At 67.6% G+C, this 55,621-nt stretch carries 55 protein-coding genes (2 of these 55 cut by a window edge); 36 read left to right on the top strand and 19 right to left on the bottom strand.

Going from position 1 to position 55,621, the window contains the following annotated elements; translation table 11 throughout:
• The 5 genes from L5G28_RS11895 to L5G28_RS11875 form a co-directional block, all read left to right on the top strand.
• Positions 1–1,000: the 3' portion of a winged helix-turn-helix domain-containing protein gene (locus L5G28_RS11895; RefSeq protein ID WP_237001728.1), read on the top strand. Its footprint begins 215 nt before the window's first position; only the last 1,000 of its 1,215 coding nucleotides appear in the window; the start codon falls outside the window, past its left edge; it ends in the stop codon at positions 998–1,000.
• Between the two features lie 92 nt (positions 1,001–1,092).
• Positions 1,093–1,596, top strand: a complete 504-nt coding sequence (locus tag L5G28_RS11890) for a GNAT family N-acetyltransferase (protein WP_237001937.1) — start codon at positions 1,093–1,095, stop codon at positions 1,594–1,596.
• Between the two features lie 21 nt (positions 1,597–1,617).
• A complete protein-coding gene (locus L5G28_RS11885; RefSeq protein WP_237001727.1) occupies positions 1,618–1,962 on the top strand; it encodes a hypothetical protein in 345 nt (114 codons plus the stop codon).
• Positions 1,963–2,016: 54 nt separating this feature from the next.
• On the top strand, positions 2,017–3,003 hold the full coding sequence (locus L5G28_RS11880; RefSeq protein WP_237001726.1) for a hydroxymethylglutaryl-CoA lyase-like TIM-barrel protein: 987 nt from the start codon (positions 2,017–2,019) through the stop codon (positions 3,001–3,003).
• Between the two features lie 111 nt (positions 3,004–3,114).
• A complete protein-coding gene (locus L5G28_RS11875; protein ID WP_237001725.1) occupies positions 3,115–3,909 on the top strand; it encodes an HAD-IIB family hydrolase in 795 nt (264 codons plus the stop codon).
• Between the two features lie 36 nt (positions 3,910–3,945).
• On the opposite strand, the gene L5G28_RS11870 is transcribed toward L5G28_RS11875, so the two are convergent.
• Positions 3,946–4,794, bottom strand: coding sequence for a tyrosine-protein phosphatase (locus L5G28_RS11870; RefSeq protein WP_237001724.1), 849 nt, complete (start codon positions 4,792–4,794; stop codon positions 3,946–3,948).
• Between the two features lie 216 nt (positions 4,795–5,010).
• Here L5G28_RS11870 and thyX point away from each other — a divergent pair, with 216 nt between their 5' ends.
• The 6 genes from thyX (at position 5,011) to L5G28_RS11840 (ending at position 13,466) form a co-directional block, all read left to right on the top strand.
• A complete protein-coding gene (gene thyX / locus L5G28_RS11865) occupies positions 5,011–5,763 on the top strand; it encodes an FAD-dependent thymidylate synthase (protein WP_236997377.1) in 753 nt (250 codons plus the stop codon).
• A 38-nt stretch (positions 5,764–5,801) separates the two neighbouring features.
• Entirely contained in the window at positions 5,802–6,707 is a 906-nt protein-coding gene (dapA, locus tag L5G28_RS11860; RefSeq protein WP_237001723.1) for a 4-hydroxy-tetrahydrodipicolinate synthase, read from the top strand.
• Positions 6,707–8,653: a ribonuclease J gene (locus L5G28_RS11855; RefSeq protein ID WP_237001722.1), complete on the top strand. Its 1,947-nt coding sequence runs from the start codon at positions 6,707–6,709 to the stop codon at positions 8,651–8,653. The genes dapA and L5G28_RS11855 overlap by 1 nt, the downstream gene beginning before the upstream one ends.
• Entirely contained in the window at positions 8,653–9,285 is a 633-nt protein-coding gene (locus tag L5G28_RS11850) for a TIGR03085 family metal-binding protein (protein WP_237001721.1), read from the top strand. Before L5G28_RS11855 ends, L5G28_RS11850 begins: the two co-directional genes overlap by 1 nt.
• Before the next feature lie 127 nt (positions 9,286–9,412).
• Positions 9,413–12,298 carry a DNA translocase FtsK gene (locus tag L5G28_RS11845; protein ID WP_237001720.1) on the top strand — a complete coding sequence of 962 codons (2,886 nt, stop codon included), beginning with the start codon at positions 9,413–9,415 and terminating at the stop codon, positions 12,296–12,298.
• A 181-nt stretch (positions 12,299–12,479) separates the two neighbouring features.
• Positions 12,480–13,466: a TerC family protein gene (locus L5G28_RS11840; RefSeq protein WP_237001719.1), complete on the top strand. Its 987-nt coding sequence runs from the start codon at positions 12,480–12,482 to the stop codon at positions 13,464–13,466.
• A gap of 7 nt (positions 13,467–13,473) precedes the next feature.
• Here L5G28_RS11840 and L5G28_RS11835 read toward each other — a convergent pair whose 3' ends face one another.
• Both L5G28_RS11835 and L5G28_RS11830 read right to left on the bottom strand, forming a co-directional pair.
• Entirely contained in the window at positions 13,474–13,752 is a 279-nt protein-coding gene (locus tag L5G28_RS11835) for a YciI family protein (protein ID WP_237001718.1), read from the bottom strand.
• 122 nt (positions 13,753–13,874) lie between these two features.
• The gene (locus tag L5G28_RS11830) at positions 13,875–14,408 is read right to left on the bottom strand and encodes an amino-acid N-acetyltransferase (RefSeq protein ID WP_237001717.1); all 534 of its coding nucleotides are present in this window, start codon (positions 14,406–14,408) and stop codon (positions 13,875–13,877) included.
• Positions 14,409–14,483: 75 nt separating this feature from the next.
• Here L5G28_RS11830 and pgsA point away from each other — a divergent pair, with 75 nt between their 5' ends.
• The 7 genes from pgsA (at position 14,484) to L5G28_RS11795 (ending at position 19,686) form a co-directional block, all read left to right on the top strand.
• The gene (gene pgsA / locus L5G28_RS11825) at positions 14,484–15,101 is read left to right on the top strand and encodes a CDP-diacylglycerol--glycerol-3-phosphate 3-phosphatidyltransferase (RefSeq protein ID WP_237001716.1); all 618 of its coding nucleotides are present in this window, start codon (positions 14,484–14,486) and stop codon (positions 15,099–15,101) included.
• Between the two features lie 57 nt (positions 15,102–15,158).
• Positions 15,159–15,458, top strand: a complete 300-nt coding sequence (locus L5G28_RS11820) for a helix-turn-helix domain-containing protein (RefSeq protein ID WP_236997368.1) — start codon at positions 15,159–15,161, stop codon at positions 15,456–15,458.
• Positions 15,459–15,507: 49 nt separating this feature from the next.
• The gene (locus L5G28_RS11815) at positions 15,508–16,326 is read left to right on the top strand and encodes a PspA/IM30 family protein (RefSeq protein WP_372477216.1); all 819 of its coding nucleotides are present in this window, start codon (positions 15,508–15,510) and stop codon (positions 16,324–16,326) included.
• 2 nt (positions 16,327–16,328) lie between these two features.
• On the top strand, positions 16,329–17,534 hold the full coding sequence (locus L5G28_RS11810) for a glycosyltransferase (RefSeq protein WP_237001936.1): 1,206 nt from the start codon (positions 16,329–16,331) through the stop codon (positions 17,532–17,534).
• Positions 17,521–17,715, top strand: coding sequence for a DUF3046 domain-containing protein (locus tag L5G28_RS11805; RefSeq protein WP_237001715.1), 195 nt, complete (start codon positions 17,521–17,523; stop codon positions 17,713–17,715). Before L5G28_RS11810 ends, L5G28_RS11805 begins: the two co-directional genes overlap by 14 nt.
• Positions 17,716–18,082: 367 nt before the next feature.
• A complete protein-coding gene (recA, locus tag L5G28_RS11800; protein ID WP_237001935.1) occupies positions 18,083–19,129 on the top strand; it encodes a recombinase RecA in 1,047 nt (348 codons plus the stop codon).
• Between the two features lie 8 nt (positions 19,130–19,137).
• On the top strand, positions 19,138–19,686 hold the full coding sequence (locus L5G28_RS11795) for a regulatory protein RecX (protein WP_237001714.1): 549 nt from the start codon (positions 19,138–19,140) through the stop codon (positions 19,684–19,686).
• 27 nt (positions 19,687–19,713) lie between these two features.
• Here L5G28_RS11795 and L5G28_RS11790 read toward each other — a convergent pair whose 3' ends face one another.
• From L5G28_RS11790 to L5G28_RS11775, 4 genes are read right to left on the bottom strand one after another with little or no spacing between them, the layout of a single operon-like run.
• Complete coding sequence (locus L5G28_RS11790; protein WP_237001713.1) at positions 19,714–20,580, bottom strand: amino acid ABC transporter permease; 867 nt, start codon at positions 20,578–20,580, stop codon at positions 19,714–19,716.
• The gene (locus L5G28_RS11785) at positions 20,577–21,260 is read right to left on the bottom strand and encodes an amino acid ABC transporter permease (RefSeq protein WP_237001712.1); all 684 of its coding nucleotides are present in this window, start codon (positions 21,258–21,260) and stop codon (positions 20,577–20,579) included. The genes L5G28_RS11790 and L5G28_RS11785 overlap by 4 nt, the downstream gene beginning before the upstream one ends.
• The gene (locus L5G28_RS11780; RefSeq protein ID WP_372477215.1) at positions 21,260–22,240 is read right to left on the bottom strand and encodes a glutamate ABC transporter substrate-binding protein; all 981 of its coding nucleotides are present in this window, start codon (positions 22,238–22,240) and stop codon (positions 21,260–21,262) included. The genes L5G28_RS11785 and L5G28_RS11780 overlap by 1 nt, the downstream gene beginning before the upstream one ends.
• A 16-nt stretch (positions 22,241–22,256) precedes the next feature.
• Complete coding sequence (locus L5G28_RS11775; RefSeq protein ID WP_237001933.1) at positions 22,257–22,985, bottom strand: amino acid ABC transporter ATP-binding protein; 729 nt, start codon at positions 22,983–22,985, stop codon at positions 22,257–22,259.
• Positions 22,986–23,181: 196 nt separating this feature from the next.
• Between L5G28_RS11775 and miaB the strand changes: the two genes are divergently transcribed.
• Both miaB and L5G28_RS11765 read left to right on the top strand, forming a co-directional pair.
• Positions 23,182–24,645: a tRNA (N6-isopentenyl adenosine(37)-C2)-methylthiotransferase MiaB gene (gene miaB, locus L5G28_RS11770; protein ID WP_237001711.1), complete on the top strand. Its 1,464-nt coding sequence runs from the start codon at positions 23,182–23,184 to the stop codon at positions 24,643–24,645.
• Positions 24,642–25,286: an Rv2732c family membrane protein gene (locus L5G28_RS11765; protein ID WP_237001710.1), complete on the top strand. Its 645-nt coding sequence runs from the start codon at positions 24,642–24,644 to the stop codon at positions 25,284–25,286. Before miaB ends, L5G28_RS11765 begins: the two co-directional genes overlap by 4 nt.
• Before the next feature lie 63 nt (positions 25,287–25,349).
• Here L5G28_RS11765 and L5G28_RS11760 read toward each other — a convergent pair whose 3' ends face one another.
• Positions 25,350–26,717 carry a DUF349 domain-containing protein gene (locus L5G28_RS11760; RefSeq protein ID WP_237001709.1) on the bottom strand — a complete coding sequence of 456 codons (1,368 nt, stop codon included), beginning with the start codon at positions 26,715–26,717 and terminating at the stop codon, positions 25,350–25,352.
• A gap of 143 nt (positions 26,718–26,860) precedes the next feature.
• On the opposite strand from L5G28_RS11760, the gene L5G28_RS11755 reads away from it, so the two are divergent.
• The 4 genes from L5G28_RS11755 to hflX are packed head-to-tail and all read left to right on the top strand — an operon-like array spanning position 26,861 to position 30,922.
• Positions 26,861–27,622: a class III extradiol ring-cleavage dioxygenase family protein gene (locus tag L5G28_RS11755; protein WP_237001708.1), complete on the top strand. Its 762-nt coding sequence runs from the start codon at positions 26,861–26,863 to the stop codon at positions 27,620–27,622.
• Positions 27,619–28,536 carry a tRNA (adenosine(37)-N6)-dimethylallyltransferase MiaA gene (miaA, locus tag L5G28_RS11750; RefSeq protein WP_237001707.1) on the top strand — a complete coding sequence of 306 codons (918 nt, stop codon included), beginning with the start codon at positions 27,619–27,621 and terminating at the stop codon, positions 28,534–28,536. The genes L5G28_RS11755 and miaA overlap by 4 nt, the downstream gene beginning before the upstream one ends.
• Positions 28,533–29,432: a diaminopimelate epimerase gene (dapF, locus tag L5G28_RS11745; protein WP_237001706.1), complete on the top strand. Its 900-nt coding sequence runs from the start codon at positions 28,533–28,535 to the stop codon at positions 29,430–29,432. Before miaA ends, dapF begins: the two co-directional genes overlap by 4 nt.
• 44 nt (positions 29,433–29,476) lie before the next feature.
• Positions 29,477–30,922 (top strand): GTPase HflX, encoded by a 1,446-nt coding sequence (hflX, locus tag L5G28_RS11740; RefSeq protein ID WP_372477214.1) that lies wholly within the window; start codon positions 29,477–29,479, stop codon positions 30,920–30,922.
• Between the two features lie 5 nt (positions 30,923–30,927).
• Here hflX and L5G28_RS11735 read toward each other — a convergent pair whose 3' ends face one another.
• Genes L5G28_RS11735 through L5G28_RS11720 form a run of 4 tightly spaced genes read right to left on the bottom strand, consistent with a single transcriptional unit; the run spans position 30,928 to position 35,039 of the window.
• Positions 30,928–31,188, bottom strand: a complete 261-nt coding sequence (locus tag L5G28_RS11735) for an HPr family phosphocarrier protein (RefSeq protein ID WP_236997356.1) — start codon at positions 31,186–31,188, stop codon at positions 30,928–30,930.
• A 31-nt stretch (positions 31,189–31,219) separates the two neighbouring features.
• The gene (locus tag L5G28_RS11730) at positions 31,220–33,277 is read right to left on the bottom strand and encodes a PTS fructose transporter subunit IIABC (RefSeq protein ID WP_237001704.1); all 2,058 of its coding nucleotides are present in this window, start codon (positions 33,275–33,277) and stop codon (positions 31,220–31,222) included.
• A 32-nt stretch (positions 33,278–33,309) separates the two neighbouring features.
• Complete coding sequence (locus tag L5G28_RS11725; RefSeq protein WP_237001703.1) at positions 33,310–34,272, bottom strand: 1-phosphofructokinase family hexose kinase; 963 nt, start codon at positions 34,270–34,272, stop codon at positions 33,310–33,312.
• Positions 34,269–35,039, bottom strand: coding sequence for a DeoR/GlpR family DNA-binding transcription regulator (locus L5G28_RS11720; RefSeq protein WP_237001702.1), 771 nt, complete (start codon positions 35,037–35,039; stop codon positions 34,269–34,271). The genes L5G28_RS11725 and L5G28_RS11720 overlap by 4 nt, the downstream gene beginning before the upstream one ends.
• Positions 35,040–35,059: 20 nt before the next feature.
• Here L5G28_RS11720 and L5G28_RS19320 point away from each other — a divergent pair, with 20 nt between their 5' ends.
• A complete protein-coding gene (locus L5G28_RS19320) occupies positions 35,060–35,191 on the top strand; it encodes a hypothetical protein (protein WP_265744139.1) in 132 nt (43 codons plus the stop codon).
• 71 nt (positions 35,192–35,262) lie between these two features.
• On the top strand, positions 35,263–36,966 hold the full coding sequence (locus L5G28_RS11715; RefSeq protein ID WP_237001701.1) for a phosphoenolpyruvate--protein phosphotransferase: 1,704 nt from the start codon (positions 35,263–35,265) through the stop codon (positions 36,964–36,966).
• Between the two features lie 64 nt (positions 36,967–37,030).
• On the opposite strand, the gene lexA is transcribed toward L5G28_RS11715, so the two are convergent.
• Positions 37,031–37,702 carry a transcriptional repressor LexA gene (lexA, locus tag L5G28_RS11710; protein ID WP_237001700.1) on the bottom strand — a complete coding sequence of 224 codons (672 nt, stop codon included), beginning with the start codon at positions 37,700–37,702 and terminating at the stop codon, positions 37,031–37,033.
• A gap of 232 nt (positions 37,703–37,934) precedes the next feature.
• On the opposite strand from lexA, the gene L5G28_RS11705 reads away from it, so the two are divergent.
• Together L5G28_RS11705 and nrdR are read left to right on the top strand one after the other, a co-directional pair.
• Positions 37,935–38,534: a LysM peptidoglycan-binding domain-containing protein gene (locus L5G28_RS11705; RefSeq protein ID WP_237001699.1), complete on the top strand. Its 600-nt coding sequence runs from the start codon at positions 37,935–37,937 to the stop codon at positions 38,532–38,534.
• A gap of 116 nt (positions 38,535–38,650) precedes the next feature.
• Positions 38,651–39,097, top strand: coding sequence for a transcriptional regulator NrdR (gene nrdR / locus L5G28_RS11700; RefSeq protein WP_237001698.1), 447 nt, complete (start codon positions 38,651–38,653; stop codon positions 39,095–39,097).
• A 40-nt stretch (positions 39,098–39,137) separates the two neighbouring features.
• Here nrdR and hrpA read toward each other — a convergent pair whose 3' ends face one another.
• The gene (gene hrpA / locus L5G28_RS11695) at positions 39,138–42,842 is read right to left on the bottom strand and encodes an ATP-dependent RNA helicase HrpA (RefSeq protein ID WP_237001697.1); all 3,705 of its coding nucleotides are present in this window, start codon (positions 42,840–42,842) and stop codon (positions 39,138–39,140) included.
• Positions 42,843–42,881: 39 nt separating this feature from the next.
• Between hrpA and L5G28_RS11690 the strand changes: the two genes are divergently transcribed.
• The 3 genes from L5G28_RS11690 to L5G28_RS11680 all read left to right on the top strand — a co-directional run bounded on the left by L5G28_RS11690 (position 42,882) and on the right by L5G28_RS11680 (position 45,120).
• Positions 42,882–43,358: a YdeI/OmpD-associated family protein gene (locus L5G28_RS11690; RefSeq protein WP_237001696.1), complete on the top strand. Its 477-nt coding sequence runs from the start codon at positions 42,882–42,884 to the stop codon at positions 43,356–43,358.
• 13 nt (positions 43,359–43,371) lie between these two features.
• A complete protein-coding gene (locus L5G28_RS11685; RefSeq protein ID WP_237001695.1) occupies positions 43,372–43,821 on the top strand; it encodes an SRPBCC family protein in 450 nt (149 codons plus the stop codon).
• Between the two features lie 66 nt (positions 43,822–43,887).
• Positions 43,888–45,120 (top strand): aminotransferase family protein, encoded by a 1,233-nt coding sequence (locus L5G28_RS11680; protein ID WP_237001694.1) that lies wholly within the window; start codon positions 43,888–43,890, stop codon positions 45,118–45,120.
• 367 nt (positions 45,121–45,487) lie between these two features.
• On the opposite strand, the gene ahpD is transcribed toward L5G28_RS11680, so the two are convergent.
• Entirely contained in the window at positions 45,488–46,015 is a 528-nt protein-coding gene (ahpD, locus tag L5G28_RS11675) for an alkylhydroperoxidase, AhpD family (RefSeq protein ID WP_236997342.1), read from the bottom strand.
• Positions 46,015–46,596, bottom strand: a complete 582-nt coding sequence (locus tag L5G28_RS11670; protein WP_236997341.1) for a peroxiredoxin — start codon at positions 46,594–46,596, stop codon at positions 46,015–46,017. Before L5G28_RS11670 ends, ahpD begins: the two co-directional genes overlap by 1 nt.
• A gap of 142 nt (positions 46,597–46,738) precedes the next feature.
• Here L5G28_RS11670 and L5G28_RS11665 point away from each other — a divergent pair, with 142 nt between their 5' ends.
• Positions 46,739–47,689: a hydrogen peroxide-inducible genes activator gene (locus tag L5G28_RS11665; protein ID WP_237001693.1), complete on the top strand. Its 951-nt coding sequence runs from the start codon at positions 46,739–46,741 to the stop codon at positions 47,687–47,689.
• Here L5G28_RS11665 and L5G28_RS11660 read toward each other — a convergent pair.
• Positions 47,670–49,697 (bottom strand): DEAD/DEAH box helicase, encoded by a 2,028-nt coding sequence (locus L5G28_RS11660; protein ID WP_237001692.1) that lies wholly within the window; start codon positions 49,695–49,697, stop codon positions 47,670–47,672. The genes L5G28_RS11665 and L5G28_RS11660 overlap by 20 nt on opposite strands.
• Before the next feature lie 98 nt (positions 49,698–49,795).
• Positions 49,796–50,758: a proteasome assembly chaperone family protein gene (locus L5G28_RS11655; protein WP_237001691.1), complete on the bottom strand. Its 963-nt coding sequence runs from the start codon at positions 50,756–50,758 to the stop codon at positions 49,796–49,798.
• Positions 50,759–50,992: 234 nt separating this feature from the next.
• Here L5G28_RS11655 and L5G28_RS11650 point away from each other — a divergent pair, with 234 nt between their 5' ends.
• Positions 50,993–51,607 (top strand): hypothetical protein, encoded by a 615-nt coding sequence (locus L5G28_RS11650; RefSeq protein WP_237001690.1) that lies wholly within the window; start codon positions 50,993–50,995, stop codon positions 51,605–51,607.
• Between the two features lie 112 nt (positions 51,608–51,719).
• Positions 51,720–52,820, top strand: coding sequence for a DUF4192 domain-containing protein (locus L5G28_RS11645; RefSeq protein WP_237001689.1), 1,101 nt, complete (start codon positions 51,720–51,722; stop codon positions 52,818–52,820).
• Between the two features lie 11 nt (positions 52,821–52,831).
• Here L5G28_RS11645 and L5G28_RS11640 read toward each other — a convergent pair whose 3' ends face one another.
• The gene (locus L5G28_RS11640) at positions 52,832–53,515 is read right to left on the bottom strand and encodes an iron-dependent transcriptional repressor DtxR (protein ID WP_236997640.1); all 684 of its coding nucleotides are present in this window, start codon (positions 53,513–53,515) and stop codon (positions 52,832–52,834) included.
• 117 nt (positions 53,516–53,632) lie between these two features.
• Here L5G28_RS11640 and L5G28_RS11635 point away from each other — a divergent pair, with 117 nt between their 5' ends.
• Together L5G28_RS11635 and L5G28_RS11630 are read left to right on the top strand one after the other, a co-directional pair.
• Positions 53,633–54,877 (top strand): acetoin utilization protein AcuC, encoded by a 1,245-nt coding sequence (locus L5G28_RS11635; protein WP_237001688.1) that lies wholly within the window; start codon positions 53,633–53,635, stop codon positions 54,875–54,877.
• Positions 54,870–55,621 carry the 5' portion of a bifunctional acetate--CoA ligase family protein/GNAT family N-acetyltransferase gene (locus tag L5G28_RS11630; protein WP_237001687.1) on the top strand. 2,017 nt of this gene lie beyond the right edge of the window, so the window shows 752 of its 2,769 coding nt (coding positions 1–752); the start codon lies at positions 54,870–54,872; the stop codon falls past the right edge of the window. The genes L5G28_RS11635 and L5G28_RS11630 overlap by 8 nt, the downstream gene beginning before the upstream one ends.

Genomic DNA, 55,621 nt, shown 5'->3' with positions numbered 1-55,621 from the left:
CGCCGCAGCCTGGAGCGACACCGCTCGGACGCCTCGGCTGCTCGCTGAATACTGGGCGCACGAGGCGGCATTGGTCCCCGTCGACGACTGGCCGCTGTTCGGCTGGCGAATGGACGAGTACCGCGGCGGTCGCTACCGGTATACGCGAGAAGTGTTGGCGCGCAACAGGTCGCTCGCCGCCGACATCGGTGATGTGGTTTCTGCCGCTGGTGCGTCGACGCCGCGGCAGATCGAGGGCGTGCTCGGGATCGAACGCGCGCCCGGGGAGAAGGGCTCATGGTGGACGCGGGGCGAGGTGAAACACGTGTGCGAGGCGTTGTTCGCGTCCGGCGACTTCTCTGCCACCCGAAACGAGAACTTCGTCCGCCACTACGATCTCGCCGAACGGATCGTCGGAGACCGCGTGAACATCACCGTCGATCGGGCCACCGCCCACCGTGAACTCGTTTCCCAGGCAGCCTCGGCGCTGGGTGTCGGGACGGTCGCCGACCTGGCCGACTACTACCGGCTGAAAACCGCGGACGTCCGCGCCGTGCTGGGCGATCTATTGGACGACGGCGTGGTCCGAAAGGTGTCGGTGCAGGGATGGGCCGAGCCCGCCTACCTGCACCGGGAGGCCAGGACGCCGAGAGCTGTCGGTCGGCACACCCTGCTGTCGCCGTTCGATCCGCTCGTGTTCTTCCGGCCGCGCACGCAGCGGTTGTTCGACTTCCACTACCGCATCGAGATCTACGTGCCCGCGCACAAACGCGTCCACGGCTACTACGTGCTGCCGTACCTGATGGGGGAGGACGTCGTGGCGCGCGTCGACTTGAAGGCCGATCGCGGCACCGGGGTCCTCGACGTGTTGTCGGCGCACATCGAACCGGACGCCGACCGGGGCGCGGTCGCGGCGTCGTTGGCTGCGGATCTACGGGCGATGGCCGAGTGGCGGGGCCTTCACGACCTCCGAATCCGTCCACGCGGCGAGCTGTCGGAGGCCCTGTCCGCGGTGTGTTGAGCGGCTGCCGCGACTTCGGCACTTTCTTTCGGCTCTACGCCGAAAGAAAGTGCCGAAGTCCCGGCAGGTACGGACGCTAGCGTGGGGTCGTGATGATTCGCGAAGGCAGACGCTCGGATGTGGCCGTGCTGCAGGAGATCGAGATCGCTGCGGGCGCGTTGTTCGCTGGCCTCGGCATGGATCTCGTCGCGAACGACGATCCGCTGCCGATCGAATATCTGACGGAGGTCGTCGACGACGGTCGGTGCTGGGTCGTAGTCGACGAGACGGAGCGGCCGGCCGCCTACTTGATCGTCGAAACGGTCGACGAGACCGCCCACATCGAGCAGGTCTCCGTCCATCCCGATTATGCACGTCGCGGACTGGGCGCGGCGCTGATCGAGCGTGCCGCCGACTGGGCGCGCAAGCGTCGACTGCCCGCCGTCACGCTCACCACGTACGTCGACGTCCCGTGGAACGGCCCCTATTACGTGCGGAGCGGATTCCGGTACCTCGCCGACTCGGAAGAGACTCCCGGGTTGAAAGCGATACGGGCGCAAGAGAAGTCGCACGGATTGGACCAATGGCCGAGGGCGTGCATGCTGCGCGAAGTGTGATGTGCGTCCTACTGTGGACTGATGAGTACATTCGCACGCGTAGCCCGTGTCGTCAACACCGCCGTCACTCCGCTGCTGTCGGCTCCGGTCGTCGGCCCGGCCCTGCGAAAGTCGATGACCGAGATCGGCTACACCGGGCGTAAGAGCGGCAAACACTTCACCCTGCCGGTCGCGTTCCGACGCCAGGACGACGGCACCATCCTCGTCGGCGTCGCGGCAGCGTCGCAGAAGACCTGGTGGCGCAACTTCCAGCCGGGACCGACGCCGATCACCATCAAGCTCGACGGCGAGGTCCGCACGGGCACCGGCGTCGCGAAGGTCGGGGAGAAGGGGACCTCGGTCGTCATCACCCTCGACGAGGCGTGAACGCCCGCGAGTTCCCCGGACTCCGCTGATCGTGCCTCTCGATACACTCACGCCATGACCACAGCCGTACCTCGTGACGTGACTCCCCGTGGTGACGTGACTCCCCGAGACGCGATCCCCCGAGACGCGATCCCCCGAGACGCGATCCTCCGAGACGTGACCCTCCGTGACGGACTTCAGCTCACCGGTAAGACGTTGGACGTCGCGACCCGCGTCGAACTCGTCCGCACGCTCCTCGCCGCGGGCATCCCGGAACTGGAGATCGGGTCGATGGCGCGGCCGGACCTCGTACCGCCGATGGCCGGGTCGCTCGACGTCGTGGGTGCGTTGACGCCAACCGAACTCGACCGGTGCTGGATCTGGGTGGCCACGCCTCGGCACGTCGAGAAGGCGGTCGCGGCGGGCGCGAAGAACGTCCAATACTGCTTCTCCGCGTCGGACGCCCACAACAAGGCCAACATCGGTCGGCTCACCGAAGACTCGGTCGCCGCGATGCCCCAGGCCGTCGAGATCGTGAAGGAGGCAGGTGGACGTATCCAGTTGTGCATCGCGACGAGTTTCACCTGCCCGTTCGACGGGCCCGTCGACCCGGACCGGGTGCGCGGGATCGTCGCCGATCCGCGGACCGCGGACGCCGACGACGTCGTGCTCGCCGACACGCTCGGTCAGGCCTATCCCGGGCAGGTGCGCGAGCTGTTCGCGACCGCTCCGGCAGGCGATCGCCGACTGGTGTTCCACGGCCACGACACGTGGGGGATGGGCGTCGCGAACTCACTGGCTGCGATCGACGGCGGCGCCCGCGTCGTCGACGGCGCGCTCGCCGGTCTCGGCGGCTGCCCGTTCGCGCCTGGAGCGAGCGGCAACACCGCGACCGAAGACCTCCTCTTCGCGACGCGACCCGACTATCTGACGCCTGCCGCGCTCGCCGAACTGGTCCGCACGGGCGAGGCCCTCCTCGCTGAACTGGGGGAGACCTCTCGCTCGAAGACCGCGCAGGGCGCCCGATCGAAGGCGGACGCCTTCGAATGGGTCATCGGCTGACCGTCCGTACCCGGAACACTGCCCCGATCCCGCGCCGAACCCCGGCTCCCCGATTCAGTGCCGTCTGGCCGGTGCGATTCGTGGTCGGCGGCCACCAGTAAGCTTTCCGGCATGCCTGATGGAGTGACCCGCGACGGGAAGAGCTACAAGCTCGTCATGTTCGACCTCGACGATACCCTCGCCCCCTCGAAGACCCCGATGAGCGACGAGATGGTCGGCTTGTTCACCGATCTACTCGCCACGTCGATGGTGTGCATCATCTCGGGCGGACAGTACGGTCAGTTCCAGTCGCAGGTCCTCGACCGACTCGGCGACTTCCCCGACAAGGCCAATCTGCATCTGATGCCGACCAACGGCACCCGCTACATCCGCTGGTCGGGCACCGAGTGGGAGACGGTGTACGCCGAAGACCTCTCGACCGGGCAGAAGGACGAGGCGCTGCGCGTCGTCGAAGAGGGCGCGCGGTCACTCGGACTGTGGGAGACCGAGACGTGGGGCCCGATCCTCGAGGACCGCGGCAGTCAGATCACGTTCTCGGCGCTCGGCCAGTCCGCGCCGGTCGACGCGAAAGCCGCATGGGACCCGGACGGCCGCAAGAAGGAAGCGCTGCGCGCCTACGCTGCCGAACGGCTCCCCGAACTCGAGGTCCGCAGCGGCGGGTCGACGTCGGTCGACATCACCGCGAAGGGCATCGACAAGGCGTTCGGCGCCCGCCGTCTCACGGAGATCCTCGACCTGGGCATCGCCGACATCCTGTTCTACGGAGACCGTCTCGACGAGGGCGGAAACGACCGCCCCGTGGCCGACCTCGGTATCGACTCCGTGCAGGTGCACGGCTGGGAAGACACGTTCGGAAAGCTAGGGGCGGTCGTCCGCCGCTCCGTCGCCGACGGGCTCGGCGACTAAAGTTCTCGTCGTGCAGGGTTCTCGCCGAGCAGGGTTCTAGTCGAGCAGGCTGTCCCGGAGCGACGCGATGTCGCCGTCGGTCAGTTTCAGTCCGTCGCGGATGTAGGCGTCCATCGAGCCGTACTTCTTCTCCGCCGCCCGATACGACGCGTCCAGCCAGCCGATGTTCACACCGTTGAGGACGTCGTTCGATGCCGCGTGCCGGTAGTGGTTCGATGCGAGATAGTCGGCGTTGATCGTGGCCCGGTCGACGCCGAGGATGGTGAGCACGATCGCCGTCGTCCAGCCGGTTCGGTCCTTGCCTGCTGAGCAGTGGTAGAGCGTCGTGCCGCCGTCGGCTGCGGTGTCTTTGATCGCGAGGATCGCTTCGCGGTACTGGGCGCGGGCGTTGGCGTCGGTGACGAACGCGCGGTACGCCTGGTCCAGGTCGACGAGGGCGACAGGAGAGACCTGCCCGAGAATGTCAGCGTCGACGGTCGTGACGCCTGCGAACTTCTTGTTCGGCTGGACGGTCTTCTCGATGCCGGTACGCAGGTCGACGACGGTCTTCAATCCGCGCTTGTCGAGGGTGGCGCGGTCGGCGGCGGTCAGCTTCGAGAGGTTGTCGCTGCGCAGGATCAGGTCGTTGACCCGCTTGCCGTCCTCGCCGACGTAGCCGGCGAGGGTACGGGTGTTCTCGGTGCCCGTCAGACCGATTTCGCGATCCGGCGTGATGACCGTCGACGGTGTCGACGCGGTCACGTCGGGTGCCGCGTTGGCGGCGGGAGCCTCGACCGTGATGGGTGCGGCGACCAGCGCGCTCGACAAGGCGATCATCGCGACACGGCGACGGACGAGACCGGGTCGGGCCGATTGGGGAACCGTGGGAGAGAGGCGGGAATTCATGACGACCATCATGCGCCGCGAGTGGTCGTCGCGCTCGTCGACCCCGCGGAACGGCACGGAATGCGTCGGGGGACAATTGACACCATTGGTGACGCGGGGAGACCACCCACTGCCAACCCGCCTCGTGCGCACCCACCTACTGCGCACCCACCTACTGCGCACCCACCTACTGCGAGACCACCTACTGCGAGACCAACTACTGCGAGAGGAGCGCCGGTGTCCGAACTGGTGCCGTTGAAAGTGCAACTCGTGGCGGCGACCCAGTTCACTGCCCCGGCCGACATCGACTGGAGCACGGACGCCGACGGCAGTGAAGCGCTCATCGAGTTCGCGGGTCGCGCCTGCTACGAGAGCTGGGACAAGCCGAATCCGCGTACCGCGACCAACGCCGGATACCTGCGGCACGTCCTCGAAGTGGGCCACACGTCGCTGTTCGAGCACGCGACCGTCACGTTCTACATCACCGGTATCTCGCGGTCGTGCACTCACGAATTGATCCGGCATCGGCACTTCTCGTACTCGCAGCTGTCCCAGCGGTTCGTGCCCGAGCACGACTCCAACGTCGTCGCGCCGCCCGCGGTCCGCGGCGACGCGCGATTGGAGGAACTGTTCGTCAAAGCGACCGACGCGTCGCGTGAGGCGTACAGCGAACTCCTCGCGGAACTCGAGACGAAGTTCGAAGACGTGCCGAACGCGATCTTGCGCCGCAAACAGGCGAGGCAGGCCGCGCGTTCGGTGCTGCCCAACGCGACGGAGACCCGGGTCGTGGTGACCGGCAACTATCGCGCGTGGCGCCACTTCATCGGCATGCGCGCCACCGAGCACGCCGACGTCGAGATCCGGCAGCTCGCCGTCGAATGTCTGCGGCACCTCGTCGACGTCGCACCGACCGCCTTCGGCGACTTCGAGATCGGCGAACTGGCCGATGGATCGCACGTCGCGACATCCCCGTTCGTTTTCGAGGGCTGATACCGGCCGGACGTCGTTGTACCGGTAGCCTGAGCGGCATGGATTCGGTTGACGCTGGGCGCGTGGAACACCCGTTCGGAACAGTATCGGTGGCGATGGTGACACCCTTCACTCCGGAAGGGAAGGTCGACTACGACAAGGCCGCCGAGCTCGCCGACCACCTCGTCGCCGGGGGGTGCGACGGACTCGTCGTCTCCGGAACCACAGGGGAATCGCCGACGACGACCGTCCCGGAGAAGAACGAGCTCCTGAAAGTAGTGCTCGACGCGGTCGGCGACCGCGCCCGCATCGTGCAGGGCGCAGGCAGCTACGACACCGCCGAGACCGTCCGCCGCGCCCACGACTCCGCCGACCTCGGCGCGCACGGTCTCCTGATCGTCACCCCGTACTACAGCAAGCCGCCACAGTCGGGCGTCTACGCCCACTTCAAGGCCGCCGCCGAAGCCACCGACCTGCCCGTCATGCTCTACGACATCCCGGGGCGCTCCGTCGTTCCGATCGCAACCGACACGATCCTCCGGCTCGCCGAGTTGCCGACGATCCGCGCCGTCAAGGACGCCAAGGGCGACCTGCACGCCGCCGCGAAGATTCTGGCCGCCACCGACCTCGAATTCCTGTCCGGCGAAGACGGACTCAACCTTCCGTGGCTGTCGATCGGCGCGAGCGGGTTCGTCAGCGTCATCGGGCACCTGGTCCCGGGTCGTCTTCGCGACCTGCGTGACGCCGTCGCAGCGGGCGACCTCGCACACGCGCGTCGTCTCGCCGAATCGATGGCTCCGCTCGTCGACGCGATGGGCCGCCTCGGCGGTGTCACCATGGTGAAAGCCGGTCTTCGGATCGCGGGATTGGATGTCGGTGATCCGAGACTCCCCCAAGTGCCCGCCGACGGGCCTCAAATCGAAGCGCTCATCGCAGATCTGCGCACTGCGGAGGTGATCTCCTGATGTCCGGAGCACAACGTCGTCGTCGCGCCGGCCGCCCGGCCGGACCGCCCGTCGAGAATCAGCCCCCACGCGAGAAGCCGGTCGAGGCGCAACCGGCCGAGAAGCGGGCCGCATCCGAGAACCAGACTCAAGCCGCCAAGAAGCAGGGCGCCGCCAAGAAGCAGGGCGGATCCAAGAAGAGGGCGGACAAGCCGACGAAGAAGTCCGGTAAGTCCTCGGTCTCCGAAGCCACTGGTATCGGTGTCACCGGCGACATCCTTGACCGCCTCGGTCGCCCGCCCGCGCTGGCGAAGGGCGGCCTGCGTGTCGTCGCCCTCGGCGGGATCGGCGAGATCGGTCGCAACATGACCGTCTTCGAGTACGGCGGCAAGCTGCTCATCGTCGACTGTGGTGTGTTGTTCCCGGAAGACCAGCAGCCGGGCGTCGACCTGATCCTGCCCGACTTCAGTTACATCGAGAACCGGATGGACGACGTCGAAGCCGTCGTACTCACGCACGGTCACGAAGACCACATCGGTGCGGTGCCGTTCCTGTTGAAGCTGCGCGCCGACATCCCTGTCGTCGGGTCGCGGTTCACGCTGGCGCTCGTCGCGGCGAAGTGCCGTGAACACCGACTGCGCCCGACGCTCGTCCAGGTCGTCGAGGGAGATCGCCAGAGCTACGGCGACTTCGACTGCGAGTTCTTCGCCGTCAACCACTCGATCCCGGATGCGATCGCCGTCGCGATCCGCACCGCGGCGGGCACCGTGCTCCACACCGGCGACATCAAGCTCGACCAGCTGCCGCTCGACAATCGACTGACCGACCTCGCAGGCTTCTCGCGGCTCGGCGACGAGGGCGTCGACCTGTTCCTCGTCGACTCGACCAACGCCGAAGTGCCGGGATTCGTGACGCCCGAGCGGGACATCGGCGGCGTTCTCGACACGGTCATCGGCAAAGCGCGCCAGCGCGTGATCGTCGCATCGTTCGCGAGCCACGTGCACCGCATCCAGCAGATCGTCGACGTCGCGCACCGGCACGGGCGTCGAGTCACGTTCGTCGGCCGGTCGATGGTCCGCAACATGGAGATTGCGCAGGATCTCGGCTATCTGTCGGTGCCCGAAGGCGTCGTCGTCGACATGGACACCGCGGCGACCCTGCCGGACCACCGCCTGGTGCTCATCTCGACCGGGTCGCAGGGCGAGCCGCTGTCGGCGCTGTCGCGGATGGCACGTGGCGAACACCGTCAGATCAACATCCGCGCCAACGACCTCGTGGTCCTCGCGTCGTCGTTGATCCCGGGCAACGAGAACTCGGTGTTTGCGGTCGTCAACGGGTTGTCCAAGCGTGGCGCAACCGTCGTCACCCAGGCGAGCGCGAAGGTTCACGTGTCCGGGCACGCGTCGGCGGGTGAGTTGCTGTACCTCTACAACGCGGTTCGCCCGTCCAACGCGATGCCGGTGCACGGCGAGTGGCGGCACCTGCGTGCCAATGCGGCACTGGCCGAGGCGACCGGCGTCCCGTCCGACCGCATCGTGATAGCGGAGGACGGCGTGGTCGTCGACCTCGTCGACGGTCGCGCGCAGATCACCGGTCGGATTCCCGTCGGACACGTGTACGTGGACGGACTGTCGGTCGGCGACGTCGGCGAATCGACCCTGTCGGATCGTCTCGTCCTCGGCGAAGGCGGATTCATCGCGATCACCGTTGCCGTCGACACCGTCACCGGTCGCGCGCTGAGCGCGCCTGCGGTGAGCGGACGCGGCTTCTCCGACGATCCGGACGCACTTTCGGGCGCGGCGGTCATCGTCGACAATGCGCTCGCTGAACTGGCGAACGAGGGCGTCACAGACACCCATCGGATTGCCCAGGGCGTCCGCCGCGCCGTCGGACGCTGGGTCGCGGGCAAGTACCGTCGCAGGCCGATGATCGTGCCGAACGTGATCGCTGTGGGCAAGGACGACTGATGTCGCAGGCGAGGGCCGAACGGGCTGCGCTCGTCGAGACCATGGGCGCGCTCGGGCCGGACGTGCCCACCATGTGCGACGGGTGGACCGCCCGCGACCTCGCCGTTCACCTGATCTTGCGGGAACGCAGGCCGGACGCGGCTCTGGGCATGTTCGTGCCAGCGCTCGCCGGCTATACGCGTTCGGTGGAACGCAGGTACGCGGGCAAACCGTGGCCGGACCTGTTGCAGACGGTCCTCGACGGACCACCCTGGTACTCGCCGTTCCGTCCGCTCGACTCGGTGCTCAACCTCGCCGAGATGTTCGTGCACCACGAGGACGTACTGCGCGGGGGAGCGGATCCGACTGGACCGTTCCTGCCACGCAAGTTGTCTCCTGCGCTCGAACGCGCGTTGGAGCGGCCGCTGAAACTGGTCGCTCGCGGCACGCTGCGATCCTCGCCCGCCCGTGTCACCCTCGGGTCGGTCGACGGCCGCGAACTGGTGACTGCCGGACGCGGTGAGGCCGTCACCGTCACCGGCACCGCCGGCGAACTGCTCCTGTGGGCGTTCGGGCGCGCGCCCGCGGACGTGAAGATCACCGGTCCGGAGGCGGCCGTGCAGGCGCTGTCCGCCGACGACCGGTCGGTGTAGACGCGCGCGGAAGTCGCGGTGTTGACCCGTCCGGTCTGTCCTCGAACGTCACGAATTCGACACGACAGCCCTCGAACGTGTGTTGCGGGTGTGACTGTTGTGATTGATGGGCACTAGGGTAGTGGCCATGGCTTCAGAAGCAACCACGCGTCGTCGTGCGGCTGCCGGTACCTCGCGAGGCGGCAACGCCGGTACGCGCACGTCCGGAGGCCGCGCGAGCACGAGCCGGAAGCCCCCGACCAAGCGACCGACTGCCGGCAAGACTCAGGCAGGCAGCAAGGGGCAGAGCGCACGCAAAACGTCGTCGGGCCGTGCCGCTCCGCGGACCGCGACCCGCTCGGCGGACATGCACCGGCCGTCGGCCGTCGCGACGGCAGGGCACGGCGTCGCATCCGCATGGACGATGGCGGCCCGCGGCGTCGGCAGTCTGGCCCGCATCGGAGCACATCGCGACGACACGCCGGAGCCGCGCCGCGACGGTGCGGCGTTCGCACTCCTCCTGGCGGGCGTCGTCATCGCCGTCGGCGTCTGGTTCCACGCGCTCGGGCCCGTCGGCGCATTCATCGACACCCTGGTTCGCGCGGCGATCGGCTCCCTCGCCGTGGTCGCGCCCGTGGCCTTCGCCGCGTGGGGGATCGGCCTCATGCGCCTGGCGCCGAACGTCGATCGACGCGTCCGCAACATCGGCGGCACGGTGCTGCTCGCGATCGCAGTGCTCGGCATGACACACCTCATCCAAGGCGCCCCGGTCGACTACGACGGGCGCGCACACGCAGGCGGCTTCACCGGGTACGCCGTCGGCGGACCGTTGACGGACGCAGTCACCGTCTGGCTGTCCGTACCGGTCTATCTGCTGTGCGCGGCCTTCGGTGTGCTCGCGCTCAGCGGTCACACCCTGCGCGAAGTGATCGGCGGCGCATCGGACTACCTCGGGCTCACCCGTGACTACGACTACGACGAGTACGAGGACGGGGAGTTCGACGAGGACGAGTACGAGGACGGGGATTTCGAGGACGGGGAGTACGAGGACGGGGAGTTCGACGAAGAGGATGCGGACGGGCGCCTTGAGTCCGCAGCTGACGCGCCGTTCGACGCCGACAGCGACTACGGAGACCCGTACGACAACTACCCGCCCGACGAGCGGCGCCGACCCCAGCAGCGCCGACCCAAACAGGGCCGATCCCACGAGGGCCGCGCGGCACAGCCTCGTGACCGGACCGAGCGTGACCGGACCGAGCGGAACGCCGCCGAGCGATCGGCGCGTTCGCGGCCGTCGGCTCACGACCGCGCGTCTCGGACGTCGCCCTCCGCGGTGCGACGCACCGCGGGCCAGGACCGTGACGCGCACATGGCCGACATGATGACCGAGCCGATCGTGCCCGACCTGGAGGTCACCGAGCCGATCGGTCTACTCGCCCCCGAGTCGGAGCCGGTGCCGCGCCGGACGCGCCGTGCTCCCGCACCGGTGGCGGAGAAGCCCGCAGCCTCTGCACCTGCGCGCGCTGCCGCACCGACGTCCGACGGCGACTACGAGCTGCCGCCGACCGACCTGCTGATCGCGGGCGATCCGCCGAAGATGGGCAGCGCCGCGAATGACGACATGATCGACCGGATCCAGTCCGTCCTCGACCAGTTCAAGATCGACGCCGCCGTCACCGGCTACACCCGGGGCCCGACCGTCACCCGCTACGAAGTGGAACTCGGCCCGGCGGTCAAGGTCGAGAAGATCACCCAGCTGCAGCGCAACATCTCGTACGCCGTCGCCACCGACAACGTCCGTCTCCTCGCACCGATCCCCGGCAAGTCGGCGGTCGGCATCGAGGTGCCGAACTCCGACCGCGAGATGGTGCGTCTGGCCGACGTTCTCGAGAGCCCGAAGATCGCCCTCGACGAGCACCCGTTGATGATCGGTCTCGGCAAAGACATCGAAGGCGACTTCGTCGGTGCGAACCTCGCGAAGATGCCGCATCTGCTCGTCGCCGGTTCCACCGGATCGGGCAAGTCGAGTTTCGTCAACTCGATGCTCGTGTCGATCCTGGCGCGCGCGAAGCCCGACGACGTGCGGATGATCCTGATCGACCCGAAGATGGTGGAACTGACGCCGTACGAGGGCGTCCCACACCTGATCACGCCGATCATCACCGAGCCCAAGAAGGCTGCGGCCGCGCTCGCGTGGCTGGTGGAGGAGATGGAGCAGCGTTACCAGGATATGAAGGCGTCCCGCGTGCGGCACATCAACGACTTCAACGCGAAGGTGCGGTCCGGGGAGATCACCACGCCGCTCGGCTCCGAACGCGTGTACAAGCCGTACCCGTACATCGTGGCGATCGTCGACGAGCTGGCCGACCTGATGATGACCGCGCCCCGCGACGTCGAGGACGCCATCGTCCGCATCACGCAGAAGGCTCGTGCCGCGGGCATCCATCTGGTGCTCGCGACGCAGCGGCCGTCGGTCGACGTCGTCACCGGCCTGATCAAGACCAACGTCCCGTCCCGCCTCGCGTTCGCGACCAGCTCCCTCACCGACTCGCGCGTCATCCTCGACCAGCCGGGCGCTGAGAAGCTCATCGGCATGGGCGACGGCCTGTTCCTGCCGATGGGTGCGAACAAGCCGATCCGCATGCAGGGCGCGTTCATCACGGACGAGGAGATCTCGGCCGTCGTCGAGTTCACCAAGGAGCAGTCCGAGCCGGAGTACACCGAGGGCGTCACCGCGGCGAAGGCGTCGGACAAGAAAGACATCGACGCCGACATCGGCAATGATCTCGACGACCTGCTGCAGGCCATCGAGCTCGTCGTCTCCAGTCAGTTCGGATCGACGTCGATGCTGCAACGCAAGCTCCGTGTCGGCTTCGCCAAGGCAGGCCGACTGATGGATCTGATGGAGACGCGCGGCGTCGTCGGACCGAGCGAAGGATCCAAGGCGCGCGAGGTCCTGGTGAAGCCCGAAGACCTCGCGGGGGTGATCGCATCGGTCACCGGTGGCGGGGACAGCGATCCGTCCGTAGACTGACGAACGATCAAAGAGGGGAGTATCCCCGACTCGATGACGACCCCGTCAATACGGCCGACGCAGCGGATCCGCCGATCGGATCTGCTGCCGACATCCCGGGGCGTCGCCGCCGGTGCAGCGCACCGCGGTGGGAGAGACCTCTGGCATCGCACACGCGCTAGTGCACGCTGGAGGTAATTCTGTGAACGTATCGTTGACCACCTGGCTCATCACCGGGGTGGTGATCTTGGGCCTGTTCGTCTTCGACTTCTTCGCCCACGTCAAGACGCCGCACGAGCCGACCCTCCGCGAATCCGGATTCTGGTCGACCGTCTACATCACCATCGCCGTGATCTTCGGCGGCTACATCTGGTGGCAATGGGGATCGACGTACGGTGGCGAGTACTTCGCCGGTTACGTCACCGAGAAGGCGCTCTCGGTCGACAACCTGTTCGTCTTCGTCGTCATCATGACCAAGTTCGCCGTCCCCCGGATCTACCAGCAGAAGGTGCTGCTCCTCGGCATCGTGATGGCGCTGGTGATGCGCGGCGCGTTCATCGCCGTCGGCGCCGCGGCGATCAACGCCTACAGCTGGGTCTTCTACCTGTTCGGCCTGTTCCTGCTGCTGACCGCCGTCAAACTGCTGCGGGAGAGCGACGATCCGGTCGAACACGAGAAGGAACGCGAAGGCCGGCTGGAACGCCTCGTCAAGAAGGTGTTCCGCGCGAGTGACACGTACGACGGCGACAAGCTCGTCACCCGGGTCGACGGGCGACGCATGATCACCCCGCTCCTCCTGGTGCTCGTCGTCATCGGGTTCACCGACGTCCTGTTCGCGCTCGACTCGATCCCCGCGATCTACGGGCTCACCCAGGAGCCGTACCTCGTGTTCACCGCGAACGCGTTCGCGCTGATGGGGCTGCGCCAGCTGTACTTCCTGCTCGGCGGGCTGCTCGACAAGCTCATCTACCTGTCGTACGGGCTGTCGCTGATCCTCGCCTTCATCGGCGTCAAGCTCGTGCTGCACGCACTGCACGAGAACACGCTCGGCTTCATCAACGGGGGGGAGCACGTCGCCGTGCCGGAGATCTCGACCGGGCTGTCGCTCGGCGTCATCGGCGGAACCCTCCTCGTGACCACGGTCGCGAGTCTGGTGGTGTCGAAGCGTAGGGCAGGCGCGGACAGCTGATCCGCGGTCAGAACGGTCCGTAGACCTGCTTCCATTCACGGACGGTGACGGCGGCGATCGCGGCGACCGCGGCGAACGGGTCGCCCGCGAGGACGGCGTGCGCCGCGGTCTCGTCGTCGGCGACGATCATCAGCGCAGCGCCCGAACCGTCCGTGAACGGACCGACGTACAACAGGTCGCCCGCTTCGTGCAGGCGGCCGAGGAACTCTCGGTGTGCCGGGCGGTGCTCGTCGCGGACCGCAGCGGCGTCGGGTGCGTACGTGTACTCGACATGGAAGATCGACATGGAAGATGCTCCTGGGTCTCGGAAGTCGGGGGTCTCGGAAGTCGGGGGCGGGTGACCCACAGCTTGGGTCCTCCTCGTCTACAGGCTCCTCGTCTACAGGCTCCCCGCCTACACGTTCGCGTCTACAGGTGGGCGAGCATGCGCGTATTGCCGAGGGTGTTCGGTTTCACGAAGCTCAGATCGAGGAACTCGGCGACACCGGTGTCGTACGAGCGGGTCATTTCCTCGTACACCTCTCTGGTGACGGGTGTGCCGTCGATCTCCACGAACCCGTGACGGGAGAAGAAGGCCGTCTCGAAGGTGAGGACGAAGACGCGTTCGAGTTCGAGTTCGCGCGCGACGTCCATGAGGCGGTCCACCACCCGATGGCCGATACCGCGGCCCGCGTGCGATGTGTCGACCGCCACGGTGCGCACTTCCCCGAGGTCGGCCCAGAGCACGTGCAGCGCGCCGCATCCGACGACGAGTCCGTCCTCCTCAGCGACCCAGAACTCGGGAACCGCCTCGTAGAGGGTCACCAGGTTCTTCGCGAGAAGGATCTTGCCCGCATACACGTCGATGAGTTCCTTGATGCGCGGCACGTCCGATGTCCTGGCTCGGCGCACCACGACGTCCACCGGTTCGTCGGAACGGCGGGCGGACACAGACGTGGACATAGGAGTCAACAATAGTCGCAGACAGGGGGAGTCCCCGCGCAGGTCGCGACATCGCGTGCCGATAGGCTTACCACTGTGAGTGAACCCGAACCCCGAGCAGCGGCCGCTCAGACGGCTCCGCCGGTGGTCAATCTCGCGAATGCGCTGACGCTGTTCCGCATCGTGCTGGTGCCGGTGTTCGTGGTCGTGCTGTTCGTCGACGACGGGCAGTCAGTGCTGTGGCGGGTCATCGCGTTCCTCGTCTTCGCGGTCGCCGCCATCACCGACCAGATCGACGGCCGCATCGCGCGCAGTTGGAATCTCGTCACCGACTTCGGCAAGATGGCCGATCCGATCGCCGACAAGGCGCTCATCGGCGCGGCACTGCTGGGACTGTCGATCCTCAACGAGCTGCCGTGGTGGGTCACCGTCGTCATCCTCGTCCGTGAGATCGGGGTGACCCTGCTGCGGTTCTGGGTGATCCGGCACGGCATCATCCCGGCGAGCCGAGGCGGCAAACTCAAGACCCTGCTCCAGTGCTTCGGAATAGGGCTCTTCGTTCTCCCGTTGCACGGGGCACTTCACACCGTGGGCTGGGTCTTCATCGTCGCGGCGGTCGTCGCGACGGTCGTCACTGGACTGGACTACATTTGGCAGGCGATCAGCCTGCGACGCTCCGCGCATGCAGCGGCGACCGATGCGAAATTCCGCTAGGGTCGTCGTCACAGGCTCATGAGAACTATCGGCGACCCGGATGCGGGAGGAACACACGTGACAATCTTGTTGCGCGAAGCGATCGGCGACCAGCTGCGGCGGGTCCGAACCGACCAGGGGCGGACCCTGCGCGAAGTGTCGACGGATGCGCGCGTCTCTCTTGGCTACCTGTCGGAGGTCGAGCGAGGCCAGAAAGAGGCGTCGAGCGAGTTGCTCGCGTCGATCTGCGTCGCGCTCGAGGTCGAGATCGGCGACGTGCTCCGCGACGTGGCAGGTGTCATGAGCCCAGTCGCCGACGCCGTTGTCGAAGTCATCGGATCGCAGGCCGACCGCGCGGCAGCGCTCGCCGCAGCCTGACCCCGTACGCCCGCCAGAGCATCGAATACGAGAAGTTGAGGACAACGTAATGGCGAACCCGTTTGTGAAGGCATGGCGCTACATGATGGCGCTGGGCAACGCGAAGATCGACGAGCACGCCGATCCGAAGGTGCAGATCCAGCAGGCCGTCGAAGAGTCCCAGCGTCAACACCAGGCTCTCTCACAGCAGGCCGCCGCGGTCATCGGCAACCAGCGCCAGCTGGAGATGCGGCTCAACCGTCAGCTTGAAGAGATCGAGAAGCTTCAGGGCAACACCAGGCAGGCGTTGTCGCTCGCCGACCAGGCCTCCGCCGCGGGCGATGCGGCCAAGGCCACCGAGTACACCAACGCCGCCGAGGCGTTCGCCGCACAGCTCGTCACCGCCGAGCAGAACGTCGAAGACCTCAAGGTGCTGCACGATCAGTCGCTGACCGCGGCCGCGCAGGCGAAGCAGGCCGTAGAACGCAACGCGATGACGCTTCAACAGAAGCTCGCCGAACGCTCCAAGCTGCTCAGCCAGCTGGAGCAGGCCAAGATGCAGGAGCAGGTCAGTGCGTCGCTCAACAGCATGAGTGAGCTGTCCGCACCCGGCAACACCCCGAACCTCGATCAGGTCCGCGACAAGATCGAGCGCCGGTATGCGACCGCGCTCGGCTCGGCCGAGCTCGCGAAGGGATCGGTCAACGGTCGGATGGCCGAGGTCGAGGCCGCGGGCGTCCAGATGGCCGGGCACGCCCGCCTCGAACAGATCCGTGCCAGCATGGGCGGGTCGTTGACTGCGGGCCAGCAGCCTGCCACCGGCCAGACGGCCGCTGGCCAGACGGCCACTGGTCAGACGGCACCGTCGATCGACACGGAGAAGCACTGACGATCGTCGCGGTCGTCGCCGGCCCCGACGCAGGCCATGCGTTCCCAGCTCTCGGGCTGGCCGCACGGTTCGCCGCCGCGGGCGACGACGCCGTCGTCTACACCGGTACTCGCTGGCTCGCCGACGGTGCGCGGTGCGGAGTCGACGTTCGGGAGTTGCCCGGGCTGGTGGCGCTTCCGGGCGAGGACGATGAGGACGCGGGGGCGAAACTCAGCGCCCGCGCTGCACGCATGGCTCTCGCGCTCGCCCCGGAACTCGCGGAAGCGGGCGTCGACCTCGTCATCAGCGATGTGATCACCCGGGCCGGAGGGTGGGCCGCCGAACTCGTCGGGATCCCGTGGATCGAACTCTCGCCGCATCCGTTGTACGAGCAGTCGCGGGGCCTCCCGCCGATCGGCGCGGGCATGGACGTCGGAATCGGAGTGCGCGGGCGTCTCCGCGACGTCGCTCTGCGGGTGATGAGCGCGCCCTCGGCGGCGGACGGGCGACGCAGCACGGCGCTCGCTCGCCGAAGCATCGGACTGTCGGACGTTCCCGAACCCGCCGCACGGTTCGTCGCGACCCTGCCGGGTCTGGAAGTGCATCGCCCCGACTGGCCGGCCCGCACCCATGTGATCGGACCGTTGGCGTATGAGCCGACTGACGCCGTCTTCGCGACGCCGGACGGTGGCGGGCCGTTGGTGGTCGTCGCACCGTCGACCGCGAAGAGCGGTGAAGCCGACCTCGGCAAGGCCGCGCTCGACGGGCTCGCCGACCTGGCTCGACGGCGGGAGATACGGGTGGTGTATTCGGCGCTGACCCCACCGCCGGATAACGCGGCGACCCCGGACGCCTTCGTCGCGGGCACCGCACGCCAGGACGAGGTTCTGTCCCGCGCGGCGGTCGCGGTCTGCGGGGCGGGCCACGGGATGCTCGCCAAAGCGCTGCTCGCGGGGGTACCGGTCGTCACCGTGCCCGGCGGCGGTGACCAGTGGGAGCTCGCGAACCGCGTACTGCGGGCGGGGTGCGGCGTCGTAGTTCGGCCAGCCGACGCCGGTGCGATCGCATCGGCGGTGGCCCGTGTGCTCGACGACGACGCCTTCGCCGCGGCGGCCCGCGGTGTCGCGGCGACGAACCACGCGACCGTCGACCCCGTCCGCGTCGCGCACCGGACGCTCGATCGCGCATCGACCACTCGAGAGAGGCGGACTGCACGTGCGTCTGACTGAGTTCACCGAACTGACCGGCTTCGAGTTCGGGCGGCTCCGCGCGGACGCGATGCTCGTCGACCTCGTCCTCGTCGAACTCGGCGGGCGGACCGGAGCCCAGGCGATCGACGACGGCGTCGACCCCCGCGACGTGTGGCGCGCCCTGTGTAGAGAATTCGACGTGCCCCGCGAACGCTGGTGAAAGCGCCAGGTCGGGAGGATCCGCCGCTCGGATCTCGGGCGTGTCACTTGCCATCGAACATCTGTTCGTTAAACTGAGGTGGAACCGAACAGCCGCCCGGTGCGTCCGACCTAATATGACGACTACAAGCAGTACGACGACCAAAAACAGCACGAGCAAAAACAGCAAGGCGACCGAGAACAGCACGAGCAGCGCTGGGGAGACCAGCGCCGGGGCGGCAGATCGGAGCGGCGCGACGAAATTGTCAGAGGTCGGTTCTACGGTGATCACAGCACCGCGACAATCGGACCCGACCCCGGACGTTCCGCCCGCCGACGCTCCGAGTCCGGAGACCACGGACCCGCCCGACCAGAACGAGGAGACCACGATGGCACCCGTCACCGATCGACAGAAGGCGCTCGATCTCGCGCTCGCGCAGATCGACAAGAACTTCGGCAAGGGCTCGGTCATGCGACTGGGCGAAGACACGCGTCCTCCGATGGAGGTCATCCCGACGGGGTCCGTCGCACTCGACATCGCGCTCGGCATCGGCGGACTGCCCCGCGGCCGAGTCGTCGAGGTGTACGGCCCCGAGTCGTCGGGCAAGACGACCGTCGCGCTGCACGCTGTGGCGAACGCGCAGGCACAGGGCGGCATCGCGGCGTTCATCGACGCGGAGCACGCACTCGACCCCGACTATGCGGCGAAGCTCGGCGTCGACGTCGACGCGCTCCTCGTGTCGCAGCCGGACACCGGTGAGCAGGCACTGGAGATCGCCGACATGCTGATCCGGTCGGGAGCACTGGACATCCTGGTCGTCGACTCTGTCGCCGCGCTGGTGCCCAAGGCCGAGATCGAGGGCGAGATGGGCGACAGCCATGTCGGCCTGCAGGCTCGACTGATGAGCCAGGCGTTGCGCAAGATGACGTCCGGCCTGAATAACTCGAACACCACCGCGGTCTTCATCAACCAGTTGCGCGAGAAGATCGGCGTCATGTTCGGTTCGCCCGAGACCACGACCGGCGGAAAAGCGCTCAAGTTCTATGCGTCGGTCCGCTTGGACGTGCGCCGCATCGAGACCCTCAAGGACGGCACCGACGCAGTCGGTAACCGGACCCGTGTGAAGGTCGTCAAGAACAAGGTCGCTCCGCCGTTCAAACAGGCCGAGTTCGACATCCTCTACGGCCACGGCATCAGCCGCGAAGGCTCGCTGATCGATCTCGGCGTTGCCGAGGGCTTCATCCGCAAGTCCGGCTCGTGGTTCACCTACGAGGGCGATCAGCTCGGCCAGGGGAAGGAGAAGGCGCGCACCTTCCTCATCGAGAACCCCGATATCGCTGACGAGATCGAGACCAAGATCAAAGACAAGCTCGGTATCGGTCGCCGCCCGGAAGTCGACGCCGAAGCGGTCGCCCCCGAACCCGTCGACTTCTGACTCCAGTCATGGGGGATAGGGGCCCGACGGACGCCGTCACGGGGGAGAAGCACTCTCGCGAACCTCGATCCGCCGGCTCGGGCCCGTCTGCCTGGGACGCCGCACTGCGGCTCCTCGGCGCGCGGGCCCGCAGTCGTCAGGAGATGCATGACCGTCTCGTATCCCGGGGTTTCACCGACGACGAGGTGTCGACGACCATGTCGCGACTGGACGAGTGCGATCTGCTCGACGACGCCGAGTTCGCTCACGAATGGGTGCAGTCCCGACACGCGCACTCGGCGCGCGGACGCCACGCCCTGCGTCGTGAGCTCCGCGCCAAAGGGATCGACGACGAGATCGTCGCCGACGCACTCGAGACCATCGACCCGGAGGCCGAACGCGACATCGCCTACGCGCTCGCCGAGAAGAAGCTGACGTTCGACGCCGATGACTTGGCCGACCCGAACATCCGGGCCAAGGCGTTCCGGCGACTGTCCGGAGCGCTGGGCCGTCGCGGGTACCCGCCGGACGTGATCACGTCGGTCGTGAAGGACGTGATCACCGCCCGGCGAGAATAGCCGCGGCTCTCTCACACCGCAGTTATCTCATTCCGTGTCCATCAAGTCGACGGCTTCGGTCGCCGCAGACTTCCGTTTCCCTTCGCGAAGTCGGCGCTCCAGTCGATGCGCCAGCGAGGTGAGGGCGAAGTTGACGATGATCATGATGACTGCCGTGACCATCAGCGCGGGCAGATAGTTGCCGAAGTACGACGCGGTCTTGATACCCGATCGGACCACTTCGATGTAGCCGATCGCGTAGCCGAGCGCACTGTCCTTGAGGGCGATCACCATCTGCGAGACGAGAGCCGGAAGCATCGCGGTGACAGCCTGCGGCAACAGGATCAACCGCATCATCTGCGATTTCCGCATGCCGATCGACTTCGCGGCCTCTGACTGTCCGTTCGGCAGCGACGCGATGCCCGCGCGCAGGATCTCTGCGATCACCGAGCCGTTGTAGAACGTCAAACCGAAGACGACAGCCGCGAACGCGAGCTGTGACGACGGGACGAGCGCGTAGTCGGCGAAGAAGTAGTACGCGAAATAGATGAGGATCAGGACCGGGATCGCGCGGAAGATCTCGACCAGGGCACCGGACACGCCGCGGACCCACCGGTGGTCGGAGAGCCTGCCGACGCCGAGTATCGCGCCGAGGATCAACGCGAGCACGATCGAGAGCGCTGCGGCTTTCAACGTGCCCCACAGGCCGGGCAGGATCCACGTCGTCCAGGTTCCGCTCTCGGTGACGAACGGGCTCCACTTCTCGCCGGTCAGCTGTCCGTTGTCCTTCAGGATGAGGACCACGTAGACCACGACGGCGATCAGGATCGCCAGGAAGACGACTGTCGTGATGCGGTTGCGCACACGAGCCTTCGGGCCGGGCGCATCGTAAAGGACTGTCGATTCGTCGCTCATCGTCGAACCACCCATCGCTTGGCCGCCCAGCCGAAGACCGCGCCTTCGGCGAGCGTGATGATCATGAATCCGACGGCGATGATGGCGAAGATCGCCAAGATCTGGCTGCCGTTGCTCTCCAGTTCGGTCTTCATCAGCAGTGACGCCTCGGCGACGCCGATGATCGACGCGATCGTCGTGTTCTTGGTCAGCGCGATCAGCACCGAACCCATCGGCGCGATGACCGCGCGCATGGCCTGCGGCAGGATCACCAGGCCGAGGACCTGGGGGAACGACATGCCGATCGATCGGGCGGCCTCCGCCTGCCCGATGGGCACCGTGTTGATGCCCGAGCGCAGCGTCTCACAGACGAACGTCGCCGTGTAGAGGACGAACGCGAGGACGGCGAGCCGGAAGTTGTTGTTCTCGATGAACGACGAATCGTCGGCGGCCAACGCCAGCCCGAGGTTCTGGTACAGGCCGATCGAGCAGAACAGCACGATCAACGTGAGCGGCGTGTTGCGGACGATGTTGACGTAGACCGTCGCGAATCCTCGCATCACCGGGACCGGCGACACCTTCATCGCGGCGAGAATCGTGCCCCACACGAGTGCACCGATGCCGGAATAGATGGTGAGTTTGATCGTCAGCCAGAATGCGGGCCACAGCTGTGGACCCATCGAGTCCCAGAGTTCACTCATTACGCGACTCCTTCACACGGTGTCGACGGTGCGGTGACGAACTCGAGATCGCCGACGTCGGGCTCCAGTTTGTACTGGGAGTCGGGTTCGTTCGCGCGGTCGACGAACGCGTCGACGTCCTTGTCGCCGAGGTTTTCGCGCAACGCGGCCTCCCACGGTGACTCGCCGCCGGCGGGGGCGACCAACATCGCCTTGATCGCCCGGTTGGCGGCTTCGACGGCCTCCGGGTACTCCTTGGCCATGCCGATGCCGTACCGCTCGGTGGAGAACGGGGCGCCGGCCTTCTTGAATGCGTCCTTGACGCACGCGTCGTTGGGGTACGTCATGGCGACGAGCTTGAACTCGTCCGGGTACCAGTTGGAGTAGCCGGCGAGAATAGTCTCGTCGGTGGTGAGCGCGTCGACTTTGCCGCGGCGCAGCGCCTCGACGCAGGAGGAGTAGGTGTCGTACTCCTGGAGCTGAACGCCGGGCAGCTGGGCCTTCACATTCTGTGCGGACGTCGAACCGGTCACCGAGCAGAGTTTGCGGCCGTTGTTGAGGTCTTCCAAGGAGTTCAACGTCTCGTCGTCCTCTCGAACGAGCAGACCCTGATAGGTGACGAGGTACGGACCGGCGAAGTCGACCTTCGACGAGCGGTCCTTGTTGATCGAGTAGGTGGCGGCAATCATGTCGACCTCGCCGTTTCCGATGAGTGTCTCGCGCTGGGCGGAGGGGGTCTCGCGCCAGGTGATCGTCGGGTGGTCGACGCCCATCTCGTCGGCGATGTGGTTCACCACGTACTCCGAGACGGCGGCGTCGAACCCGATGATCGACCCGTCCGGTTTCTGCAGGCCCATGCCGGGCTGGTCGTACTTGGTGCCCAGGATCACTTTGCCGTCGCGGATCGAGTCGAGCAGATTCCGTGGGTCGGAGCTGCCGCAGGCGGCCAGGACGGCCGCCAGCAACGCCATCACCACGACGAGGGCCGACGTTCTTCGCATGAATGTTCGTCGCATGTCAGTGCCCCAGAATCTTCGACAGGAAGTCACGGGCACGATCGGACTCGGGTGCGGTGAAGAAGCTCTCCGGGTCGGTGTCTTCGACGATCGCGCCGTCGGCCATGAACAGAATGCGGTCGGCGGCCTTGCGTGCGAAGCCCATCTCGTGGGTGACGACGACCATCGTCATGCCCTCCTTGGCGAGCGACACCATCACGTCGAGCACCTCGGAGACCATCTCCGGGTCGAGGGCGGACGTCGGCTCATCGAACAGCAGCACTTTCGGGTCCATCGCGAGGGATCGGGCGATCGCCACGCGCTGCTGCTGGCCGCCGGACAGCTGCGCCGGATACTTGTCCTTCTGCGCTTGGACACCCACGCGCTCGAGCAGCCCGAGTGACTGCTTCTCGGCGTCGGCCTTGCTCTGCTTGCGGACCTTGATCGGTCCGATCGTGACGTTCTGCAAGATCGTCTTGTGGGCGAACAGGTTGAACGACTGGAAGACCATGCCCACATCCGAACGCAGACGCGCGAGATCGCGCCCCTCTTCGGGAAGGAGTTGCCCTTCGATGCGGATCTCACCGCTGTCGATCGGCTCGAGTCGGTTGATGGTTCGGCAGAGCGTCGACTTCCCGGAACCCGACGGGCCCAGGACGACGACGACTTGCCCTCGGGGGATCTCGATGTCGATGTCACGGAGCACGTGGAGATCACCGAAGTGCTTCTGAACATTTCTCATCGAGATCATCGGGGTGGCGTTCGCGTCGCTCATAGCGTCTAACGGTAGTTGTGGGACCGGCCGCAACACAGCAGGACCGCCAATCCCGGTGTGTTCGCCTCGAGCGGCTTCGGCGATTCTCCTCGATCAGGCACCCCGGCGTAACCTGTCAACTGTGAGTGGTGCAGTGACGAAGTCGTATTCAGTTCGGACGTTCGGATGTCAGATGAACGTCCACGACTCCGAACGCATCTCGGGCCTTCTGGAGAGTGCAGGCTATGTGGCCGCCGACGACGGCGACGACGTGGATCTGGTGGTCTTCAACACGTGCGCGATCCGCGAGAACGCCGACAACAAGCTGTACGGCAACCTGTCGCATCTCGCGCCCGTCAAGTCGTCGCGGCCGGGGATGCAGATCGCGGTCGGCGGGTGTCTGGCGCAGAAGGACAAGGACGTGGTCCTGCGTAAAGCGCCGTGGGTGGACGTCGTGTTCGGCACGCACAACATCGGGTCGTTGCCCGCGCTGCTCGACCGGGCACGTCACAATGAGGAGGCGCAGGTCGAGATCCTCGACTCGCTGGACACTTTTCCGTCGACGCTGCCCGCGCGCCGTGACTCCGCCTACGCCGGGTGGGTGTCGGTGTCGGTCGGCTGCAACAACACCTGCACGTTCTGCATCGTCCCGTCGTTGCGCGGCAAGGAAGTCGATCGTCGCCCCGGCGACGTTCTCGCCGAAGTGCAGGCCCTCGTCGATCAGGGGGTCCTCGAGGTGACGCTCCTCGGCCAGAACGTGAACGCGTACGGCATGTCGTTCGCCGACCCGGACACGCCGCGCGACCGCGGAGCTTTCGCCCAACTCCTCCGGGCGTGCGGTGACATCGACGGGCTCGAACGGGTCCGCTTCACTTCGCCGCACCCCGCCGAGTTCACCGACGACGTCATCGAGGCGATGGCGCAGACTCCGAACGTCTGCCCGCAACTGCACATGCCGCTGCAGTCCGGCTCGGACCGCGTACTCAAGGCGATGCGCCGCAGTTACCGCAAGGCCAAGTTCCTCGGAATCCTCGACCGGGTCCGTGAAGCGATGCCGCACGCCGCGATCACGACCGACATCATCGTCGGCTTCCCCGGTGAGACCGAAGAGGACTTCGTTGAGACGCTCGACGTCGTCGAGCAGGCGCGCTTCTCCAGCGCGTTCACGTTCCAGTACTCGGCACGGCCGGGCACCCCGGCGGCGTCCATGGACGACCAGGTCCCGCCCGAGGTCGTGACCGAGCGCTACCAGCGCCTCATCGCCCTGCAGGAACGGATCTGCCTGGAGGAGAACACCCGTCTCGTCGGCACGGACGTCGAATTGCTCGTCGCCGCCGACGAAGGCCGAAAGAATGCGAAGACCGGTCGGATGACCGGCCGGGCACGCGACGGTCGACTCGTGCACTTCGCGGTCGGCGACCGCACGGACGTGCGTCCGGGCGACATCGTCACCAGCACCGTGACCGAGGCCGCGCCTCACCATCTGATCGCCGACGCGGGCCTCGCCTCGGTGCGACGGACCCGCGCAGGCGACGCCCACGAGGCGGGTACGACCCCGACGACCGCGCCCGTCGGCGTCGGTCTCGGGATGCCGACGATCGGGGCCGGGCCCGCTACCGAGTCCGTCTCAGCATGTGGAACAGGAGGATGCTCATGAGCACATCGGATTCGAATCCGACCGGTCGAGCGGCCGAACGCGAGGCGTTCGGCGCGTTTGAGGACGACTTGCGCAAAGCCGAACAGAAGGTGGCAGGCGAGATCGACCCGGGTGCGCGCGCGGTCGTCGTCGCCGTCTGCGTCCTGGTCGCGCTCGTGTCGGTGGTGCTCCCGCACGCGGGCGACGCGAACGGCCTCGACGTGTTGACGATGTCGTCGGACACCGGTGCCGAACAGATCGCGTTGCCGTCGAAGATCTTCGTCTACATGCTCGTGATCTTCGGCGTCGGATTCTCCATGCTGGCGTTGGTGACCCGGCGCTGGGTTCTCGCGTGGATCGCGTTGTGCGGCTGCGCCGTCACCTCCGTCGCAGGCGTCTTGGCGATATGGACGCGGAACACGGTCGGCGTCGACTCGCTCGACATGACGAGGCCGTCGGGGGCAGGCATCGGGTTGATCCTCGGATGCATCACCATGATCGTGTTGACGTTCCACTGGGCCCGCGTGGTGTGGGCACGGACCAATTACCACTTGGCGCTCGAAGCCGAGCGGCGGGCGAAGGCAGCCGACCTCGACGCGCGCGGACGTTCACTGCAGACGCTCGTGGAGCACCGCGACGACGCAGTGCCCCACGACGACTGACTGGGAACTCTGGCGAACTGACTGGAACTCTGGCGAACTGACTGGAACTCTGGCGAGCGCAGGTCAGCGGTCGGTGAGCGCCGACTGAGCGGTTCCCGCCCAGTCGCGCCACTGCGCAGCCTGCTCGCGGAGCGCCGCCGCATCCTTGTCCTTGCCTGCTTCGGCGGCTTTCGCGGCCTGCTCTTCGAGCTTCTCGGCTCGCTCAGCAAACTGCGCGGCGCGCGCCTGCGCCTCCGGATCGGTACGGGCCCACTCTGAGTCCTCGGCGTCGCGCACCGCCTTCTCCAGCGCGCGCACCCGGCCTTCCAGAGAGTGCATCTTCTCGCGCGGCACCTTGCCGATCTCTTCCCACTTATCGCGGAACACGCGGAACGCTCGCCGCGCCGCGTCGAGGTCGGCTACCGGATCGATGGTCTTCTCCGCCTCGGCGAGCAGAGCGGCCTTCGCGTCCGCGTTCTCGGCGAACTCGGCGTCGCGTTCGGAATTCACCGCGTTGCGCGCTTCGAAGAACACGTCCTGTGCCGCTTTGAAGCGGGCCCACAACGCGTCGTCGGCGTCGCGAGGCGCACGGCCCGCGGCCTTCCACTCTTGGAGGAGGTCGCGGAACTTGCCCGCGGTGGGGCCCCAGTCCGTAGACGACGACAGCGCCTCGGCCTTCTCGATCAGCTCCTCCTTGCGGGCGCGGGCGCCTGCACGTTCACGATCGAGGTCGGCGAAGTAGGCGCCGCGCCGCCGGTTGAACGAGTCACGAGCCTTCGAGAATCGTTTCCACAGCGCGTCGTCGGTCTTGCGGTCGACGCCCTTGATGGTCTTCCACTCGTCGAGGATCGCGCGCAAGCGGTCGCCGCCGGCCTTCCACGAGGTTCCCTCGGCGCCGATCGCCTCGGCTTCGCTCGCCAACTCCTCCTTGCGGGCGATCGCTGCGGCGCGCTGCTCGCTCCGTTCGGATCGGACGGCTTCGGCGACATCGTCGGCGCTGGCGATGATCTTCGTCAGTCGCGACGTGAGTTCGTCGACGTCGCCGATCACCTGGGCGGTCGGGAGGGCTTCGAGCATCTGCGCGGCCGCAGTCTGTGTCTTGCGTGGGTCGCCCGAGTGGGCCGCGAGCCGTTCCTCGAGGATCTCGACCTCGGTCGCCAGGTCGGCGAACTTGCGGGCGAAGTGCGCGAGCCCCTCCTCCGGGGTGCCTGCCTGCCACGAACCGATCTGGCGTTCGCCCGACGCCGTGACGAGCCAGACGGTGCCGTCGGCGTCGACGCGCCCGTACTCCGCCGGATCGCCCAGCGTCACATGGTGAACGGAGACTGCAGGGATCGGGCCCAGCCCGGTGGGGGACGGCCTGGCGGGCGCAGGTGCGGACGTGCCGGGACGAGGACCCGGGCGCGGTCCTGGTTTGGGTCCGGGCTTCGGGGCTGGCGTCGGGTTTGTCATCTCGGGTGTCCCTCATCTAAGTCTCTCGCCGCGCGTCACGGCCGCCGGTAACTTCCGTCTTCATTCAAGCAGGTCAGACTCCGATGTGGGGTGAGGCTTCGGCATTTGGGCAAAGCGGAGTCGGTGACGGTAGCGTCGTTGCGGTGTTGGCCGAGCTTGCGATCGTACCGAGCGCACCCCTCCTGGTGCCTGAATTGTCTGGACGCGATGCGGCGGAGGTCGACGAGGTCCGGGCCGCGGTGCTCGACGCAGTCCGGTCGCTGGGGGGTGCAGCGCGCACGTGGATCGCGATCGGCGTCGACGGCCCGCCTCGCCTGTTCTCGGCGTACGGTGTCGACGTACCGGTCACCGCATCGTCGGGTCGAGAAACGCCGGGTCGAGAAACGTCGGGTCGAGGAACGCCGGACTCAGGCTCCGACGCCGATCCGATGCCCCTCGCGATGCTGATCGCGTGCTGGTGTCGGGGTCGGGCGGACGCCCCGGTCGAGCTCCGCCGCGTTCTCGTCGACCCGGACGCCACACGGGACGAGGCTCGCCGGCTGGGCGTGGACCTCGCCGCGGCGATCGCGGCCGACCCGGAGCCGATCGGCGTCCTCGTCGTCGCGGACGGGGCGACAGCCCTGAGCCCGTCGGCGCCCGGGGGTGGGGACCGGGAGAGCGCGCACCGACTCCAAGACGTGATCGACGCGGCGGTGGCCGCAGGCGACGTCGACGAGCTCGCCGCCCTCGACCCGCTCGCGTGCGAGCTGGACGGTGTCGTCGCACGTCCGGTGTTCGCCGCGCTCGCCGGCCTGTGCGCGGACATCGACGTCGACGTCGACGTGCGATATGCGGGAGCGCCCTACGGTGTCGGCTACACCGTCGCCACCTGGTCTCCGACATCTCCCGTGCGAGCACGGTCGTGACCGCCCCGGTCGCCGTGATCGGCCCGACTGCGAGCGGAAAGTCAGCGCTCGCACTCGATCTGGCCGAACGCCTGTCCGGCGAGATCGTCAACGTCGACGCGATGGCCCAGTACCGCGGCATGGATATCGGGACCGCGAAACCGCCGGTGGACGCGCGGCGCGGAATCACCCACCACCTGTTCGACGTCCTCGACGTCACACAGACGTCGACCGTCGCGGGGTACAAGCAGGCGGCGACCGCGGTGATCGACCGACTCCTGGCGGCTGGACGGACCCCGGTGATCGTCGGCGGATCGATGATGTACGTCCAGGGGCTCCTCGACGACTGGGCGTTCCCGGCCACCGACCCGCGGGTGCGGGCCCGATACGAGGAGCGGCTGGCACAGATCGGGGCACGCGCGCTGCACGCCGACCTGGCCGCGGTCGACCCCGCGGCTGCGGACACGATCGGCGACTCGGACGGCAGACGGATCGTTCGGGCTCTCGAAGTCGTGGAGATCACCGGCCAACCGTTCGCGGCGTCGGCTCCGATGATCGGTGAACCTCGCTGGGGCACGACGATTCTCGCGATCGACCGCGATCGAGCCGAACTCGACGGGCGGGTCGTCGCCCGGACCTCGCAGATGTTCGCCGACGGGTTCGTCGACGAAGTCGTCGCGCTGTGCGAGCAGGGTCTTCGAGAGGGGAGGACGGCGTCCCAGGCCATCGGCTACGCGCAGGTCCTCGCATACCTCGACGGCGAGTACGACATCGAGACCGCGCAGGAGCGCACCTACATCGGCACCCGGCAGTACGTGCGACGGCAACGGTCGTGGTTCCGCCGCGATCACCGTGCCGTCTGGCTCGACGCGGCGTCGCCGACGCTGCTCGACGAGGCGCTGACCGTCATCGAACGCGTAACATCCGAGCCATGACTGCTGCGCCGACGTTCGCGTTCGTCAAAGGCCACGGAACCCAGAACGACTTCGTCGTCGTCGACGACCCCGATGTCCGGCTCGACCTCACCGAAAGCCTGGTCAGCGCGCTGTGTGATCGGCAGCGCGGGATCGGGGCCGACGGAGTGCTGCGGGTGGCGTCAGCGCGCGCACTGGTGGCGGCCGGCGTACTCGGGGAGTTCCCGGACGGCGTCGGGCCCGACGACTGGTTCATGGACTACCGCAACGCCGACGGGTCGATCGCGGAGATGTGCGGCAACGGCGTCCGTGTGTTCGCTCACTATCTGCGCACCACCGGGCTCGTCGACTCCGACTCGTTCACCGTCGGTTCGCGCGCGGGCGGGCGTCCGGTGGTCGTGCACTCGTGTGATCCGTCCGCCGCCGACGTCAGCGTCGCGATGGGACGTGTGCGTCTCGACGGGCGCAGCGACGTCCAGATCGCCGGCCGCACGCTCACCGGCGAACGAGTGGACGTCGGCAACCCGCATCTCGCCTGCGTCGTCGACGAGTTGAGCGTCGACGAGCTCGCCGCGCTCGATCTCACGACCGGAGCGGTGGTGGACGCCGCCGCGTTCCCGCACGGTGCGAACGTCGAGATCCTCACCGCGCTGCAACGCTCGGACCACGACGTCGACTTCACCGCGCACATGCGTGTCCTCGAACGCGGAGTCGGCGAGACTCGTTCGTGCGGTACAGGTCTCGTCGCCGCAGCCAGTGCGGCGCTCCACGGGATCGGGCGCGACCACGGGGTGGTCGGCATCGCGGTCCCCGGGGGAACGGTGGTCGTCACGGTCGCCGACGGTGCCGCGGTGCTGCGCGGTCCGTCGCGTCTGGTGGCGCGCGGTGAACTCCTCCCGGAGTGGAGCGCCGGATAAATCAGGTGCGTCATCGCTGCTCGACGGGGCACAATGGTCCTTGTATGACTGACATGACACGAACTGATTCTCCGACCGCCGACTCACCCGCGCGGGTAGACCTCGCGGGGTCACCGACCACCGGTGAACTCGCCCTCGACGACCGCGCGTCGCTGCAGCGCGTCGCCGGACTCTCCACCGAGCTCGACGACGTCACCGAAGTCGAGTACCGGCAGCTGCGCCTGGAACGGGTGGTACTCGTCGGCGTGTGGACGTCCGGGACCGTCGCGCAGGCACGCGCCAGCATGGCCGAGCTCGCGGCGCTCGCCGAGACCGCGGGATCACAGGTCCTCGAGGCGCTTTTCCAGCGACGCTCCAAACCCGACCCGGCGACATATCTGGGCTCCGGCAAAGCACAGGAACTGCGCGAAGTGGTTCTGGCGACCGGTGCGGACACCGTCGTCTGCGACGGTGAACTGACTCCGGCCCAGCTGACGGCGTTGGAGAAGGTCGTCAAAGTCAAGGTGATCGACCGGACCGCACTGATCCTCGACATCTTCGCCCAGCACGCGACCTCCCGCGAAGGCAAGGCCCAGGTGTCGCTCGCGCAGATGGAGTACATGCTCCCGCGTCTGCGCGGCTGGGGCGAGTCGATGTCCCGACAGGCGGGCGGCCGAGCGGGCAGCAACGGCGGCGTCGGCCTGCGCGGTCCGGGCGAGACCAAGATCGAGACGGACCGGCGGCGAATCCGTGAGCGAATGGCCAAGCTCCGCAGAGAGATCCGTGGAATGAAGACCTCGCGCACCGTGAAGCGTTCGGCGCGCCGTCGCGGCGGTGTGCCCGCGCTGACCGTCGTCGGTTACACCAACGCGGGCAAGTCGAGTCTGGTGAACGCGATGACCGGATCCGGTGTGCTCGTGCAGGACGCGCTGTTCGCCACCCTCGATCCGACGACGCGACGTGCGGAGCTCACGGACGGCCACGAAGTGGTGTTCACCGACACCGTCGGATTCGTCCGACACCTGCCGACCCAACTCGTCGAGGCATTCCGGTCGACTCTGGAGGAGGCCGTCGACGCCGACCTGCTGATCCACGTGGTCGACGGCGCCGATCCGTTCCCCGACTTGCAGATCTCGACGGTCCGCCACGTGCTGCGCGAAGTCCTCGACGAGGAGAAGCTGCCGGCCCCGCCGGAACTACTCGTCATCAACAAGGTCGACGCCATCGACGATCTGCGGATGACGACGCTGCGCTCGGAGTTCCCCGACGCGGTGTTCGTGTCGGCACGCACCGGTGAGGGACTGCCGGATCTGTTCGCCGCGGTCACCGAGTTCGTGCAGCGCGACGACGTCGAAGTGGACCTGCAGGTCCCGTTCTCGCGCGGCGAGGTCATCTCGCGTCTGCACCAGCACGCGCACGTGATCACCACCGATCACAACGAGAAAGGCACCCGCCTGCATGCGCGGATGCCGTCCTCGTTGGCGGGCGAGTACGCCGACCTCATCGTCTGAGCGGGCTAGTCGGCGTCGAGATCCTTGGCGACGAGCGCGGCGATCTGATCGACGGCCGCCTGGTCGTCGCTCGCGACGGTCACGGACGCGCCCTTCTCCGCGCCGAGCGTCATGATCATCAGCGCGCTGCCCGCGTCGACGGGGTCGCCGCCGTCCACGGCCAGGGTCACCGGGGCGCCGAGACCGGTCGCGGCTTCGGCGATCAGGGTGGCGGGACGCGCGTGCAGGCCGACGGCCGAACCGACGGACACAGTGGTGCTTGGCATGGTGGTGCCTTTCTACTTCGGAGGTATCTGGTCAGGCGAGCGCGGGCTCGGGCGCCTTCTCGGGGGTCTTGGTCGTGGTCTTGATCTGCTTGGTGGCGATCACGCCGATCGCCGCGACCACCATGCCAACGACAATAGCGATCAGGAACTTCCACCAGGTGCCGTTCATGGCGAACATGACGAACACGCCGCCGTGGGGCGCCCGCAACTGCACGTCGAGCGCCATCGACAGGCCGCCGGTGACCGCGCCGCCGAGCATCATCGGCGGGATCACCCGGAGGGGATCGGCGGCGGCGAACGGGATGGCGCCTTCGGAGATGAAGGACGCGCCGAGCAGCCAGGCGGCCTTGCCGTTCTCCCGTTCGGGCTCGGTGAACAGGCCCGGTCGCAGCACGGTCGCGAGGGCGAGCGCCAGCGGTGGGACCATGCCTGCGGCCATCACCGCGGCCATGAACTCCCATTGCGCGATGCCTGCGCCCGCCGTGCCCAACCCGGCGACACCCACCGCGTAGGCGGCCTTGTTGACCGGACCGCCGAGGTCGAAGCACATCATCAAACCGATCACGACGCCGAGGACAATCTTGGACGTGCCCGACATGGAGTTGAGCGCATCCTCGAGTTCGGTGTTGACCCACGACAGCGGACGCGAGAGCAGCATGAACATGACTGCGCCGGTCACAGCGGTCGCGATCAACGGGATGATGACGACCGGTTGCAGACCGCGAGCCCACTGCGGAAGCGGGATCCGTGAGATCCAGAGCGCGACGACGCCCGCGATCAGACCGCCGACGATGCCGCCGATGAAACCGCCGCCGACCGTCACGGCGATGACACCCGCGGTGAAGCCCGGCGCGAGCCCCGGCCGGTCGGCGATCGCGTACGCGATGTAGCCGGCAAGGACCGCGACCATCAGACTCATCGCCGTCGAACCGACGGCGAAGCTGACGCCGCCGATGTACTGGGCGAGGCCGCCCGCGGGCAGATCCCACAGGCTGTTGTGCAGAGCGACGTACGCGCCGTCGGACATATCCGGCGACAGTGTGCTGCTGCCGATCTCGTATCCGGCGATCAGGAAGCCCAACGCCATCAACAGGCCGCCCGCGGCGACGAACGGGATCATGTAACTGACGCCGGTCAGCAACGACTGCTTGAGGCGGCCGCCGACACCGATGCCGCTGCCGTCGGTCTCGTCGACGGGATCGGTGGAGTCGCCCGCGGCGACGGTCCGCGCGTGCGGATCGGTGGATGCGGCGACGGCCTCGGCGATCATCGCGTCTGGCTCGTTGATGCCGCGTTTCACGCCGGACTCGATGAGTGGCCTGCCCGCGAAACGTTCTCGGCCCTTTACCCCGACGTCGGTCGCGAAGATGACGGCGTCCGCATCTGCGAGCTGGTGGGCCGTGAACGGTGTGGTGCCCGACGATCCCTGCGTCTCGACCGCGAAGTCGACATCGGCGCGTTCGGCGGCCAATTTCAGGGCGTCCGCCGCCATGTATGTGTGGGCGATACCGGTGGGGCAGGCGGTGACCGCCAGGATCGAGGTGCGGTGCCCCTGCTTCTCGACACCCTGCTTCTCGACACCCTGCTTCTCGACACCCGGGGCGGTCGCGGGTGCTGCCGCCGCGGGCTTCGCCCCGGGTGAGACGGCCTCGGTGACGAGCGCCACCACGTCGTCGGCTTCGTGCGCGTCCCGCAGACTCTGGACGAACTCGTTCCGCACGAGTGCGCGGGCGAGCGCGCTGAGCACCTTCATGTGCTCGCTGCCCGCGCCAGCGGGCGCCGCGATGAGGAAGACGATGTCGGCCGGTCCGTCGGTGGCGCCGAAGTCGACGGGCTTCGACAGGCGGGCCATCGCGAGAGTCGCGACGGTCACCGACTCGGCGCGGGCGTGGGGGATGGCGATGCCGCCCGGTAGTCCGGTCGGTGAGCTCGACTCGCGGGCGAGCGCGCCGTCGATCAGGTCAGTGGGATCGGACGACCGTCCGTCGTCGCCGACGAGTCCGGCGAGCCGCCGGATGACCGCGTCGGCGTCGTCGCCTGCGTCGGCGTCCAGGAGTACCAGGGACGGTGTGATGATGGGGTCGGACATGGCCTCTGCCTCTAGTGGTGGGGGTGGGGTTCTCAGGAGAGTCGGGTGACGGCGACCGGGCTCGCGATGACGGTGCTCGCATCGACGAGGTCCGGTGTCGGCGGGGTGGTTCCGGGAAGTGCGGCCGCGGCCGACCCGTAGGCGACCGCCGTCCGTAGACGTGTGGGCTCGTCGTCTCCTCGCCGATCCGAAATCAGATAGCCGGCCAGTGACGAGTCGCCCGCGCCGACGGTGCTGCGGACCCGGACCGCGGGAGCGGTCGCGAACCACACGCCGTCGCCGGTCGCGAGCAGCGCGCCCGAACCGCCGAGAGTGGTGAGCACGGCTCCACCGGTCGTCGCCGCGAGACGCGCCGATGCGTCGGCTGCGGCCGAGGGATCGCCCGCGGCCGCACGGCTCTCGAGGACGGTCGGGTCCGCGCCGGTCAGTTCCGCCAACTCCTCGGCGTTGGGCTTGAGTAGGTCCGGTCGCGTCCGCGCGACCAGCGCAAGGGGTTCGCCCGACGTGTCGACGGCCACGCGTACGCGAGTGCCCGCGAGCTTGTCGACGAGGTCGGCGTACCACGACGGTGACAGTCCCGGGGGCAGCGAGCCGCACAGTGCGAGCCAGTCCGCGCCCGCCGCGAGTTCGACGACGGTGGCGGAGAGTCGGGCCGCCTCGTCGACGTCGAGCGCGGCGCCGGGGGCGTTGACCTTGGTGGTGACGCCATCGGGGTCGACGAGCGTCACGTTCACGCGGACGTCGCCTGTCACGTCGACGGCGACCCGCGAGAGCCCGACCGCGTCGAGGTGTCGAACGAACGGGTCGTCCGCACGGGCGGGCATCAGCGCCATCGCGTCCATGCCCGCCGCGGACACCGCCCGCGCCACATTGACGCCTTTGCCTCCGGGCTGATCGCCGGAGCCTCTCGTGCGGTGCACCCCGCCCGGGCGGAGCGGACCGTCGAGTTCGACGGTCCGGTCGATGCTGGGATTGGCGGTGACAGTGAGAATCATGCGATGACCACCTCGATGTCGTGGGAGGAGAGGGCCGAGGCCAGGCCGGGGTCGACTCCGTCGTCGGTGACGAGCGCGTCGATGTCGGCGACGGCGCCGAACGTGACGAGTTCCTGCCGGTTGATCTTCGATGAGTCGGCGAGGACGACGACCCGGTCACAGGCGGCGATCATCGCGCGTTTGACGGCCGCCTCGTCGATGTCCGGCGTGGAGAGCCCGTCAGTGAGCGTCAGACCGTTGGTACCGATGAAGCCGACGCTGGTGTGCAGCCCGGCGAGCAGGTCGCACGCGTCGGCTCCGACGGACGCCTGCGTCTTCGGGCGGAGTCGCCCACCGACGAAGATGACGTTCGAGCGCGGCAGAGCGGTCAACGTCGCGGCGATGGGCAGACTGTTGGTGACGAACTGGTGACGCGCGTCGGCGCCGATGGCGGTGGCCGCCGCGAACGTCGTGGTTCCCGCATCGAACAGGACTGCGCCGCCGGCAGCGGGTAGGAACTGCTGGGCGGCGGCGCCGATCGCCGCCTTCTGCGTGCGGCGCGCACCCTCACGTTCGGCGAGGTCCGGCTCGTCCACGACAGCGGCCACGTCGAGCCGTACGGCACCGCCGTGGACACGGACCAGTGAGCCCGCGCGCTGCAGCGCGGCCAGGTCGCGCCGCACGGTCTCACCGGTCACCGAGAACCGCTCGGACAGGTCGGCGACCGATACGCGTCCCCGCTCGCCGACCTCGACGGCGATGGCCTGCTGACGTTCCTCGGCGTACATCTCGTGCGCTCTCCTCAGTGATGACCGAAATCAGTGACGACCACATCAGTGACGACCACATCAGTGACGACCACATCAGTGACGACCACATCAGTGACGACCACATCAGTGATGCCCGAATCAGTGACGACCACATGTGGATTCATCTGTGAATGTTTGGACTTGATCTGTGTCTACCCGTGTTTTGCTTGCAAAGTCAAGGCATTCTTGTAATCTCTCTCACATGAACGCCAGTGAGACTGCAGCGGCCGTGTCCAATCCGTTCGACGCGTCGATCGTCGTCACCGGGACCCCGGTGGTCGGCGGCCTCGCGTACGGACCCGTGATCCGAGTCGGGGACAGACCGACGTTCGACGCCCACGCGCCCGAGGTGCCCGAAGGCGAACGCGACGCGCAGAAGCGGGCGTTCGTCGACGCCGCCGAAGCGGTGGGTGCGCGATTGGCCGACCGGGCCTCGCACAGCACCGGCGTCTCCGCCGAAGTCCTCACCGCGACGGCGGGTCTCGCACGAGACCGAGGCTGGATATCGACTGCTTCCGGACTCATCGAATCGGGCACCCCCGCGTCTGCGGCGGCGGCCGCGGCGACCGAGAAGTTCGTCGACATGTTCACCAAGCTCGGGGGTGTGATGGCTGAGCGGGTCACCGATCTCCGCGACGTGCGCGACCGGGTGGTCGCCGAACTCCTCGGGCTGCCGGAGCCGGGCATCCCGACGCCCGAGACGCCATCGATCCTGTGCGCCGACGATCTCGCTCCGGCCGACACGGCTGGCCTGAATCCGGCACTCGTCGTCGGGCTCGCGATGCGCCAGGGCGGGCCGAGTAGCCATACCGCGATCATCGCTCGCCAACTCGGGATCCCGTGTGTCGTCGCCACCGCAGATCTCGATGAGATCCCTTCGGGTGCAGCGGCGTACATCGATGGTGACGCCGGGACCGTCGGGTCCGAACCGGATGCCGCGGCAATCGCCGCAGCGGTGACGCGGGCGCGGGAGGAGGCCGCCCTCGTGGCGTCGTGGTCCGGTCCCGGGGCGACCGCGGACGGGGTGCCGATCGCGATCCTCGCGAACGTCGCCGACGGCGTATCCGCTCGGACCGCGACGCAGTCACCGGTCCAGGGCGTCGGGCTGTTTCGGACCGAGCTCGCGTTCCTCGACCGTGCGACCGAACCGACCGTCGACGAACAGGCTGCGCTGTACCGGGAGGTCATCGAGGCGTTCGATGGCCAGAAGGTCGTCATCCGGACCCTCGATGCGGGCTCGGACAAGCCGCTGAGATTCGTCGACACCGAGCTCGAGCCGAATCCGGCGATGGGTGTGCGCGGCAATCGGACGGCGCTCTCGCATCCCGAGATCCGGCGTGGACAACTCGATGCGCTCGCGGCGGCCGCCCAGGGCTCGGCAGCCGTGCCGTGGATCATGGCGCCGATGATCGCGACGGTGGACGAGGCGCGCGAATTCGCCGCGCAAGTGCGCGACCGGGGCATGATTGCGGGCGTGATGGTCGAAGTGCCGTCGGCCGCGATCATGGCCGACGCGATCCTCGCCGAGGTCGACTTCGTCTCGATCGGAACCAACGACCTCACGCAGTACACGATGGCGGCCGACCGCATGTCGCCCGAGCTGGCGTCGCTGACCGATCCGTGGCAGCCCGCGGTCCTCGCCCTGATCGGCATGGTGGGCGCCGCGGGTGAGCGGACAGGGAAGAACGTCGGCGTGTGCGGCGAAGCGGCGGCTGATCCGCTACTGGCCTGTGTCCTCGTCGGCCTCGGGGTGCGTTCGCTGTCGTCGGCGCCCGCCGCGTCGGCGGCAGTCGGCCTCAAGCTCGGCACCGTCACGATGCAACAGTGCCGCGAGGCCGCGCGTGCGGCGCTCGCGGCGACCAGTGCGTCGGGTGCGCGCGACGCGGCGCGCGCTGTGACGGGCTAGTGCCTCGGCACTAGAGTCTCGGCACTAGCTGGCCGGGTGCACCTAGCTCCATGGTCGGGTGCAACTAGATCCGCCGCATCACGGTGACGACTTTGCCGAGGACGGCGGCGTCGTCACCGGGGATCGGTTCGAAGTGCTCGTTGTGCGGCATGAGCCAGACGTGACCGTCTTTGCGCTTGAACGTCTTGACGGTGGCCTCGCCGTCGATCATCGCTGCGACGATGTCGCCGTTCTCGGCGACGTTCTGCTGACGGACGACGACCCAGTCGCCGTCGCAGATCGCTGCGTCGATCATCGATTCGCCGACCACCCGGAGCATGAACAGCGAGCCGTCGCCGACGAGTTCCTTCGGCATCGGGAAGACTTCCTCGACCGCCTGCTCCGCCAGAATCGGCCCGCCCGCCGCGATGCGACCGAGCACCGGAACGAACGTCGGCGTGGGCAGCCCCTCGGACGAATCGTCTGACGGGGGCGTGCGGTTGTCGTCACGGACGTTCACCGCGCGAGGCCGATGCGGGTCGCGCTTGAGCAGGCCGCGTCGTTCGAGTGTGCGCAACTGGTGCGCCACCGACGAGGTGGAGGTGAGGCCGACCGCCTCGCCGATCTCGCGGATGCTCGGTGGATAGCCGCGTTCGCGAACCGACTTCCGGATGACGTCCAGCACCTCGCGCTGGCGCTGCGTCAGCGACGCCTCCAGCGTCGACGTCGAGAGCAGCGGATCGGGGGTGTCAGCCATCGTCGGTCCTTCCTCATCGTGCGTGTCTCATCGTGGGTAATTCACGACCCCGTCGGGTGGCCCGGGTGGGGGTGAGATCTGTTCGAACATCGGTGTCCGATCTGGTGATCACGCTAGTCGAACAGATCACAGATTTCAAACAATTGTTCGACGTGTCGCTGACTTTGTCGGTGGGGTGGTGTTTACTATCGAACAAGAGTTCTTCGAACACACGATCGATGAGGAGTATCCGATGGCTCAGGTACTGATCTCGCGCCCCGACGAGCGTTCGCGGCGTGGCCGGGACCGCACGCATAGCACCGTGATGACCTGCGAGTTGCCGGTTGTCGACGGGCGCTCGCAGGTGCCGCTGTGGACCCATGCGCCCGCTCGGGGGTGCCGACCGACAGGGCGTGCGCCGCGCCGGGCGGGGGCCTTCGACGAGCGTAGGCGCGCGCGAATCGCGGGTGATTCTCAGCGTGTCGGACGCCTGGAGCAGCGCCCGTCAGCGGACCGTGCCGGGGCACGGCGGTCGGCCGCCGACCGTTCGAACATCGACGGTGTCATCGCTCGGCGTCGAATCGTCGGCGCGCTGCTTCTCGGCTCCGTTCTCGCCGGCGTGGTCTGGATACTGACGATCGTCGGGTCGGACTACCAGGACGCGGTCACCCCGAGCACCCCCGGCGTGACCCAGGTCGTCCACGTCCGCAGCGGTGAGTCGTTGTCGGACGTCGCGCGCAGAGTTGCCGCCGACCTGCCCGTGGCAGGGGTCGTGGAGCAGTTGCGCGACCTCAACCACCTGGAGTCGTCGGGACTGCGGATCGGCCAGCCGTTGATCGCCCCGGCCTACTGATCTGTGCGATACGGGGCTGGTGTGACGTGGCTGGTGTGACGTGGCCGGTGTGAAGGGGACAGTGTGAAGGGGGCGGTGTGAAGGGCAGTTGGACGGTTGCGCGTATTCTTTCAAGCATGCGCTGCCCGTTCTGCAAGAACGACGACACACGAGTGGTGGATTCCCGCGTCGCTGAAGACGGCCTGGCGATCCGCCGCCGTCGATCGTGCGCCGAGTGCGGTCGCCGATTCAGCACTGTCGAAGCCGCCGTCCTGTCCGTCGTCAAACGCAACGGCGTGTCGGAGCCGTTCAGCCGCGAGAAGGTCATGCAAGGCGTGCGGCGTGCCTGCCAGGGACGTCACGTCGACGAGGACGCGTTGGCGAAGCTCGCGTCGCAAGTCGAGGACTCCGTCCGCGGCTCCGGGTCGGCTGAGATTCCCAGCAATGAAGTCGGTCTGGCGATCCTGCGCCCGCTCCGTGATCTCGACGAGGTCGCCTACCTGCGGTTCGCATCGGTGTACAAGTCGTTTGAGTCCGCGGATGATTTTCAACGCGAGATCGACGATCTCCACAGCCGCGTCTGACGCCGGACGCCCCGACCCCGGACGCTCCCGACGGCGATGCTTAGAAACTCTCGATCGCTTTGCGGACTCGCTTCTCCGAGACCGGTCCGGCCGTGCCGAGTTGTTGAGCGAACAAGCTCACGCGAAGCTCCTCCAACTGCCACTGCACCATCTCGTTGAGGGCGTCGTGGCGGGCCTCGGGTACCTGGGCGAGACGCTGATTCCACGCCGACACGAGGCGGTCGACGACTGCCGTCCCCTCATTGTCGCGAACCGCCGACCCGGGCAGTGCCTCCAACCGGACGCGCGCCGCAGCTAGGTATCTGGGCAGTGCGCGCAACCGCGGGCCGGACGTCAAGCCGACGAACCCGTCGAAGACGAGGTTCGCGATCTGGTCGGCGACATCGTCGGCGGCCAACGTGCCTGCCCGCTGATCGATGGCTCGTCGGACCTGCGAGTATTCGGCGAGCGCATCCACCGCGGCGTCGAAGTACTCGGGGGCCGTCTGACGGATCACCGGCGCGACGTCGGCCGACAGCGCGTCGAAGTCGGCGGCCGTCCGCACTGCCGTCACGTCCGGGTGTGCGGCCAATACGTCGATGACGGCGCGTCTGGTGCAGTCGGCGAGCAGCGCGTCGACGTCCCGGTACGGACTTTGGCTCAATGCGAGTTTGCGGGCGGGCGGCAACGACGAGGCGAGTCGACGTGAGGGCGGCGCCACGGTTCGAACGAGGAGGTCGCGGACGGCGGAGGCGATGCCGGCGTCACGCGCTGCCGGGGTGGCCACGTCGACGACTCGCACCCCGGCGCCCGGAACGACCGCCAATGTCGGATAGCGGGTGACTCGTTGACCGGCCAGAGTCTGGGTGCGTTCGTCGGCGAGAGCGCCGATGCCGTCCGCCGTCCAGTTCGTGAACGTCTCGGCGGGCTGGCCCGCGCCGGCGCGGACTGGACTCAACTGTGCGCGGAGTTCGGCCAGGCGATCCCCGCGTGCGACGACGGCGCCCTTGGCGTCCGTGATCGCGAAGTGCATGCGCAGGTGGGCGGGGAGGTTCTCGGGGCGGAAGTCGCGCGGGCCCAGCGAGGTCCGGGTGATCGCCGACAGCTCGCGGGCGAGCGCCGGGATGAGCGGTTCGGAGCGCGCAGACAACTGGTCGAGGGCGAGGTCGGCGTACCGCTGGGCTGGGGACATCGACTTGCGCAGTCCCTTCGGCAACGATTTGACGAGCGCTGTCGCCAGCTCCGAACGCATGCCCGGGACCAGCCAGTCGAAGCCGCCGTCGTGGACGTGGTCGAGCAGGTCGCGCGGCACGACGACCGTCACCCCGTCGTCGGGGGCGCCGGGGGAGAAGTTGTACCGCAGCTCGAGCCGCGTCTCGCCCTGCTTCCAGGCGGACGGGAACTCAGCGGCCGCGGGCGTGTCGTCGGCGGCGAACATCTCGGCGGTCAGATTGAGCAGTGTCGGATCGGCGCGTCCGGCCTTCTTCCACCATGAATCGAAGTGCCGGGCGGAGACGACGTTCGCGGGCACACGTGCGTCGTAGAAGTCGAAGAGTTCGGTGTCGCTCATTCCGACGTCGCGGCGTCGAGCACGGTGTTCGAGGTCCTCGACGTCTTTCAACAACTGTGCGTTGTGTTCGACGAACGCGTGCCGGCTGCGCCACCGGCCGCCGACGAGTGCCTCCATGATGAAGATCTCGCGAGACGTCTTCGGGTCGATGGGGCCGTAGTGGATGCGGCGCTGTGCGACGAGCGGTACGCCGTACAGGGTGACGCGCTCGTAGGCCATCACCGCGGCTCTCCGCGTCGACCAGTGCGGCTCGCTGTAGGTGCGGCTGACGAGATCGCCCGCCGCCTGTTCGACCCACTCCGGATCGACGGCGGCGACCGTGTGCGCGAACAGCCGCGAGGTCTCCATCAGCTCGGCCGCCATCACGAACGCGGGCGGCTTCGACGCGAGGAACGAACCGGGGAAGATCGCGAACTTGGTGCCGCGGGTGCCGAGGAACTCGCGTGTGTCGCCTTGCCGGGCACCCACGTTGGTGAGCAGGCCGGTGAGGAGTGACTTGTGGACGGTCGCCGCCTCGGCCTGCGTCTCGGGCGTCTGCCATTTGAGGTCGCGGACCGTCCGCTTGAGTTGTCGATGCAGATCCCACCACTCGCGCACCCGGAGGTAGTGGATGAACTCGCGTTCGCACTGTCGGCGGAACTGGTTGCCGGACAGCTCGTCTCGTTGTTCATTGAGGTACGACCAGAGCTTGAGGTAGCCCATGAACTCCGAGCCGGGAACGGTGTGGCGACGGTGCGCAGTCTGAGCCGCCTCCCGCTTGTCCGACGGGAACTCGCGGACGTCGGGGAGCGCGAGCGCGGCGGCGATCACCAGAACGTGGTCGAGGCAGCCGTTCTCGTGGCCCGCGACGAGCATCCGGCCGAGTCTCGGATCGACGGGCAGGCGGGCCAGCGTGGTGCCGACCTTGGTCAATCGGGCGACCGCCGAATCCGTGTCGGTGACGGCCCCGAGCTCGGACAGGAGTGCCATGCCGTCGCGGACCGCGCGGTGCTCGGGCGGTTGGACGAACGGGAAGTCGGTGATGTCCCCGAGCCGCAACGACAACATCGACAGGATGACCGCGGCGAGGTTGCTGCGGAGGATCTCCGGATCGGTGTACTCGGGGCGGGCGTCGAAGTCGTCTTCGGCATAGAGCCGGATGCACACGCCGGGCGCGACGCGGCCGCAGCGACCGGCTCGCTGGCGGGCGCTGGCCTGCGAGACCTTCTCGATGGGAAGGCGGGTCACCTTGGTCCGCGTGGAGTAGCGGGAGATGCGGGCGGTGCCGGTGTCGATGACGTACCGGATTCCCGGCACGGTCAGCGAGGTCTCGGCGACGTTGGTGGCCAAGACGATCCGGCGGCCGTTCGACGGGCTGAACACCCTGTGCTGCTCGGCGACCGACAGTCGGGCGTACAGCCCGAGGATCTCGACTCCGCTCGATCCGCGCTGACCGTTCCCGCGGGCCTTGCCGAGCGCTTCGGCGGTCTCCCGGATATCGCGTTCGGTCGGTAGGAACACGAGGATGTCGCCTGCCCCGCCTGCCCACAGCTCTCCCACGGCCGCGTCGATGGCGGCGATCTGGTCGATGTCGGCGTGTTCGGTGTCGTCGGAGGTGAGCGGCCGGTACCGGGTCTCGACCGGATACGTTCGCCCCGACACCTCGATGATGGGGACGGAGTCGTCGGGTCCGGCGAAGTGGCGGGCGAAACGGTCGGGTTCGATCGTCGCCGACGTGATGATGACTTTCAGGTCGCGCCGCTTGGGCAGCAGCTGCTTGAGGTAGCCGAGCAGGAAGTCGATGTTGAGGCTGCGTTCGTGCGCCTCGTCGATGATGATCGTGTCGTAGCCGCGCAGCAGGGGATCGGTGGTGATCTCGCGCAGCAGGATGCCGTCGGTCATCACCTTGATCCGCGTGGTCTTAGAGCTCTTGTCGGAGAATCGGACCTGGTAGCCGACCGTCGTACCGATCTCCGTGTCCAGTTCGTCGGCGATACGCCCGGCGACCGAGGTCGCGGCGATCCGGCGCGGCTGGGTGTGGCCGATCGCCGTGCGTCCCAGTTCAAGGCAGATCTTCGGCAACTGGGTGGTCTTGCCCGATCCGGTCTCGCCCGCGATGACGACGACCTGATGGTCGGTGATCGCTTCGGCGATCTCGGCGCGGCAGGCGCTGACGGGGAGTTCCGGGGGATACGTGATGGTCAGAGGCGACGACATGATGGCGTCGATTCTACGGCCGCGGCATAATCAGGGTTCATGAGCGCTGATTCCGCGAATCACACTGCCGACCGTCCGCCGCTGGTTCTGTGCACGCGGCTCGATCCGGTCGGACCGGCGACCGCGATCGAGCTGACCGATGCACAGGTCGCCGAACTCGGTGGAGGAAAGCGAGCGGCCGTCGTCGTGGCAGTCGGGGATCGCACTGCTCGGCTGCGTTTGGCGCGGATGGGCGGTGCCAATCTGATCGGGCTGTCGAAGGCTGCGCGCGCCGAGTTGAGTGTTGAGATCGGCGACGACATCGAGGTGGCGATCGTTCTCGACCACGGCGAGCGGTCCGTCGATGTTCCGGAGGCACTGGTGTCCGCCCTCGAGAAGGCCGGAGCACGGGCGGGGTTCGAGGCGTGGCCATACTCCCGGCGGAAGGAGGCCGCCCGCTCGGTCACCGCAGCCAAACGTCCGGAGACGGTGGATCGCCGCATCGCCGCCGTCATCGCCGAGCTACGCGCGTCGTGACGAGCTCACGGTCATGAGCGCGGAGCATCGGGTGGTGTCGGCGCGCCGGACCGTGCATGCGTCGCCGGCGACCGTGTTCGGACTGATCGCCGACCCGGCACGGCAACCCGCGTGGGACGGCAACGACAACCTCGCCGACTCGGCTCCCGGCCACCGTGTGCGGGCGGTCGGCGACACCTTCGACACGACGCTCACCACCGGTGCCGTCCGACGCAATCTGGTCGTCGAGTTCGCGGAGGGGCGACTCATCGCTTGGCGGCCGTCCGAGGTCGGCGGCGTGCCGCCGGGGCACCTGTGGCGATGGGAGCTCGACCCGGCCGACGACGGCGTCACGGTGACCCACACGTACGACTGGACGGATTTGCACGACGAGAAGCGCGAGGCCCGAGCCCGCGCGACGACTGCCGAGCGGCTCCTCGCGTCGATCGATCGGCTCGCGGCGCTCGCCGCCCGCCAGGACTGATCGACCAGCTCACATTTTGCCGGGACCGCCGAGCAGACACCCGCTGTGCCGTGCGATATTTGGTGCATGGGTTCTCTTTGGCACGGTTTTGCAGACATGGGTGCGGTGAGTGCGAGCGGTCCGTTCGTCATCACGCGAGGCGAAGGCACTCGAATCTTCGACGACAAGGGTGGTGAGTACATCGACGCCACCGCGGGCCTGTGGTTCACCAACATCGGTCACGGACGCACCGAGGTGGCGGAGGCGATCGCCAAGCAGGCGTCGACGATCGCGCACTACTCGAACTTCGGCGACTTCGCCTCCGACGTGACGCTCGAACTCGCCGAACGTGTCGCGCGCATGGCGCCGGTCGCCGGTTCGAAGGTGATGTTCACTCTCGGTGGCAGCGACTCGGTCGACAGCGCGTTCAAACTCGCCCGCCGCTACTGGGTGGAGCAGGGCAAGCCCGAGAAGAAGATCGTCGTCGGCCGCACCAAGGCGTACCACGGTATGCACGCTGCCGGGACGTCGCTTGCCGGCATCCCGGCGAACGGCGAAGGCTACGGCCAGATCCTTCCCGACACCGAGACCGTCGATTGGGACGATGCGAAGAGCCTTCTCGGCCTGATCGAGCGAGTCGGCGCCGACAACATCGCGGCGTTCTTCATCGAGCCGATCATCGGCGCAGGCGGCGTCTACCTCCCGCCGGAGGGATACCTGCGTGAGGTCCGCGAGATCTGCCGCGACCACAATGTGCTGTTCGTCGCCGACGAAGTGGTCACCGGGTTCGGCCGCATCGGCGCCAACGAATGGTTCGCGTCGTCACGGTTCGACCTGCAGCCGGACATGATCACCACAGCGAAGGGCCTCACCAGCGGTTACGTTCCGATGGGTGCGCTCATCGTGGCGCCTCGCGTCGCCGAGCCGTTCTTCGCGGGCGGCACCTGGTTCCGCCACGGCTACACCTACGGCGGCCACAACGTGTCGGCCGCAGCCGCTCTGGCGAACCTCGACATCATCGAGCGGGAGAACTTGCTCGACGGTGCCAACCGCCTGGAATCCGAGCTGGCGCAGGCACTCTCGCCGTTGGCCGATCTTGACGCCGTGGCCGAGGTGCGAACCGGTCTCGGTGCAGTGACCGCAGTGCAGCTCGCCGACCCGAGCAAGGCGATGGCGGCCATCGCCAAGCTTCGCGAGCACGGTGTGAGCTCGCGGGCCGCAGGCCAGGGGGCGCTGCAGGTCTCGCCCGCGTTCGTCATGACGACCGACGAGGTCGGCGAGATGGCCGATCGCTTCGCCGCGGCGCTGCGTGAATTGTAGGACCGGTGAATTGTAGGACCGGTGAACTGTGGGACCGGCGGGCTGTAGATCCGGCGGACCGTAGAGATAAATCCGTTGCGGGCCGTCTCCGCTCAGGCGTAGCGTTCGATTCGTCAGAGGAAAGGAGGTGGTCCAGAAGATGATTTCTTTCAGGACTGAGGAGGTGGCCGCCGCCTGACGGCGGTCGCCCACCTGAAGAAGGCAGACCCCGTGCCGCGCGACGTCCGCGCAGCACGGGGTCTGTTCTCGTTACGGGACTCTTCTTCCGCCGATCTATACCAGTATTCGGCACAGATCGGCGGAACAGCCGACGACTCCGCTGGGCCACACAGCAGGTGAAGAGAACTGTGAGATCAGGCGGGATGTGTCAGGCGAGAGCCTCGGCGGTGGTGACCGCCTGGCCGACACCGGCGACGATCGACGCGACCTTGAGGGCCTCGAAGACGGCCTCGCGGTCGAGGCCCGCCTCGCGCACCACGTTCTCGTGCGCGCCGACGCAGTGGTGGCAGCCGTTGATCGCCGAGACGGCGAGCGACCACAACTCGAAGTCGGCCTTCTCGACACCCGGGTTGCCGATGATGTTCATCCGCAGGCCGGGACGCAGGTCGTCGTACTTGCCGTCGAGGAATCCGCGACCGCGGTAGAACACGTTGTTCATGCCCATGATGGACGCGGCGCCGAGAGCGGCGTTGTACGCCTCCGCCGACAGGTTGTCGGCGGCCTCGTCGGCGATCTCCTTGAGAACCGTCGCATTGCGGGTGGCTGCGGCGGTGGCCAACAGCGATCCCCACAACTGCTGCTCGTTCAGCACCGTGGTGCGGCTGATCGAACCGAGGTTGAGCTTGAGGTCTTTGGCGTACTCGGGGAGCGCGCTCTTCAAGTTCTCGATGCTCATCAGGCGGTCATCAGCTCGGCAGCGTTGATGGTCGGATCACCCTTGCGCCAGTTGCACGCGCACAGCTCGTCCGACTGGAGGGCGTCGAGGACGCGAAGGACCTCTTCGACGTTGCGGCCGACCGAGCCTGCGGTCACCGAGACGAACTGGACTTCGTTGTTCGGGTCGACGATGAAGGTCGCACGATCCGCGACGCCGTCGGCGTTCAGAACGCCTGCGGCCTCGACGAGCTCACGCTTGAGGTCCGAGAGCATCGGGAAGGGGAGGGTCTTCAGGTCCTCGTGCTGTGCGCGCCACTGGAAGTGCACGAACTCGTTGTCGACCGATGCGCCGAGCACCTGAGCGTCGCGGTCGGCGAACTCGTCGTTCAGCTTGCCGAAGGCAGCGATCTCGGTCGGGCACACGAAGGTGAAGTCCTTCGGCCAGAAGAACACGACGCGCCACTTGCCCGCGTAGTCGTCGGAGGTGACGGTGGTGAAGTAGTCCTCGGGCTGCTGGGCATCGACCTTGGAGAGGTCGCCGCCGATGACAGCGGTCAGGTTGTAAGCGGGGAACTGGTCGCCGATGGTCAGCAATGCCATGACACGTACTCCTAAGTTCGTCGGAAGGTCTGCGAGAAACTCGTTCTCTCCGGAGTGGGCGGTGGCCTCTCTCCGTCTGTCATCCAGTCTGCCCAAAACCCCTTAAAAAGTAAACGTGATTACAGGCACTATATTGATAGGTATGAGTAATCAAAGCTATCAACCGTCGATCGGTGGGCTGAGGGCCTTCGTGGCAGTCGCGAAGAAGCTGCACTTCGGCTCGGCCGCAACAGAACTCGGCGTCAGCCAGCCGTCGCTGTCGCAGGCGCTCGCGGGCCTGGAGACGGGCCTCGGACTGCAACTCGTCGAGCGCACGACACGGCGTGTCATGTTGACTCCGGAAGGGGTCAGGCTGCTGCCTGCCGCCATCGCCGCATGCGACGCCGTCGAGGATTTCCTGCTCGACGCGGCGGGCGATCTGGACCCGCTCTCGGGACGCCTTCGGCTCGGCATCATCCCGACGATCGCGCCGTACATCCTGCCGCGCGTGCTGCGGGGGCTCGCCTTGCGTCGTCCGGACCTGGACCTGCTGGTGATCGAGGACCAGACCGATCGCCTGATCGGCCAGCTTCGGGACGGCTCGCTCGATGCCGCCGTGCTCGCGCTGCCCGCGGGCATCCCGGGGATCGGCGAGATCACGATGTACGACGAGGACTTCGTCCTGGCGCTGCCGTCCGGGCATCCGCTCGCCGGCCGTCGCCGTCTGTCGCCCGCGTTGCTGGCCGACCTGCCATTGCTCCTGCTCGACGAGGGACACTGCATGCGCGACCAGGCCCTTGACGTGTGTCAGCGGGCGGGCGTCGATCCCGACCTGCAGCAGACCCGCGCGGCCTCGTTGACGACGGCCGTGCAATGCGTGGAGGGCGGGCTCGGCGTGACACTGATCCCGGCGACGGCGGTCGGCGTGGAGACCGCTGCCGGCTCGCTCGCGGTCGCCGAGTTCGCCAAGCCGCGCCCAGGACGGCGGATCGGCCTGGTCTATCGCGAATCGTCCGGGCGAGCCGACTCGTACCGCGCGCTGGCGGGGGACATCACCGCCGTCGTCGCGCAGAGCGGCGACGTGAGCGCTCCGATCACACCTGCGAGCCAGTGAGCTCGGCCCACTCGTCCAGCAGACTCGAGTCGACGCCGCGGATGAGATCGGCGAGTTCGTCGGTGAGGTCCTCGATCTCGTCGGTCACCGCAGTCATCGGCAGACCGTTCGAGAGCGCCCGATAACAGTCGGTGAGATACCGCAGCACCACGCCCTCACTGCGGGCGAGGCCGAACTGCGAGATCAGCTCGGCGAAGGTCATCGACCGCTCGCGCATCAGGCGCAGGACCGACTTGGGTGACGGTGTGGAGCCGGCCAGCCACGGGTGGCCTCGACGATAGGTCTCGTAGGCGAAACCGATCTCCTCGGCGAGCGGCTGCGGCCACGAGATCTCTTCGAGGCGCTCCATCCGCTCCTCGTACTCGATCCCGTCGGCCTTCATCTCAGCGATCGCCTCGTCGCGTTCGGCCTTGCGCTGCGCGAACAGCACCGGTCGCGGATCCTCCAGGATCGACTCGACGATCGACACGACGTCGAGCACGTAGGTGTCCGAATCCTTGTCGAGGAGTTCGAACGCGGCGACCGCGAACGCCGACAGCGGATTGGTCAACGCGAAGTTCTCCGGCAGATCGACCGACAGTTCGACGTGCTTGCCGTCTACGGCGGGGGAATCGAGTCTGGTGACGATCCCCGTCTCGCACAGGTCGCGGTACAACGCGATCGTGTGCTTGATATGCCGAAGCTGCCGGGAGCGCGGCTCGTGGTTCTCCTCGAGGAGATGCCGGAGTGCGGCGAAGCAGTCGCCGGGACGCTCCAACACCTCCATGAGCATCGCGGTTGTCATCGCGAAGTGCGACCGCATCTCTTCGTCTGGCGCGTCGATCAGCGTCGTGAACGTCTGCTCGCCCCAACTGACGAAACCTTCCGGGGCTTTACGCCGCACCAGCTTCTTCAGTTTCTTGGGATCGTCGCCTGCCTTCGTGAGCTGTCGGGCGTTCTCGATGTCGTGGTCGGGCGCCTGAGCGACGACGTAGCCGACGGTGTCGTACCCGGCTCGTCCGGCGCGGCCCGAGATCTGGTGGAACTCCCGGGCACGGAGCCTGCGTGTGCGTCGGCCGTCGTATTTGGTGAGACCGGCGAACAGCACAGTGCGAATCGGCACGTTGATGCCGACGCCGAGCGTGTCGGTTCCCGCGACCACCTTGAGCAGACCCGCCTGCGCGAGCCGCTCCACGAGGCGGCGGTAACGGGGGAGCATCCCGGCGTGGTGCACACCGATCCCCGATCGGAGCAGCTTGCTCAGTGTGCCGCCGAAGCCGGTGCTGAAGGAGAAGTCGCCGATCGCGTCGGCGATCGCCGCCTTCTCCTCCTTGGTGCAGAGTTTCGACGAGAGCAGAGCCTGGCCTCGTTCGACGGCCTGCTGCTGGGTGAAGTGCACGACGTACACGGGTGACTTGCCGCCGGAGACGAGCTCTTCGATGGTCTCGTGGATCGGCGTCATCGCGTACCGGTGTTCGAGCGGGACCGGGCGCTGCACACCGGTGATCGGGACCGTCTGCCGACCGGTCCGCTTCGTGAGGTCGTCGACGAAGAACGATGTGTCGCCGAGGGTCGCCGACATCAGCAGGAACTGGGTGCCGTCGCCGGACGCGTCGACCGGCGGCAACTCGATCAACGGGACCTGCCAGGCCCAGCCACGATCGGATTCGCCGTAGTAGTGGAACTCGTCGGCGACGAGGACGCCGACGTCGTTGTCGGGTCCTTCGCGCAGTGCGATGTTCGCGACGATCTCCGCGGTCGCGCAGACGATCGGGGCGCCTGCGTTGACCGACGCGTCACCCGTCAACAGTCCGACGTTCTCCGCGCCGAACTGGTTGCAGAGGTCGAAGAACTTCTCGCTGACGAGCGCTTTGATCGGCGCGGTGTAGTACGACCGCCGACCGCGGCACCAGGCGAAGTAGATCGCTCCGGAGGCAACCAGCGACTTCCCCGACCCGGTCGGGGTGGCGAGGATGACGTTGCTGCCCGACGCGAGTTCCAGGAGCGACTCCTCCTGGTGCGGATACATGTCGATACCGCGTGCAGCCCACCAGTCGACGAATCGCTCGAACGCGAGGTCCTCGTCGTCGGTGGGCGCGATGGACGCGGGCGGTGCGGCCGTGTCGCTCAGGCCTGATCACGTCCTTCATCGGTGTCGCCGAACTCGCCAGCGTGCTCGGCGAGGAACTTCTCGAACTCGGCGCCGATCTCGTCGCCGGTCGGCATCGACTCGTCGGGCGCCAGCAGGGACTTCTGCTCGTCCTTGGACCGCATATAGGCGTCGTACTGGTTCTCCAACGCGGTCACCACCGCAGCGACCTCCGCATTGGACTCGACCTCGCCGTCGATCTGCTTGCGGACCTCGGAGGCGGCATTCTCCAGCGCAGCGACGGGGAGTTCCAGACCGGTCACCGCGACGACGCCCTCGACGAGAGCCGCAGCCGCCGCCGGGTAGTTGGTCTGCGACAAGTAGTGCGGCACGTGCGCCGACAGCCCCGCGGTGCGATACCCGGCCTGGCCCAGTCGGAGTTCCAAGAGCATCGACGCACTCGCGGGCAGCTTCAGCGCGTTGCCCCACGTGTGCATGCCGACGATGGCGTCTTCGTCGTTGCCGTGTGCGGTGACCGACGCCGGTCGCGTGTGCGGGACCGCCATCGGTATCGAATTGAGGCCGACGACCTGCGAGACGCCGAACCGTTGGGCGAGCGCGGTCATCGCGGTGACGAACTGCTCCCACCGCATATCGGGTTCGAGCCCCTCCAACAGCAGGAACGGCGCACCCGAGTTGTCGCGTACGGCGTGCATGGTCAGCTTGGGCATGTCGATGCCGTCGAACTCTGTGCCGGTGAACGACATCATCGGGCGGCGCGAGCGGTAGTCGATCAGTTCGTCAGTGTTGAACGTGGCGACCAACTCGGTGTCGAGCGCATCGCGCAGGTGTGCGGCCGCCAGCGTGACGGCGTGCCCGGCGTCTGCATATCCTTCGAGCGCGTGGATCAACACCGGCCCATCGCCTTCGGCACCGGCCACGGCGGGCGCGGGGAACTCGAGGTCGTACAGGGAACTCGGCTCCATCGAAGACTCATCCATCGGTGGCCCCCTTCTTGTTGGTACGGCTGCCTGGTCGGCGGTATACGCGCGGTGCAGGAACTTCATTGTCCCGCACCGGTGTCACCGGCTACAACACGACACCCGCATCGGGCATTCCCGAAGGCGGGAACGACGACGTGGCAGAGTGGACACGTGCAGCGTGGGACAGGACTGGGTGGGAGAGGACTGGGTGGAACGGGACTGGGTCGAACAGGACTGATCAGGGCGGCTGGAGTGCGAGCCGCGGTCGTGGTGGCGGCGATCGCTCTGTCGACGGCCGCGTGCTCGGTCGACGGCGACGCGGTCCGCGTGCCCGATTTAGCGCCCCGCACCGTCTCCTCCGATGCGTTCCCGTTCGGGCCGGCGACCACGGTGCCTGCAGCGCAGGTCCCCAATGCTGTCGCCGACATCACCTTCACGCCGTTGCGGTCGCAGAACCAGCCGGCCGACTGCACGCCTTCCCGGGTCGAGGCGTCGAGTGCGCAGGTGCGGGTGGGCCCGGGCGGTGCATCGGGCGGCACCATGACCGTGATGCTGACGCGGGCGTCGGACACCTTCGACGATTACGTGACGGGGCTGCGTGAGTGCTCGGACTTCGTCCTCGGCGGCACCGTCGGCACCCGGGTGACGACGAACATCGGCTCCGTCGCCGACGACACCGTGGTGAGCGGACGCACCCTCAGCAGCAACGGTGTGCCGTACGCGCGGGTGTACGAGATGGTCGCTCAGCGCGCGGACCTACGCCTCTACGTACAGAACCGGTTCGCCGGCCACGACTTCTCGGCTGCCGAACGGTCGGCGACGCGGGCACTGTTCGACGCGGCCTACGAGACGGCGTTCGCGGACTGAACAGGTGCCGCCGGGTGTGAATCGCCTGGTGGATCTGTGGACAACTGTCCGCGTCGTCCACAACCGGCGGGTAGGGGTGTCGCGCTCGCGCCGAGGCGAGCACTGTCGGCCCATGAAGATCACCATCACAACCCGCCTCGAGGGATCGCGCGCCGTAGCCGACCCCGACCCGTTGATCGCCGCGGTTCCGGCGCTTCTGGGCTTCGTACCGGAACGGTCGATCGTGCTCATGTGCTTCGACGACCGCATACAGGTCACCGCGACCATGCGTCACGACCTGGAGTTCACGTCCGGCGGACGCACGCCCGCAGCGATGCGAGCGCTCTTCGCCCGACTCGGCGACCTGGCGTCCTCCTACGGTTCGTGCGGGGTGATCGTGGTGCTGGTGGACGACCGGTACGAGCCGTCCGATGAGCGCTTTCGCCGAACGGCGCGCGATGTGCGGCGCGCGTTCACTCAGGCAGGCGGGCTGACCGCGGCGTTCGCGATCGGCGAGGTGCGGGCGGGCGCGTACTGGCGGACCGCCTGGCAGTCACCGCGATCAGCCGCCGTGTTCGGTCACGACTTCGCCGTCGACGGGCTGCTCTCGGACCCACAGGCGTCGCCGGCCGCGCTGCACCGTGCGTTCGAGACCGGCCGACTCGTGCTGCGCTCGAGGTCGGAGATCGCGGCGATGCTGACGCCCGTCGACCACTGCGAGAGTCAGCAATGCGCAGCGGTGACACCGCCCGCCCGGACCGGACCGATGAGCGCCGACGACGGACCGCGACTGGCGAGACTGTACGACGCGGTCGTCGAACGAGCCTGCGGCGACGCCGCGTTCACGTGCGAGCAGCTCAACGAACTGGCGCAGGCGCTCGTCTCGGTGCACGTTCGCGACGCCGCCATCGGACTGTCGATGACCGTCCACCGGGACGCGGCAGAGGAGCTGTGGACGGACCTGACCCGGCGTCTGTCGGGGACGCCGCGGGCCGCGGCCGCGACACTTCTCGGTCACCTCCACTACATGGAGGGTTCCGGAGCGTTCGCGTCGGCGGCGTTCGACGTCGCCCACGACGCCGACCCGTCGTACGGGCTCGCGAATCTGCTCGACACCGCGCTCCTGCACGGGATGCGACCGCAAGAACTAGGCGGGATCGCCGACATGGCGTTCGATCTCGCGCGAGCGATGGGTGTCAGATTCCCGCCCGCGACGCACCGTGCCGCGGGCTGAGCCTGCGGCCGTCAGGCGGGGACGACGAAGATCGCGTGCGCCATCTCCGAGGACAGGGTCAGGCCCTGGTGGCCCGGTGTGCTGATGATGACCGCACGCGGTCCGACCGTCGCAGAGATGCGCGCGTTCGGCACCACGCCGGCCTCACGCAGGTCGGCGATCAACTCGGAGTCGGCCTGCGCGTGCTCGGACATGCGGCGGACGATCACGGCGGACTCGCCTTCGGGCAGGTCGACCAGACGGACCAGAGCGGCATCGTCGTTGGACGGCGTGCTGACACCGAGTTCGGCGAGACCCGGAATCGGGTTGCCGTACGGCGACGTCGTCGGGTTATCCAGAACAGCGAGGAGACGTCGTTCGACGTTCTCGCTCATCACATGCTCCCACCGGCAGGCCTCGTCGTGGACTTCCTCCCACGGCATGCCGATCACGTCGACCAGGAGTCGCTCGGCCAGGCGGTGCTTGCGCATCACCGAGACCGCCAGAGTGCGGCCGGCCTGCGTCAGTTCGAGGTGGCGGTCGCCCGCCACCCGGACGAGTCCGTCACGTTCCATGCGGGCGACTGTCTGCGAGACGGTCGGGCCGCTCTGCTCCAATCGCTCGGCGATCCGTGCGCGGAGCGGCACGATTCCCTCTTCTTCGAGATCGTAGATCGTACGGAGATACATCTCGGTGGTGTCGACCAGATCATTCACGGCAGCCATCGTCCTTTCGCTGCTTCACAGGTTACCCAAAGTCCTTGCCTAGCGCCGACTCCTGCCTCACCGCGCGTTGCGTCACCCTCCGCCGCGCGACCGACTAGCGTTGCGGGGGTGAGCGCCGCGATCATCTGGAGTGACCATTTCCTCGACTACAAGTGGGCGTACACCCATCCCATGAGTCCGATCAGGCTGGCGCTGACCATGTCGCTGTCTCGGAGTCTAGGCGTGTTGGACGAGATCGAGACCACCGAACCGCTGCCCGTCGACGACTCTGTTCTGACCTCGGTGCACACGCAGGCGTATGTCGACGCCGTGCGTGCCGTCGGCTCCGGCGCGGCCGCGTCCAACAGCACGCTGTTCCAGAAGGTGTTCGGTCTGGGCAGCGACGACAATCCGATCTTCGCTTCGATGCACGAAGCCGGGTCGATGCTGGTCGGCGGCACTCTGGCCGCAGCGCAGGCGATCAGTTCGGGAGCGGTGCGCCGCGCCGTCAACATCGGCGGCGGCATGCATCATGCGATGGCCGGACACGCCGCCGGGTTCTGCATCTACAACGACTGCTCCATCGCCATCGAATGGCTGCTGGAGCAGGGATACGACCGGATCGCGTACGTCGACATCGACGCGCATCACGGAGACGGCGTCCAGAAGCAGTTCTACGGCGATCCGCGTGTGCTGACGGTGTCGGTCCACCAGCACCCGGCGACGCTGTGGCCGGGAACCGGGTGGTCCACGGAGGTCGGGGAGTCGGGGGCCGAAGGGTCGTCGGTCAACCTCGGGCTGTTGCCGGGGATCACCGACCGGATGTGGCTGCGCGGCTTCCACGCCGTGGTGCCTGCGATGATCGCAGCGTTCAAACCGCAGATCCTCGTCACTCAGATCGGAGTCGACTCGCACGCCGCGGATCCGCTCACTGATCTCGCGTTGACGGTCGACGGCCAGGCCGCCGCCGTGCGCGTCCTGCGCGACCTCGCGGACACGTACTGCGAGGGGCGATGGCTCGCGGTCGGCGGCGGCGGTTACGGCATCGTCAACGTCGTCCCGCGCGCGTGGACGCACCTGATCGGTGCGGCACTCGACCGCGACGTCGATCCGGCCACGACGATCAGCGAGGAATGGATCGCCGCGGCGAACGCCGCCCAAGCCGATCTGCACCCCGACTACGCCCGGCCGCCGGAAGCGACGATGGGCGACGCGGGCGACATCGACTACGTGCCGTGGGACGGCGACACGGGATCCCCTCCGCCAGAAGGCGTCAGCGAAGTGGCGCAACGTCAGACCGACAAGGCGATTCTCGCCACTCGCCGTGCCGTGTTTCCCCTGCACGGCCTCGACCCGGAGGATCCCCGTGACTGAGACCGACTACCCGCGCGACTGGGTCGCCGACGTCCTCGCCTCCGATGGCGGCGTCGTGCACCTGCGACCGATCGTGCCGGCCGACGCCGACGCTCTCGTCGCATTCCACAACGGGCTCAGCGAACGGACCCGCTACCTGCGCTACTTCGGGCCGACGCCGACGCTGCCGCCGCGCGAAGTGGTCCGGATGACGACCATCGACTACCACGACCGGGTCGCATTCCTGGCGATGCTCGGCGACGAGATCATCGCGATGGGAGTGTACGAGGGGCTCGCCGCCGACGGGAAACCCGAGTCGGCGGAGGTCGCGTTCGTCGTCGCCGACGACCATCAGGGGCGTGGACTCGGCCCGATCCTCCTCGAACATCTGGCCGGCGCCGCAGCCGAGAGCGGATTCACCCGTTTCGAAGCCGAAGTCCTCTCCGAGAACCCGAACATGGTCGCGGTGTTCCGCGACGCCGGGTACCAGGTGAGCCGCGCGTTCGACGGCAGCACCGTGCACGTCGAGTTCCTCATCGACCCGAGCGAGGCGTTGACGTCGGTCCGCAACGCGCGTGAGCGCGCATCGGAGGCGCGGAGCATCGCCAACCTGCTGCGCCCGCAGTCGATCGCGGTGATCGGTGCGTCCACCGACGCGAAGAAGGTCGGCAATGTGCTCCTCGCGAACATCATCGCAGCCGGATTCACCGGACCGGTGTTCCCGGTGAACACACCGACGCCCGTCGACGAGAACGAGACGCCGCC

The organism is Gordonia liuliyuniae (genome assembly GCF_021739025.1).
Lineage (GTDB): Bacteria > Actinomycetota > Actinomycetes > Mycobacteriales > Mycobacteriaceae > Gordonia > Gordonia liuliyuniae.
This window is presented reverse-complemented; position numbering and strand designations above follow the sequence as displayed.

What these genes read in the sequence shown, in the direction of transcription:
- L5G28_RS11890 (WP_237001937.1), top strand. Translation starts at nt 1,093, where the DNA reads ATGATTCGCGAAGGCAGACGCTCGGATGTGGCCGTGCTGCAGGAGATC.
- L5G28_RS11885 (WP_237001727.1), top strand. Translation starts at nt 1,618, where the DNA reads ATGAGTACATTCGCACGCGTAGCCCGTGTCGTCAACACCGCCGTCACT.
- L5G28_RS11880 (WP_237001726.1), top strand. Translation starts at nt 2,017, where the DNA reads ATGACCACAGCCGTACCTCGTGACGTGACTCCCCGTGGTGACGTGACT.
- L5G28_RS11875 (WP_237001725.1), top strand. Translation starts at nt 3,115, where the DNA reads ATGCCTGATGGAGTGACCCGCGACGGGAAGAGCTACAAGCTCGTCATG.
- L5G28_RS11870 (WP_237001724.1), bottom strand. Translation starts at nt 4,794, where the DNA reads ATGAATTCCCGCCTCTCTCCCACGGTTCCCCAATCGGCCCGACCCGGT.
- dapA (WP_237001723.1), top strand. Translation starts at nt 5,802, where the DNA reads ATGGATTCGGTTGACGCTGGGCGCGTGGAACACCCGTTCGGAACAGTA.
- L5G28_RS11855 (WP_237001722.1), top strand. Translation starts at nt 6,707, where the DNA reads ATGTCCGGAGCACAACGTCGTCGTCGCGCCGGCCGCCCGGCCGGACCG.
- L5G28_RS11850 (WP_237001721.1), top strand. Translation starts at nt 8,653, where the DNA reads ATGTCGCAGGCGAGGGCCGAACGGGCTGCGCTCGTCGAGACCATGGGC.
- L5G28_RS11845 (WP_237001720.1), top strand. Translation starts at nt 9,413, where the DNA reads ATGGCTTCAGAAGCAACCACGCGTCGTCGTGCGGCTGCCGGTACCTCG.
- L5G28_RS11835 (WP_237001718.1), bottom strand. Translation starts at nt 13,752, where the DNA reads ATGTCGATCTTCCATGTCGAGTACACGTACGCACCCGACGCCGCTGCG.
- L5G28_RS11830 (WP_237001717.1), bottom strand. Translation starts at nt 14,408, where the DNA reads ATGTCCACGTCTGTGTCCGCCCGCCGTTCCGACGAACCGGTGGACGTC.
- L5G28_RS11815 (WP_372477216.1), top strand. Translation starts at nt 15,508, where the DNA reads ATGGCGAACCCGTTTGTGAAGGCATGGCGCTACATGATGGCGCTGGGC.
- recA (WP_237001935.1), top strand. Translation starts at nt 18,083, where the DNA reads ATGGCACCCGTCACCGATCGACAGAAGGCGCTCGATCTCGCGCTCGCG.
- L5G28_RS11795 (WP_237001714.1), top strand. Translation starts at nt 19,138, where the DNA reads ATGGGGGATAGGGGCCCGACGGACGCCGTCACGGGGGAGAAGCACTCT.
- L5G28_RS11790 (WP_237001713.1), bottom strand. Translation starts at nt 20,580, where the DNA reads ATGAGCGACGAATCGACAGTCCTTTACGATGCGCCCGGCCCGAAGGCT.
- L5G28_RS11785 (WP_237001712.1), bottom strand. Translation starts at nt 21,260, where the DNA reads ATGAGTGAACTCTGGGACTCGATGGGTCCACAGCTGTGGCCCGCATTC.
- L5G28_RS11780 (WP_372477215.1), bottom strand. Translation starts at nt 22,240, where the DNA reads ATGCGAAGAACGTCGGCCCTCGTCGTGGTGATGGCGTTGCTGGCGGCC.
- L5G28_RS11775 (WP_237001933.1), bottom strand. Translation starts at nt 22,985, where the DNA reads ATGATCTCGATGAGAAATGTTCAGAAGCACTTCGGTGATCTCCACGTG.
- miaB (WP_237001711.1), top strand. Translation starts at nt 23,182, where the DNA reads ATGAACGTCCACGACTCCGAACGCATCTCGGGCCTTCTGGAGAGTGCA.
- L5G28_RS11765 (WP_237001710.1), top strand. Translation starts at nt 24,642, where the DNA reads ATGAGCACATCGGATTCGAATCCGACCGGTCGAGCGGCCGAACGCGAG.
- L5G28_RS11760 (WP_237001709.1), bottom strand. Translation starts at nt 26,717, where the DNA reads ATGACAAACCCGACGCCAGCCCCGAAGCCCGGACCCAAACCAGGACCG.
- dapF (WP_237001706.1), top strand. Translation starts at nt 28,533, where the DNA reads ATGACTGCTGCGCCGACGTTCGCGTTCGTCAAAGGCCACGGAACCCAG.
- hflX (WP_372477214.1), top strand. Translation starts at nt 29,477, where the DNA reads ATGACTGACATGACACGAACTGATTCTCCGACCGCCGACTCACCCGCG.
- L5G28_RS11735 (WP_236997356.1), bottom strand. Translation starts at nt 31,188, where the DNA reads ATGCCAAGCACCACTGTGTCCGTCGGTTCGGCCGTCGGCCTGCACGCG.
- L5G28_RS11730 (WP_237001704.1), bottom strand. Translation starts at nt 33,277, where the DNA reads ATGTCCGACCCCATCATCACACCGTCCCTGGTACTCCTGGACGCCGAC.
- L5G28_RS11725 (WP_237001703.1), bottom strand. Translation starts at nt 34,272, where the DNA reads ATGATTCTCACTGTCACCGCCAATCCCAGCATCGACCGGACCGTCGAA.
- L5G28_RS11720 (WP_237001702.1), bottom strand. Translation starts at nt 35,039, where the DNA reads ATGTACGCCGAGGAACGTCAGCAGGCCATCGCCGTCGAGGTCGGCGAG.
- L5G28_RS19320 (WP_265744139.1), top strand. Translation starts at nt 35,060, where the DNA reads ATGACCGAAATCAGTGACGACCACATCAGTGACGACCACATCAGTGAC.
- L5G28_RS11715 (WP_237001701.1), top strand. Translation starts at nt 35,263, where the DNA reads ATGAACGCCAGTGAGACTGCAGCGGCCGTGTCCAATCCGTTCGACGCG.
- lexA (WP_237001700.1), bottom strand. Translation starts at nt 37,702, where the DNA reads ATGGCTGACACCCCCGATCCGCTGCTCTCGACGTCGACGCTGGAGGCG.
- L5G28_RS11705 (WP_237001699.1), top strand. Translation starts at nt 37,935, where the DNA reads ATGGCTCAGGTACTGATCTCGCGCCCCGACGAGCGTTCGCGGCGTGGC.
- nrdR (WP_237001698.1), top strand. Translation starts at nt 38,651, where the DNA reads ATGCGCTGCCCGTTCTGCAAGAACGACGACACACGAGTGGTGGATTCC.
- hrpA (WP_237001697.1), bottom strand. Translation starts at nt 42,842, where the DNA reads ATGTCGTCGCCTCTGACCATCACGTATCCCCCGGAACTCCCCGTCAGC.
- L5G28_RS11690 (WP_237001696.1), top strand. Translation starts at nt 42,882, where the DNA reads ATGAGCGCTGATTCCGCGAATCACACTGCCGACCGTCCGCCGCTGGTT.
- L5G28_RS11685 (WP_237001695.1), top strand. Translation starts at nt 43,372, where the DNA reads ATGAGCGCGGAGCATCGGGTGGTGTCGGCGCGCCGGACCGTGCATGCG.
- L5G28_RS11680 (WP_237001694.1), top strand. Translation starts at nt 43,888, where the DNA reads ATGGGTTCTCTTTGGCACGGTTTTGCAGACATGGGTGCGGTGAGTGCG.
- ahpD (WP_236997342.1), bottom strand. Translation starts at nt 46,015, where the DNA reads ATGAGCATCGAGAACTTGAAGAGCGCGCTCCCCGAGTACGCCAAAGAC.
- L5G28_RS11670 (WP_236997341.1), bottom strand. Translation starts at nt 46,596, where the DNA reads ATGGCATTGCTGACCATCGGCGACCAGTTCCCCGCTTACAACCTGACC.
- L5G28_RS11665 (WP_237001693.1), top strand. Translation starts at nt 46,739, where the DNA reads ATGAGTAATCAAAGCTATCAACCGTCGATCGGTGGGCTGAGGGCCTTC.
- L5G28_RS11660 (WP_237001692.1), bottom strand. Translation starts at nt 49,697, where the DNA reads ATGTATCCGCACCAGGAGGAGTCGCTCCTGGAACTCGCGTCGGGCAGC.
- L5G28_RS11655 (WP_237001691.1), bottom strand. Translation starts at nt 50,758, where the DNA reads ATGGATGAGTCTTCGATGGAGCCGAGTTCCCTGTACGACCTCGAGTTC.
- L5G28_RS11645 (WP_237001689.1), top strand. Translation starts at nt 51,720, where the DNA reads ATGAAGATCACCATCACAACCCGCCTCGAGGGATCGCGCGCCGTAGCC.